The organism is Polaromonas sp. P1_F4 (assembly GCF_056405675.1).
This window is the reverse complement of sequence record NZ_JBFUBP010000003.1, coordinates 224,893-278,642: the sequence shown is the minus strand read 5'-3', so window position 1 is coordinate 278,642 and position 53,750 is coordinate 224,893. Positions and strand designations below refer to the sequence as shown.

Here is a 53,750-nt window from a genome sequence, read left to right as displayed (position 1 = left end):
TCGACCAAGCTGCCATCGGTGTGTTTTGCGCCATGATTCTCGACAGCCTGGACGGCCGCGTCGCCCGGATGACCAACACGCAAAGCGCTTTCGGCGAGCAGATGGATTCGCTCTCGGACATGGTGTCTTTCGGCGCCGCACCGGCGTTGATCGCCTACGTCTGGGCCTTGACCAGCCTGGGGCGCTGGGGCTGGATAGGCGCCTTTGTTTACTGCGCCTGCGCGGCGTTGCGTCTGGCTCGCTTCAATGTGAACACGGCCGTGGTTGACAAACGTTTCTTCCAGGGTCTGCCGTCGCCCGCTGCGGCGGCGTTGGTGGCCGGCTTTATCTGGCTGATGACCGATGCGGGAGTCAGTGGGCTGGAAGTGCGCTGGGTGACCTTCGGCCTCACGCTCTATGCGGGCCTCACGATGGTCACGAATGTGCCGTTCTACAGCTTCAAGGACGTGCAAATGAAGCGCAGCGTGCCTTTCGCGGCCATTGTGTTGATCGCGCTTGGAATCGCCGTTATCAATATCCATCCACCTACCGTGATGTTCGGCCTGTTCGTGCTTTATGGCCTGTCAGGTTACGTGCTGTACGGCTGGCGTAAGGCCAAGGGCCAGCAGACCAGCGTGATCTCGACGTCCACCGACGAACCCGACGAACGCGGCCTTCACAAATAATTGTGGTACATTGACCGGATGAAACATATTTCGCTAGCACTACTGCTATCTGCCAACGGGCGGAGACGGTAGCGCACGCGTACACCTGATTCAACGGCCCGTTTGCACCAGCAACGGGCCGTTTTTCTTTGGGTTGCTGGTTTTTTTGTAATCTTTGGGGTTGACGAAATGACCATGTTGAAAACACCTTCCAGCAAATACCAATCCTTCGCGCCTGTCCGACTGGCCGACCGCACATGGCCCGATGCCGTGCTGACGCAAGCGCCCATCTGGTGCAGCGTGGACCTGCGGGACGGCAACCAGGCGCTGATAGAGCCCATGGATATTCCCCGCAAGCTCAGGATGTTCCACACCCTGGTGAAAATCGGCTTCAAGGAAATCGAGGTGGGCTTTCCATCCGCATCCCAGATTGAATTCGACTTTCTCCGCCAGCTCATCGACGGTAATTTGATTCCCGACGACGTCACCATCCAGGTGCTGACCCAGGCGCGCGAGCCGTTGATCCGCCGTACTTTCGAGTCGCTCAAGGGCGCCAAAAAAGCCATCGTCCACCTCTACAACGCCACCGCGCCGGTTATGCGCCGCGTGGTGCTGGGCATGAATGAGGACGAGATTGTCCAGCTCGCGACCGACAATGCGCGGCTCTTCCAGCAACTGGCTGCGGCGCAGCCTGAAACGCAATGGACGTTCCAGTACTCACCCGAGATGTGGTCGGGCACTGAGCTGGCGTTTTCCAAGCGCGTGGTCGATGCCGTGACCGAGGTCTGGCAGCCGACGCCCGAGCGAAAATGCATCATCAACCTGCCGTCCACGGTGGAGCATTCCACGCCGAATATTTTTGCCGACATGATGGAGTGGATGCACCGCCACCTGGCCAGGCGCGACGCCATCGTGATCTCGGTTCATCCCCACAACGACCGCGGCACGGGCACTGCGGCCGGCGAGCTGGCCTTGATGGCGGGTGCTGACCGCATTGAAGGCTGCCTCTTCGGAAATGGCGAGCGCACCGGCAATGTGGACCTGGTAAACATCGCGCTCAATCTCTACACGCAAGGCGTATCGCCCGGGCTGGACTTCTCTGAAATCGACGAAATCCGCCGCACGGTGGAGCATTGCAACCAGCTGCCCGTGCATCCCCGTCATCCGTATGCCGGCGATCTGGTTTACACCTCGTTCTCCGGCTCGCACCAGGACGCCATCAAGAAGGCTTTCGCTGCGCGCAAAGAAGGCGACGTGTGGGACATGCCTTATTTGCCCATCGATCCCAAGGACCTGGGCCGCAGCTATGAAGCCGTGATCCGCGTCAACAGCCAGTCGGGCAAGGGTGGCATCGCCTACCTGCTGGAAAGCGAGTTCGGCCTGGAGCTTCCGCGCCGCCTGCAGATCGAGTTCAGCCAGGTAGTGCAATCGGTGATGGACGCGACCGGCAAGGAATTGACAGGCAAAGATATCTTCGCGCTGTTTGAGAAGGAATACGGCGTACAGACCGTTGCCGCACCGCAGCGTCTGGCGATTGAGGAAACCGGAAAAGCCGGCGGCGAGTCCTTCCACATCAAGGCCGAGGTTCAGCTTGGCGGCAGACGTCACGCCGTTGAGGGCACAGGCACCGGGCCCATAGATGCCTTCGTGGCCGGCTTGGCCGCGGCGACAGGCCACACGGTCCGCGTGCTGGATTACCACGAACACGCCATCGGGGCTGGGGCGAGCGCGCAGGCCGTGGCCTACCTGGAGCTGCGCATCAACGACCAGACGCTTTTCGGCGTCGGCATGGACGGCAATATTGTCTCGGCGTCGCTCAAGGCCATTGTTTCCGGCCTGCAGCGCAGCAAGGCCGGCCAGCCCGCCGGCGAGGCTACCATTAGCGGTTAACCCGGTTCAAGACCTTTCAAAAAACAGAGCGCCCAACGCATCAGGAATCCCGCCATGACTGACAAACTCATTATTTTCGACACTACCTTGCGCGACGGCGAGCAATCGCCCGGCGCTTCCATGACCAAGGACGAAAAGCTGCGGATTGCCCGCCAGCTGGAGCGCCTGAAGGTCGATGTGATCGAAGCCGGGTTTGCCGCCAGCTCCAATGGCGATTTCGAATGCGTGAAGGCTATTGCGGAGGTGGTGAGGGACTCCACCATCTGCTCGCTGGCGCGTGCCAACGACAGGGATATTTCCCGCGCTGCCGAGGCCTTGAAACCTGCGGCATCGGGGCGTCTGCATCTGTTCCTTGCAACCAGCGCCCTGCACATGGAAAAGAAACTGCGCATGACACCCGATCAGGTATTCGAGCAGGCCAAGCTCTCCGTGCGTTTTGCCAAAAACCTGATGGGTGATATCGAGTTCAGTCCCGAAGATGGCTATCGTTCGGACCCGGACTTCCTGTGCCGCGTGCTGGAGGCCGTGATCAAGGAAGGCGCAACCACCATCAACGTGCCCGACACCGTAGGCTACGCCATCCCCGAGCTCTACGGCAACTTCATCAGGAACCTGCGCGAGCGTATCCCCAACAGCGACAAGGCTGTCTGGTCCGTGCACTGCCACAACGACCTGGGCATGGCCGTGGCCAACTCTCTGGCCGGTGTGAAGATTGGCGGCGCGCGGCAGGTGGAATGCACCATCAACGGCCTGGGCGAGCGTGCCGGCAACTGCTCGCTCGAAGAAGTGGTGATGGCCGTGAAAACCCGCAAGGATTACTTCGGCCTCGAACTTGGAATCGACACGCAGCACATCCTGGCGGCCAGCCGCATGGTGAGCCAGACCACGGGATTTGTGGTGCAGCCGAACAAGGCCGTGGTCGGCGCCAATGCCTTCGCGCATGCCTCGGGCATCCACCAGGACGGCGTGCTCAAGGCGCGCGACACCTATGAAATCATGCGCGCCGAAGACGTGGGCTGGAGCGCCAACAAGATCGTGCTGGGCAAGCTGAGCGGGCGCAACGCCTTCAAGCAGCGTCTGCTGGAGCTCGGTGTCGCCATGGAAAGCGAAGCGGACATCAACAACGCCTTCGCCAAATTCAAGGAACTCGCGGACCGCAAGAGCGAGATCTTTGACGAAGACATCCTGGCGCTGGCGAGCGATGAAAGCGCTTCGCATGACAACGAGCAGTACGGCTTTGTGTCCCTGTCGCAACACAGCGAAACCGGCGAACGCCCTCAGGCCAGCGTCGTGTTCACTGTGGCCGGCAAGGAAGTCAAAGGCGAATCCGACGGCAACGGCCCTGTTGATGCCTCCCTCAAAGCCATCGAGTCACACGTCAAAAGCGGTGCGGAGATGGTGCTTTACTCTGTGAACGCCATCAGCGGATCAACAGAAAGCCAGGGAGAAGTCACGGTGCGTTTGCAAAACAGCGGGCGGGTGGTCAATGGCGTGGGCGCCGATCCCGACATTGTGGTGGCATCGGCAAAAGCCTATTTGAGCGCGTTGAACAAGCTCCAAAGTAAAGCTGACCGCGTGGCGGCACAGGGATGATGTAACAATTAAAAAAATAAAAACCTTTGTATTCAATGACTTGGCGTTGAATCTGGGTGCGGGTGGGGCTTTAAGCGTTAAAAACGTCACAAAGTGAGTGTGTTTTTAGGAAAGTCGCGCAAGTTTTTGATATTGCGTGACTTTTTCTATTTGTATACACTCCAGCCATCCCATTCATTGCAATCCACGCAGGCAAGACCACCATGTCTCATCAGATTTTCAATCGCGCATTAAAAATCGTTGGATTCATGGCCCTGATCGCCGCCTTTGCAGTGCCAGCCGCGAATGCGGCAACCACCAAAAAAACCATTGTCAAAAAGCAGCACGCCTCGTCCAAGGCGTCGGCTTCCCAAAAAGTTATTGCGACACGCAAGAGCGTACGTTTTGTTGCAGGTACAAAACGCAGAAGCATCATCCGCGTGTCCATTCCGGCCAAACCATCCTTCGGTCAGATTGCCGGTTTGCACGGTTCGCAAGATCCCCTTGAACTGAAGTCCAGCGTCGCGCTGGTGATCGACCAGGACACGCGTGAAGTGCTGTTCAGCAAGAACGACCATGCTGTGTTGCCGATCGCATCCCTCACCAAATTGATGACCGGCGTCATCGTCAGCGGCGCCAAGCTGCCCATGGATGAGCTCATCACCATCACGCAGGACGACGTGGACACCGAAAAGGGCAGCAGTTCACGCCTGAAGGTCGGCACCACGCTCACGCGTGGTGAGCTGCTCCACCTGGCCCTGATGTCCAGCGAGAACCGCGCTGCGCACGCCCTGGGCCGTACCTACCCCGGTGGCATGGGCACGTTTGTCAGCCTGATGAACGCCAAGGCAAAAATGCTGGGCATGACGGACACCAGCTATGTGGAGCCCACCGGCCTTTCCAGCCGCAACCAGTCCAGTGCGCAGGATCTGGCGACGCTGGTCAACGCAGCACATGGCGACCCGATGCTGCGCGAGCTCTCCACATCGACGGGTTATCAAGTTGCAGTCGGCACCCGCACGCTGCAGTACAACAATACCAATCGCCTGGTGAAGAACCCCGACTGGGATATCGGCCTGCAAAAAACCGGCTATATCTCTGAAGCTGGCCAGTGCCTGGTCATGCAGACCAAAATCGCAGGCCGCAAACTGATCATGGTGTTTCTGGATTCCGCCGGCAAGCTGAGCCGCCTGGGTGATGCCGAGCGTGTACGCCGCTGGGTGGAGTCGAATCCGGTGGCCGAACCCAAGGTGAATGTCAGCACCTCCATCAAGCAGGTGAACGGCTGAGCATTCCCGAGTTGCGCGGTCTGCTATTGTATTGATAGCTGCTTGCGCTCGGCCTGATTGGGCCGCAGCCTTTTTTTACTTGGGTTTGTAGCCCAGCGCGGCTGAAATCTCATTCGCAGTCGCCTGCAACTTGGGCAGCCAGTGTTCGTCCAGCCGGTCAGCCGGGGCCGAAATCGACAAGCCCGCTACCAGCTGGTTCTGGTCATCGTAAATACCTGCAGCCATGCAGCGCACTCCCAACTCCAGTTCTTCGTTGTCGCGCGCGATGCCGTACTGGCGCGCTTTGGAAAGCTCGCGTTCCAGAATCGGCAACTGCGTGATGCTGTTGCGTGTCTGTCCCGGCAGGCCGGTGCGCGTCGCGTAGGTGCGCAGGCGCTGCGGGTCGTCAAACGCGAGGAACAGTTTGCCCACAGACGTTAGATGCAGCGGCGCACGGCCCCCGATGGCCCGTACCACCTGCATGCCGGAGCGTTCGCTGTAGGCGCGCTCCACGTACACGATTTCATCGCCCTGGCGCATGCTCAGGTTGACCGGTTGCTGTGTGAGCTTGTGCAGCTCGCGCATGGGCAGCAGCGCAGCGTCGCGGACGTCCAGACGGGCTTTGACAAGGTTGCCCAGTTCCAGCAGTCGCATGCCCAGCCGGTAGCTGCCCGCTGCGGGGCGATCCACAAAACGGCCCGTGGCCAGATCGTTCAGGATGCGATGCGCAGTGGAGGGATGGAGCCCCGACTTCTCGCTGATTTCCTTGAGCGAAAGCGCTTCTTCGCGGTTCGCCAGGATTTCGAGCAGCGTGAACATCCTTTCAATGACCTGAACGGTCGGTGTCGCGGGAAGGGCTGAGTCGGGCTTTTTCATGTGCAGGCTTTCTGCTGCAAATTTTACCCTGTGAAATCCTGATGCGCTGGGTGATGCGCCTGATGGGGCCGATGCCTATGCCTTGTCGGATGGCCTGCCTGTATTTTCTGCCGCAGGCTCTGCGGAAAGCACCCACTGCCCGTCGACCAGCACTTCATTGGGTCTGAATCCGGCCTTGTAATTCATTTTTGGGCTTTCCGCGATCCAGTAGCCCAGGTACACGTAGGGCAAATCGAGGCGCCGGGCCTGCTCGATCTGCCACAGCACGCTGTAGTTGCCGTAGCTTGCGCGGCCATCCGGCTCATAAAACGTATAGACCGCGGAAATGCCGTCCTCCAGCACGTCAAGGATGGACACCATCTTCAGAGCGCCCGGCTCGCCGTCAGGCAGGCTTTCGCGAAACTCCACCAGGCGTGAATTCACACGGCTTTGCAAGAGGAACTGGGTGTATTGGTCAATGCTGTCATGGTCCATGCCGCCGCCCGCGTGACGGCCGTTCTGGTAGCGCAGGTAGAGCTGGTAGTGCTCCGGCATGAAGCAGAGCTTGAGGATGCGGGCCTGCAGCGCCTGGTGCCGCTTCCAGGCGCGGCGCTGGCTGCTGTTCGGGCTGAAACTGCCAACAGGCACCCGCAGCGGGACGCAGGCCTGGCACCCATCACAGTAGGGGCGGTAGGTGAACATGCCGCTGCGCCGGAAGCCGTTGGTCACAAGGTCCGAATAAGCGTCGTTGTGGATGAGGTGGCTGGGTGTGGCAACCTGCGAGCGGGCCTGTTTGCCCGGCAGATAGCTGCACGGGTAGGGCGCCGTTGCGTAGAACTGCAAGGTTTGCAGTGGCAGGTCTTTGAGATGTGTCACGGTAGGTCCAGGGTTCCCTTCGTTCCCGTCGTCAGTATCTGATTCCAGTATACGGGCTCAAAGCGCCAGTCGGGCCCCGTTTTACCCACACTTTGTCCGAGGTGGGCAACAAATTCCGCCCGGCTGATTTCTCCTGCGCCCAGGGACGCCAGGTGATGGGTATTTTGCTGGCAATCTATCATGGTGATGTGATGTTCACGGCAAAAAGCCACCAGTGCCGCCAGTGCGATTTTGGATGCATCGGTCTGGTGCGCAAACATCGATTCGCCAAATACCATGCGGCCCAGATTCACACAATACAAGCCGCCTGCCAGCTCGCCGTCGATCCAGGTCTCTACGCTGTGCGCATGGCCCGCCACATGAAGAGTGGTATAGGCCTGCACCATGTCGGGGACTATCCAGGTACCGGGTTGGCCGGAACGCGGCTTGCTGGCGCAGGCGTCGATGACGCGCTCAAAGGCGCTGTCGAACCTGATTTCGCAGCGAGGATGTTCCTGAAAACGAACTACCGCCTTACGCAGCGACCGGTGCAGCTTGAAGTGGCGAGTCTGCAGCACCATGCGAGGGTCAGGGCTCCACCAGAGCACGGGCTGGCCGACGCTGTACCAGGGGAAAATTCCACGCGAATACGCATGGACCAAGGTCGGCACATCCAGTGCGGCACCGGCCGCCAGCAAACCGGGTGCCGGGTCATGAGGCCCCCACGCGGTATCCAGTGAGGGAAAGTTTTCGCCGGCGGCAAGCCAGGGCACGGGGCGCGGAAGTTTACCCATGGCTTAAAAATGGACAGTCATAAAGCCATTAAAACAGCGGGCCGTGAAGGACATGCGCAAATGGTAGCCGAGCAGGCTGCGGCGGCGTGGCCAAAGCGTTGCCGAGATCAGTGATTCATAGACATGCTATTGATTTGATAGCTGCTTGCGCATATCAAACAAGGGTTGAGGGCCAATAGGCCGCCGTTTTTTTTGCCCACGAAGCGGTGTCTGCTCGCCATTCGGCAGGAGCCAAGGCATTGACAGAATGCCGCAGGCTTAAAAAGCTCGAAAATTGACGCTATAATCTAAGGCTGTATTCCTCAATAGCTCAGTTGGTAGAGCGCCGGACTGTTAATCCGTAGGTCCCTGGTTCGAGCCCAGGTTGAGGAGCCAAGAACAAGGCCCAACAAGGCCACCCCCGAAGCCCGCTGTCCATCAGACTGCGGGCTTTTTCTTTGAGCTGCAGGGCTTCTGGATGACGGTTGTCGCAGTACGGCGTTCCGCGATAATTGATCTGGCATTCGTTGCGCTGTCTTTACCGACGCTAGCCTTCGCAGCGCCATGCGAACACCTTCGCCCCGAGGAACAAATGGCCTCCGCTCTTTCATTTGCAGGTATTGGGGCCTGCACCGAAGCCGCGACGCTCAGGTTCTGGTGTGATGCACTGTGGATCACGGAAAACGAATGACTGCACTCATGAATGAAACCACTTTCGACCACGAATACCCGCGCGTGCTGAGCATTGCAGGTTCCGACAGCGGCGGCGGGGCCGGCATCCAGGCTGACCTCAAGACCTTTGCCGCGCTGGGCTGCTACGGCATGACGGCCATCACTGCGCTGACGGCCCAGAATACGCGCGGCGTTCGCGCCATCCATGGCGTGCCGCCGCAGATGCTGCGCGACCAGATCGATGCCGTGATCGAAGACATAGGCGCGCATGCGGTGAAGATAGGCATGCTGCACGCACCCGACATCGTGCGGACCGTGGCGGAGGCAATTGATCGGCATGCGCTGCAGAACGTGGTGCTGGACCCTGTCATGGTCGCCACCAGCGGCGCCGTGCTGATCGACAACCCGGCCATTGCGGTACTGGTGGGTGAGCTGTTTCCGCGTGCCATGGTGGTCACCCCAAATCTCGACGAGGCTTCGCTGTTGGTCGGCCGGTCGCTGGGCACCGAGCAGGACATGCAGGTTGCTGCACAGGAGCTGCTGGCCCAAGGCGCCCGCGCCGTGCTGCTCAAGGGCGGGCATTTGCCCGGCGATGTGGTCAGCGATTTACTGGCCACCCAAAGTGGCGAACTGCACTGGATGCGCGGGCCGCGCATTCCCAGCCCCAATACCCACGGCACCGGTTGCACGCTGTCGTCCGCGATTGCCGCTCACCTGGCGTTGGGGCACCCTCTGTTGGAGGCTGTGCAGCGCGCACGCGCCTATGTGCGTGCGGCGCTGGAGGCTGGTGCCAGAGTGCGAACGGGCGCTGGCGGCGGGCCGCTGAACCACGGCCACGCGCCCATCGCGATGCGGCTCAAGCCGCTGCGGTGATACCGGAGCGGCCGCTGCGCGTCAGGCGTGCCAGTACAAAGGTCAGCACCAGGGTTGGCAAAGCCGCACCCCAGTCCGGCGCGAGCTTCGCGCACAGGTGATAACACGCAATGCCCAGCACCCAGATCGCGACGGCGCTGGCATTCACCTTGCGCTCAGTCACCAGCGAAGCAATACCGGCCGTGCCTGCCAGCCGCGCAAGGATCACGCCGTACAAGGGCACAAACACCGAACTGAGCATCAACAAAAATGGCTCCAGGCTGTGCATGGGCAACACCAGCGCCAGCGCGGTGCACAGCAGTGCCAGCCCCACGCCCCAGCGCCGCACGCTCCAGGCAGGTTTCAGGCTGTGGCCGGCCACCGAGCCCGAATAGAGATCGCCATACGCGTTGTCGACCTCGTCGATCAGAATCAGCCCCAGCGCGATCAGGCCGCCTTGCGCCAGCAGCAGCGCGGCGACGAGGTCGGTGCTGGGCGCTGTAATCGCGACCAGCACGCCCAACGCATAGCACCAGATATTGGCGATCGCATAGCCCAGCCAGGTGCCGCGCAGCGCGGCTTTGCCATCGCGTCCATGGCGCGCGAAATCGGCTACGAGGGGTAACCACGACACCGGCATTGCGATCACCAGGTCGAGTGCGGACAGCGTGCTCATGCCGCCTTCACCTGGCCGCATCCACAGCGCGCTCAGGCCCTGGGCATTGGCCTTGGACAGAAACTGCCAGCTCAGCCACAGCAATGAGGCGATGACCAGCGGCAGGCCATAGCGGCCTATGAATTTGCGCACCAGCTTGACCATGGAGCCCGACAGCAGCGCCAGCAGCACCGCGCCCCACAGCAAAGTGGCCAGAAGAGGCCAGAAGGCACCTGCAAAGTTTCCGGATTGACGGGCGATGGCCACTGTCCCGTCACGCATCACCACCAGTTCGAAGGTGGTCCAGCCGATGAGCTGCACGATGTTGAGCAGCACCGGCAGGCGCGCAAAACTGCTGCCATAGGTGGCATGCATCAGCCCGGCGCTGGAAAGCCCGCTGTCGCAGCCGATCCTGGCCGTCCAGGCCAGCAAGCCGGCGCCAAGTACCGAGCCGCAGACGATCACCAGCAAGGCTGTCTGGGTGCCAACGGCCGGCACCAGGTAGGCGCCGATCTGCATGACCAGCAGGCCCACCCCGAGGCTGAGCCACAGTGCGGCATGGTCGCTCCAGCCGAACAGGCGGTCGCTGGAGGGCAACGGCGCAAGCGCGGTGTTGCCGGCGGCAGCAGAAGTAGAAGTCGTGGTCATCAGCAGTTCCGATCATCGATGCCAGGTCGGCCTGCTTGAAGCCCGCAAGAACAGCGGGCATCCGGAACATGCTTCCCTGCGCGAGGATTACCTCAAATCAGGTTCAAAGGGACTTTCTCAGCCGCCGCAACTCGCACGACGAATTGCAGCAACACCCCCAGCGAAAGCGCCTGTGTAGACGCCAGCCAAATTGTAGGGCGATTCCGGGCGGGCCTATTGCGTAAGCCGTACAGGCAACAAAAAGCCCGCACGCGGCGGGCTTTCAGGTGGAAGCGAGCCAGCTCGGCTTAGTCGTCAAACACCGGCGATTCAACACCCAGCACCTTGTGCAGTTTCGGGCTGGTTGTGGTGTATTGCAGGTGGATCTTCTTGTCCGGGAAGATCAAGGGAGCCGCGCCAAAGGCTGCCAGCGCGCACTCATGGAAGCCGCTCAGAATCAGCTTCTTCTTGCCGGGATAGGTGTTGATGTCGCCCACGGCAAAGATACCTGGAACATTGGTGGAAAACTTCTCGGTATCCACCTTGAGCTGTTTGCGCTCTATGTCCAGGCCCCAGTTGGCAATAGGCCCTAGCTTGGGTGACAGGCCGAAGAACACCAGCAGCACGTCCAACGGCACCACGCGCGTAACGCCATCGGAGCCGGTGACCTTGGCGCCGGTCAGCTTGCCGTTTTTTTCCTCGTAGCCAGTGATCTGTCCCACGATGAACTGCATCTCGTAGGCGTCGCAGAGTTCGCGCATTTTGGCCACGCTGGCAGGCGCCGCCTGGAAGCCGTCGCGGCGGTGAATCAGGATCACGCTCTCGGCCTTGTTCGGGCCTTCGGCGACAAAGTTCAGCGTCCAGTCAAGCGCCGAATCACCGCCGCCCACAATCACCAGGTTTTTTCCGGCAAAGTCGGCCGGGCTTTTCACGCGGTAGAACAGCTGGCTGTCGTCGAACTTCTCCAGGCCTTCGACGCGCAGCAGCTTGGGCTGGAAGGCGCCCACACCGGCTGCGATGAAAATGGTTTTGGTCAGGAAGCGCGTGCCTTTTGACGTTTCGACAAAGAAGCGGCCATCCTGCTGCTTTTCAACCACGCTGACTTCCTGGCCGAAATGAAAGGTCGCGCCAAAGGGCTCGATCTGTTTGAGCAGGTTGTCGGTCAGTTCCTTGCCGGTGCACACGGGCACGGCCGGAATGTCGTAAATCGGCTTGTCGGGGTAAAGCTCAATGCACTGGCCGCCCGGGTAGGCCAGCGAGTCGATCACATGGGCCTTGATCTCAAGCAGCCCCAACTCAAACACCTGAAACAGGCCTACAGGCCCGGCGCCCACAATCACCGCATCGGTTTCGATGGGACCGTCGTGCTGCGCTGCGGTATTGATCACTTCTTGGTTCAGTTGAGGTTCCATGGTTCCTGGGCGCTTTGCAAAGCGCGTGGCTGCCCGGGGAGGGCGAGGTGCCGTTGGCTTGGGCCGGTTGACGCGGCTTAGCGGACCAATTCGGACAATTTGCCCGTCTTGTCTTTCCATTCCTCGGCGTCGGGCAGGGCATCCTTGCGCTTGGTGATGCTTTTCCAGCCCGCGGCACGGCTCAATTCCACATTGAGCTGGATGAACGCCACCTGGTCGGCCGGTACGTCTTCCTCGGCGTAGATGGCGTTGACCGGGCATTCGGGGATGCAGACGGCGCAGTCGATGCATTCGTCCGGATCGATCACCAGCATGTTGGGGCCTTCCCGGAAGCAATCCACGGGGCAGACATCCACACAGTCGGTGTATTTGCAGCGGATGCACGATTCGGAGACGATGTGAGTCATGTTATTTGGGGCTAATCGGTGGAAACCCTCAATTTTAAGAGGATTCCGTGAGCAGGGTTAAGTCGTTGAGGGCGCGGGGCTTGATCCTGGTCAAAGGACCAGCAGGGCACCTGAGGTCTTGTTCGAGGCGGTATCCACCAGGACCAGCGAGCCCAGCATGCGCGAACGGGCATAGGGCAGGGTGGCCAGCGGCTCCTGCAGGCTCAGCTCGATATGTCCGATGGCATTGGGCGGCAGCTCGCTGGCGTCTTCCTCGGCCAGGGTGTTGACATCGAGCTTGTGGACGATGCGTTTGACCTTGGCCTTGACCCAGCGGTGGCCATGCAGCGCCCAGTAGATGCGCCCGGCGACCAGCGGCTCATCGTCCATCCAGGCCACGGTGGCCGAGATCTCCCTTGAGGGCTCAAAGGTATCCGTGGCCAGCAGCCAGTCGCCGCGCGACACATCGACTTCCCGGTCCAGCACGATGCCCGCGCTGTGGCCGGCCAGGATGGCTTTGGGCTGGCGGGCATGGTCCAGCACCTGTGCCACCACAGCCGTCTTGCCACTGGGGAGGATGGTCACGCTCTGGCCCGGCTGTACGCCGCCCGAGGCAACACGGCCCCAGAAGACGCGCCGGCCCTGAGAGGTATCGGATGAAGACGAAAACTTTTCAACCCATTGCACCGGGAAGGCAAAGGCTTCGGTGGTTTCGGCCGGCGTGACGGGCAAGTGTTCCAGCAACTGCAGCAATGACAAGCCTTCATAACCGCACCAGCCGGGCTGGGCGTCCACCACGTTAAAGCCCTTGAGGGCGGACACGGGCACGGTCGCTTTCACCGGGATTTTCGCGGCCCGGGCGAATGTCGCCAGCGCTGCCTCAATGTTTCTGAAAGCCAGCGTCGGGTCTTCCACGGCGTCGAGCTTGTTCACGGCGAACACGATGGACGGCACACGCAGCAGGTTGACCAGCAGCGAATGGCGGCGGGTCTGCTGCAGCAGCTCAAGCGCGGGGTTTTTCCAGTCGAGCTTGGTCGCATCCACCAGCACGACGGCGGCGTCGGCACTGGAGGCGGCCGTCACCATGTTGCGGGTGTATTGCTCGTGCCCAGGGGCATCGCCGATGATGAATTTGCGGCTTTCAGTGGCGAAATAGCGGTAGGCCACGTCAATGGTGATGCCCTGCTCGCGCTCGGCTGAAAGGCCGTCCGTCAGCAATGCCAGGTCGGTTTCACCCTGGCGCTGCACGCCGGCCAGGTGGTCCTGCAGCACGGCCTTGCTGTCCACCAGCAGGCGGCCGATCAGAGTGCTTTTGCCGTCGTCGACCGAACCGCAGGTGATGAATTTCAACGCGGGTTTCAGGTCGTTTTGGCCTGCAACCGTTTCTGGCTGTGCGCCGCCAGCTATCAAATCAGTAGTGTGGGTACTTGTAGTCATCTCAGTCTCAAAAATGGTGGCAAGGTCTTTATCAGTGGGGGCCGCGGGTCCGGCTGTGCCGGTCCGCAGGCGCCACCCCCTGGGGGGAGCAGGCGAAGCCTGTCCGGGGGAGAACTAAAAATACCCGTCTTTCTTGCGCTTTTCCATCGAAGCGTCGGAGGTCTTGTCGTCCATGCGCGTTGCGCCGCGCTCGCTCACGTCGGCGGCCAGCGTTTCGATCACGATCTCGGCGGCCGTGGCGGCCGGGCTGTCGACCGGGCAGGTGCAGGTGATGTCGCCGACGGTGCGGAAACGCACGGTCTTTTCAACGATCTGCTCCCCGTCGCGTGCCGGGGTGAGGTCCGTCACCGGTACCAGCAGGCCCTTGCGTTCGACCACCTTGCGCTGGTGCGCGTAGTAGAGCGACGGCAGCGCGATTTTTTCGCGCTCGATGTATTGCCACACATCGAGCTCGGTCCAGTTGGAGATCGGGAACACCCGGAAGTGCTCGCCGGGCTGCAGCCGGGTGTTGAACAGCGTCCAGAGCTCAGGGCGCTGGGCCTTGGGTTGCCACTGGCCGAAGCTGTCGCGGTGCGAAAAGATGCGCTCCTTGGCGCGGGCTTTTTCCTCGTCGCGGCGCGCGCCGCCAATCAGGGCGTCAAAGCGGAATTCGTCAATCGCCTCAAGCAGCGTGACCGACTGGTGCACATTGCGCGATTCGCCTGGGTGGGCCAGGCGCACCGTGCCGCGTTTCATCGAGTCTTCGACATTGCGCACGATCAGCTCGGCGCCCAGTTCTTTTGCGCGGAAGTCACGGAAGTCGGTCACTTCGTGGAAGTTGTGGCCGGTGTCGATCATCAGGAGCGGGTAGGGGATGCGGCCCACGCCGAAGGCCTTTTCCGCGCACTTGAGCATCACCAGCGAATCCTTGCCGCCCGAAAACAGCAGGGCCGGGCGCTCAAAGGCGGCGGCTACTTCGCGCAGGATGAAGATGGTTTCTTCTTCCAGCGCGTCGAGGTGGGAGTTGGACAGCCGCGCGATGGAGATCGCCGGGTCGGCTGGCAGCAGGTGGGATGGTGTGCGGGCGTTCATAGGTCAGTCAGTGCGCAAGGTGCAGGCCGCATTCGCGGTTGTCTTCGCCCTTGGTGGGGTCCACATAGTCGAAGTTGTTGGGCAGGCCGTTGATTTCACAGTACTGGTAAAGGTCCTTGGACGACCAGTGCAGGAGCGGCGCGACCTTGATCAGGCCGTCGGGGTTGACGCTGACCGGGTCCATCTGGGCGCGTACCGCGGTGTCGGTGGCGCGCAAGGCCGTGAACCAGACCTGGGGCGCGGTTTCACGCAGGGCACGGGCAAATGGCTCGAGTTTCACTTCCTCAGTGAATGTCGCATGGCGTGGATCGTCCAGCGCCGGGGTCGCGCCTTCCACGGCCTCGCGGTGTGCACGGGAGCGGCGTGGCAGGTAAATATGCAGGTCCAGCTTGAGCAACCTGGTCACTTCATCGGCGAAGCGGTAGGTGGCCTCGGTGTTGTAGCCGTTGTCCATCCAGACCACGGGAACGCGGGGATTGGCGCGCGTCACCATGTGCAGTATCACCGCCTCGAAGGGGCGGAAATTGGTGGTGACGATGGCGGGTCGGCCCAGTCCCACGGCCCAGCCCACCAGGCCCTGCGCGTTGTGGCCGAGTTCTGCGTTGATCTTTGTAAGGTCGAGGCTCATGGTATTCAGGCGGCAGCCGCTTCCTTGAAGTGGGGTCGCACGTCTACCGCGTCGCCCTGATATTTGCCTGCTTTGTAGCCGGGGTAGCTGCTCAACACACGTTGGGCAACGGCCATGTCCTGGTCAGCACGCAGCACGGCAGTGTCAAAGCCGCTGCGCTCCATCTGGGCGAGCTGGTCCACCAGTACGTCGCCGGTGGCGCGGATTTCACCCTTGAACTCGCGGCGGCGGCGCAGCAGGAAGGCCTGGCTGTAGGCGCGGCCATCGGTGAACTTCGGGAAGTGCAGGTCAATGCGCGCGATGCCGTCGAGTGTGATCTCGAATGGATCGGCATCGTTCGCAAGGACCAGGGTACCGGGTTGTTCGGCGCCGCTTTGTTCGCTGAAAGGCAGTAATTTCATCGTGATTTCCTTTCCAGTGTTCAGTGCGCGACGGTGTTGGGGGCAAAGCGCGCATTCTTGGCGGCGGCCTTGTAGGGTTCGATGCCGACGCGGCGGAAAGTCGCAATGAACGTTTCGCCGTCTTCGCGCAGCTGGCGATAGGTGTCGAGCACTGCTTCAATGACTTCCGGCACTTCGGCGCCGGTGAACGAAGGGCCCACCACCTTGCCAGGCACCGAGGCGCCGCTCAGCGTGGAACCATCGGAGCCGCCCAACGACACCTGGTACCACTCAAGGCCGTCCTTGTCTACGCCCAGGATGCCGATATGGCCGCTGTGGTGGTGGCCGCAGGAGTTGATGCAGCCGCTGATGTGCAGGTCGATCTCGCCCAGGTCGTGCAGCTCGTCCATGTCCTGGTAGCGCTCGGTGATGGCTTCGGCAATCGGGATGGAGCGCGCATTGGCCAGCGAGCAGAAATCACCGCCGGGGCAGGCGATCATGTCGGTCAGCAGGTGGATATTGGGCTTGGCAAAGCCCGCCTTGCGGGCGGCGCGCCAGAGCTCGGGCAGCTCGTCGCAGCGCACCCACGGCAGCAGCAGGTTCTGGTCGTGGGTGACGCGCACTTCACCGGCGCTGAACTGGTCGGCCAGATCGGCGGCGATGTCGAGCTGGTCGGCCGTCGCGTCGCCGGGCGCCTGGCCCAGGCGCTTGAACGACAGCGTCACGGCGCGCAGGTCGGGGTTCTGGTGCGGGGCCACATTGCGCTGCAGCCAGCGGCCGAACTCCACGTCGTCTTCGGCGGCGGCGCGCAGGATGTTGGCAATTTTTGTATCGGCGCTCTTGCGGTCGCAATTGAGCGCAGGCGGCACAAAGCAGGCTGTCACGCGGTCGAGTTCTTCCTGCGTGATGGTGTGCGGCGCGCCATCGTGTTCCAGGATCTGCTTGTATTCGGCCTCGACATCGTCGATGTAGCGCTGGCCTTCGGCCTTCACCAGAATCTTGATACGGGCCTTGTAGATGTTGTCGCGGCGGCCATAGCGGTTGTACACACGCACCACGGCTTCCAGGTAATTCATGATCTGGTTCCAGGGCAGGAACTCGCGGATCACGGTGCCGATCACGGGTGTGCGGCCCATGCCGCCGCCCACCAGCACCTTGAAGCCCAGTTCGCCTTCGGCGTTGCGGATCAGGTGCAGGCCGACGTCGTGCCAGGCGGTGGCGGCGCGGTCTTCACGGGCGCCGCTGATGGCGATCTTGAACTTGCGCGGCAGGAAGGCGAACTCGGGGTGCAGCGTGCTCCACTGGCGCAGGATTTCGCCGAAGGGACGCGGGTCGGCGATTTCGTCGACGGCGATGCCGGCACGCTCGTCGCTGGTGATGTTGCGGATGCAGTTGCCGCTGGTCTGGATGCCGTGCATGGCGACGCTGGCCAGCAGGTCCATCACCTCGGCCGACTTGTCGAGCGGAATCCAGTTGTATTGCACGTTCTGGCGCGTCGTGAAGTGGGCATAGCCGGTCGTCAGTTTGGAGCTGACCGACAGGCCGTTTTTCAGATTGACGGGGCCGAGCTTGTCCTGCTTGGCCTGGGCTTCACTGAACAGCGCGGCGTTGGGCTGGTCGTATTCGCGGGCGATTTTGGCCAGCACGCGCATCTGCGCGCTCGACAGCTCGCCATAAGGCACGGCCACGCGCAGCATGGGTGCGTAACGCTGCACATACCAGCCGTTTTGCAGGCGCAAGGGGCGAAATTCGTCTTCAGGCAACTGGCCTGCCTGCCAGCGGGTCAGCTGGTCACGGTATTGGGCGGCGCGGGCCTTGACAAACTCTCGGTCAAATTCTGTGTATTGGTACATGGCTGTCGGGATTCAAACGTCGTGGGATTTTTATAAGGAGCGGGTCAGATCGAAATCAGTTTCACGCCGGCATAGGCCAGCAGCACGGACAACAGCGAACGGATCACGCGGTCAGGCGTTTTGTGCACCAGGTGCGAGCCCAGCCAGATGCCGGGCAAGGAGCCGGCCAGCAGCTTGATCAGTAGCGGCCAGTCTACCGAACCGATGGAGGCATGGCCGAGGCCCGCCACCAAAGTCAGCGGCACGGCATGGGCAATGTCGGCCGCCACGATGCGCGGCAGCGGCAGGGTGGGGTAGAGCAGCATCAGCACGATCACGCCGATGGCGCCCGCGCCGACTGACGTCAAAGTGACCAGCGTGCCGATGACCGCGCCAAACAGCACCGGAAGGGCCCAGTGGCGCGCACGCGTGGCCTGCCCGATCAGTTCCGGCGCGATGGTGGTGGGAGCGGCCTTGCCGCGCAGCACCTTGTAGAACGTGGCGCCGGCTGTCAGCAACAGTGCCAGGCCTAGCGTGGTGGTCATGATGGCCTGGGTGCCCGGGTTGGCCGGGCCCATGCGCTGCAACATATAAAGAGTAGCCAGGGCCGCCGGGATGCTGCCCGCGGCCGTTTGCCCGACGATTTTCCAGTCGACCACACGGGCGCGGGCCAGGCTGACGGTCCCGCCCATCTTGGTAAAGGCCGCAAACAGCAGGTCGGTGCCGATGGCCAGGTGCGGTTTGATGCCGAAAAAGAAGATCAGCAGCGGCGTCATCAGCGAGCCGCCGCCCACCCCTGTCAAACCCACAACCAGGCCGACGGCAAAACCGGCAAATACAAAGGCAAATTCATGCATAGCGGGAAAATGTAAGTGCGCGGCTTATAAAAACAAACTACACATTTGTTCTGCCGTTATGCAGATAAGCTTATTCGCCAATAAATATGCGGGTTTCGGGCGGTTTTTTCGGGTCAGCGGCATAAGGCTTGCATTGAGGCTGACCATTCACCAGCCGACCCGTCACAAAGCGCTGGTACAGTCCCTGCTCTTTCGGATGAGCTGCCCGGTTTTGGGCTTGCCGCACGAACCGAATTGCCCATTTTTGGAGAAAACCCGTGAATTTGATGAAGTCCGCCCTGATGGGCGGGGTGTTTCTGGCCTGCGCCACGGCAGTGACGCTCGCCCAGGGCAGCCCGAAACCTCCCATCAAGATCGGCGAAATCAACAGCTACTCCGCCATTCCCCAGTTCGCCCAGCCTTACCGGCAAGGCTGGCAGCTTGCGGTCGAGGAAATCAATGTGGCCGGCGGCCTGCTGGGGCGCAAGATCGAAGTCATCTCGCGCGATGACGCCGGCAAACCCGAAGAAGCCCTGCGCCAGGCCGTCGAGCTGACCTCAAAGGAAAGGGTGGATGTGCTGGCGGGCGGGTTTTACTCCAGTGTCGGTCTGGCGCTGGCCGGTCATGCCCAGGCCAGCCGGCGGGTGTTCATCGCCAGCGAATCGCTGGCCGACGCCATTGTCTGGGAACAGGGCAACCGCTACACCTTCCGTCTGCGCCCCAGTACGTATATGCAGGCAGCCATGCTGGTCGAAGAGGCCGCCAAGCTGCCGGCCAAACGCTGGGCCACGATTGCCCCCAATTACGAATACGGCCAGAGCGCAGTCACCGTGTTCAAGGAGTTGCTGAAAGCCAGGCGCCCTGACGTCGAGTTTGTGAGTTACCAGTGGCCGGCGCTGGGCAAGATAGAAGCCGGCCCAACGCTGCAGGCGGCCATGCAGGCAAAACCCGAGGCGATTTTCAACGCGACTTTCGGGGCCGACCTGACCAGGCTGGTTCGCGAGGGCAACCAGCGTGGCATTTTTCCCCGCATACCGGTGGTGTCGATGCTTTCGGGGGAACCCGAGTATCTGGAGGCGCTGAAAGACGATACGCCGAAAGGCTGGATCGTCACCGGTTACCCGTGGGACCAGATCGACTCCCGCGAGCATGCCAGCTTCGCCGCCAACTACTATCGCCGCTTCAACGAATACCCCAAAGTCGGCTCGGCGGTGGGCTACGCCACCATGCAGGCGATTTTTGCCGCCATCCGCAGGGCCAATTCCACCGACAACGAAAAGCTGGTGGTGGCGCTGCGCGGACTGAAGTTTTCCACGCCTTTCGGCCCCGCCGAATTCCGCGCCATTGACCACCAGTCCACCATGGGCGCCTACGTGGGCAGGCTGGATCTGCGCGGCCACAAGGGCACCATGGTGCAATGGCGCTATGCCGACGGCAAGGCCTATTTGCCAAGCGATGCGTATGTCAAGGCCCGCCGGCCTGCCGCGGCCATGAAGTGACGTTTTGACAACGCAGGCGCTGAATTCCTTGAAGCCTCCCCGGTGATCCCCCCATAATCGGGCGCAATGACGAATACGGGTGGTGAGGCTGTCAAGCGGGTTTTTGTAAGAGTGTTCGGGTTTGATGACGTTGAGCGTCATGCCCTGAACGCAGTGTTTCGCATTTCCGAAACACGATCCATCGCCTACACCCCCTGGACGCCCGACGCGCCCGAAGAGGCCTTGATGGCGTTGATTGACGGCGACAGCTGGGAAGCTGCGCTGGAGCTGGCCAACCCCGCGAATGACGACTTCACCCTGATCTGGATCGGCGACAACCCGCCGGCCAGGGCGCGTCTGGTGATCCCGCGCCCGCTGCAGTGGACCGCCGTGATTGACGGCATGGACGAATTGCTGGCCGCTGAACGGCGGCAGGCCGCGCAGGCCCTGCAGCCGGGCAAAGCACATGGTGAGAAGGGCCTGGATCTCGACCTGCTGTCCGAATCCACCGCGCTGCTGGACCTCGATCTCGACTTTGATTCGCAGGCGCCTACCGCGCCGGCGCCGCTGGAAGCCCCGGAGCCCCTGCCGGAGCGCCCTCAGGTGTTGGTGGTGGATGCTGACCGCGACGCGCGTCTTTACCTGCGTGCCAGGCTGGCCATGGCCGGTTTCGTGAAGATAGACGAGGCGACCACCGGCACCGAAGCGCTCAAGCTGATTGACACGCATCTTTACAAGCTGGTGATTCTCGACATGGAGCTCCCTGACATTGAGTCCTGGGAAATGGTCAAGCGGGTGGAGGCATCGCGCCCTGCCATCGCCTACCTGATTTTGACCGGCAACCGTCTCTCCCCGCTGGACACCGTGCGCGGATGGTTCGGCGGCGCGCGCGGCAGCCTGCGCAAACCGCTGCACCCCGGAAAGCTCAAACGCCTGCTGCGCAGCGTGGAGTGAAGGCGCTCATTACGCCTTGAATGCTATCTATTTGATAGCTGCTTGCGCCCGTTCCCCCTTGGTTTCAGCCCTGTTTTGCTTAAGAATCTCAGGTATTGACGATCGGTGCGGGCGCCGCATGCTGCGGCATCAGCGCCTCCGCCAGCCGCTGTTCAATCGGCAAAGGTTCGGCGTGCAGCTTCGCCGCCAGCAATTCCCCGCAAAGCGCGGCAAACGTCAGCCCGCGCGACCCCATGCCGCTGCACACCCACAGGCCCGGGCTTTCTTCCAGCGGACCCAGTGCGGGCAAGCGGCTGGGCGTGGCGCAGCGCACACCCGCCCAGGACTGAACCTTTCCTGGCTCAAACTGTGCGGCCAGTGCACGGGCGGTTTGCGGCAACAGGGTTTGCAGCCGGCAGAGATTGTGCTGGTCGTCCTGGGGCCGCGTTTCGGCCTGGGTGTTGTCGCGTTCAAAGCTGGAGCCCATGACCCAGGCCAGGCCGCCGGCCTTGCTGGGCAGGGGCACCGCGGGCACCAGGCTGCCATGGCCGTTCACGGGAAAGGGCGGCAGTGCGCTGGCCGCGCCGGGCTCGTGCAGGCCCCAGCTCACCTGGCCCCGGATGGCCTGCAGCGCCAGGTCACCAGCCTTGTTCGTTGTAGCGCCGGCTGCCAGTTCCAGGCTGGCATAACCAGCCGCCAGCACCACGAGTTCGGCGCGGGCCAACTCCCGGCCCTGCGCATCCAGAACCTGCCACTGGCCCGAGGCCTGGTTCAGGCGGCTCACTAACGATCGGCCGTGCGATTGCACACCCGGCCCAGCCAGCCAGGCGTCGACGAGGGCGGCCGGCCGGATCCAGCCCGCCCGCGCATGCCACAACGCGGGCGTATCCGGCGGCAGGCCGCATTGCCTGAGCTGGGCAGCGTCGGCTGGCCCTGTCCAGTCCCCAGCGGCGTCGGCCCAGTCCGCTTGCCAGGCCTCGGGTTGTTTGCGCGGGTGCTCCACCGCATGCTCCAGTACGCCGGTGCGGCCCCAGTCGCCGGCCTGCAGCATGGCCTCGGCCTGCTGCAGCGTGGCGCGAATGCCATGGCGCGATAGGCGCGAGAGCGGGTTGTCGTCGGGCGAGACATGCGGCGCCAGCAAGCCGGCGGGCAGGCCGGACGCCCCGGCGGCGGGCTCTTCGGCCGCGTCGAGCACCACGACCTGCCAGCCGCGGCGCGCCAGGCTGGCCGCCACGGCCGCGCCGGCCAGGCCAGCGCCAATCACCACGCAGCGGGCAGGTGGCCGGCGTGCGGGCGAGGGATGTGTTTTTTTCGGCTCCCACGCCGGATTGAACTCACCCTGCAGGTTGTCGCGCTTGGGCGGAATGCCCGGTACCTTGTTGACCACAAATCCGCATTGCGCCAAGGCGTCGCGCACGCTGCGCGCAATCGTCCAGGTGGCTATACGCGTGCCGCGCCGGCAGCAGCGGGCGACCGCCTTGAAGGTATGCACGTCCCAGATGTCCGGGTTGCGCTGCGGGCTGAAGCCGTCCAGGTAGACCGAATCTGCCTCAAACGATTGTTCGCGCAGCATGGCCTTGGCGTCGCCAATGCACAGCGTCAGCAAGACCCGGCCGCCCTCAAACACCAGGCGGTGAAAGCCCGGCAGCAGCCCCCATAGCTGTGCCTGCAGCTGTTCGGCGAAAGGAAGTAGTTCAGGGTGGGTTCGGGCGCTGCGCAATACGTCTTCGGCGCTGGCTGGAAAGGCTTCGGTCGAGACGAAATGCAGCAGGCCAGGGCGCTGTGGGTCGGCCTTCCAGGCGGCCCAGGTCACAAGGAAGTTCAGGCCCAGGCCGAAGCCGGTTTCAAGAACAGTCCATTGCGGCTGGCCGGCCCAGGCTCCAGGCAGGCCGCAGCCCTTGAGGAAGACTTCTTTAGCCTGATCCAGCCCGCCCAGTTCGCTGCGGTAGCGGTCGCCAAAGCGCGGGCTGTAGGGGCTGCCGCCGGCCGTGCCGTCGTCCAGCCACTCGATCACCTCAGCCATGGCCGACCAATGCAAGTTTCATTGTTAGTGACAGGCGTGTGGTCCCCGGTTTCAGGCCAGCCGGGGCCGCGGAACCGGCTTTGCCGGGCCGCAGGCGCAGCGGCCCCCTCGGGGGGCAGCGCAGTACGCGAAGCGACAAGCGTGGGGGCCTTATTGAGTCGGGGGAACGTAGCCCTGGACGGCATCGGCGCCGTCACCGAAGAAGTGTTTCTCCATCTGGCGCGCCAGGTACTGGCGGGCGCGGGCATCGGCCAGGTTGAGGCGGTTTTCGTTGACCAGCATGGTTTGCTGCTTCATCCACTCCGCCCAGGCTTCCTTGCTGACTTCTTCCCAAAGGCGTTTGCCCAGCGGGCCAGGGTAGGGCGGAAAGTCCAGGCCTTCGGCTTCTTTACCGAGTTTGATGCATTTGACGAGGCGTGCCATGGGTAGTTCTTTCGTAGGGCTAAGGTGTCTAAGGATGTTTGTGGAATAAAGAACTGATTTTTTATTCGTTCCAGTTTCTAAGGTCTGCTTCCAGAATCCATTTTGTTCGCATTTACACGCAATTTTTTGGAAAAGAGAGCAACCATGACTTCACGCCGCAACTTTATCAATGTTTCCACCCGCGCCGCCGTGGCGGCCGGTTTGGGTTTGACGCTGGCAGGGTCACTGCTGACGGCCCAGGCCCAGCAGCCGCCCAAGCCGCCCGTCACGCTGCTCAATGTCTCTTACGACCCGACCCGTGAGCTTTATGTCGAATACAACGCGGCTTTCAGCAAATACTGGAAAGCCAAGACCGGCCAGGACGTCACGATCAAGCAGTCGCACGGCGGCTCCGGCAAGCAGGCCCGCTCCATCATTGACGGCCTGGACGCCGACGTGGCCACCCTGGCCCTGGCCGGCGACACCGACGCGCTGGTCAAAAACGGCGGCTGGCTGTCGGCCGACTGGCAAAAAAAGCTGCCGCACAACTCGTCGCCCTACACCTCGACCATCGTGCTGGCCGTGCGCCAGGGCAACCCCAAAGGCATCAAGGACTGGGACGACCTGATCAAGCCCGGCATCACCGTGATCACGCCCAACCCCAAGACCTCGGGCGGCGCCCGCTGGAACTACCTGGCCGCCTGGGAATTTGCCAAGCGCAAATACGGCAGCGACGCCAAGGCCAAGGAGTTTGTCGCCAAGCTGTACGGCAATGTCTCGGTGCTGGACACCGGCGCACGCGGCTCCACCATCACCTTCGCCCAGCGCGCCCAGGGCGACGTGCTGATCGCCTGGGAAAACGAAGCGTATTTGCTCGAAAAAGAATTCGGCGCCAAGTTTGACGTGGTCGCGCCGTCGCTGAGCATCCTGGCCGAGCCCGCCGTGGCCGTGGTCGACAAAAACGTCGACAAGAAGGGCAGCCGCGCCGTGGCCGAGGAATACCTGAAGTACCTTTATTCCGAAGAAGGCCAGGACATTGCCGGCAAGAACTTCTACCGCCCGGCTGTTTCGCAGAAAGCCATAGCCAAGTACGCCAAGCAGTTCCCCAAGCTGAACCTGTTCACCATCGACCAGGCCTTCGGCGGCTGGGCCAAGGCCGACAAGGAGCACTTTGCCGACGGCGGCTCGTTCGATCAGATCTATACCAGGAAGTAGGTTCTCCCCCGAAGCAAAACAGTAACCCCCCCGAAGCGGCCTCTGGCCGCCTCCCCCCAGGGGGCGCCCGCTGCGGCCCGGCGAAGCCGGTTCCGCGCCGGCACTGGAATGGGAGAGCTGGCACACGCCGCTTGGTAATCAATGCAAATCAGAGAGCTCCACAAATAATGTCCTCGCAACAATCCGTATTGCTCATTGCCGGCAGTCCTTCGGAGCAGTCCCGCTCCGCCGCACTGCTCGATTCCGTCAGCGACAGGCTGGCCCTGCGGGGCGGCCTGGTGGTCGACCGGCTCAACATCCGCGAGCTGCCGGCCCAGGCCTTGCTGCTGGCTGAGTGGGGTCATCCGGCGATCGTCAAGGCGATTGACCAGATTGCCCGCGCGCGTGCGATCGTGGTGGCCACGCCGGTCTACAAGGCGGCTTACAGCGGCCTGCTCAAGGTGCTGCTGGATTTGCTGCCGCAAACGGCGCTGAAGGAAAAAACCGTGCTGCCGCTGGCCACCGGCGGCAGCCCGCACCACATGCTGGCGCTGGACTACGCCCTGCGCCCGGTGCTGCAGGCGCTGGCGGCCCGCCACATCCTGCCGGGCGTATACGCCACCGATTCGCAGGTGCCGCAGTCGGCCGACAAGCGCTATGAAGTGGGGCCCGAGATCACCGTGCGCCTGGATGATGCGGTGCTGACCCTGCTGGCGGAAAGCTTCCGGATGCCGGCCACCACGGGCTTCGAGCCGGTGCATTTTTCGCGGGTGCGATGTAGCGTCTGAGCTGAGCCGCCCGCCGGTGCTGAATTCAGGCCATTGAATTCATCGATTTTCAGTTCAACGTTTTTTACCCAAGTTCCAGGAGAACCTGTATGTCCATCCAAGCCATCAACGTCCGCAACCAGTTCCGCGGAAAAATCAAGGAAATCATCCGCGGCGACGTGGTGTCTGAACTCGACGTCGAAACGCCCTGGGGCATCGTCACCTCGGTGATCACCACGCGCTCGGTGGACCAACTTGAGCTGGCCGTCGGCAGCGAAGTGGTGGCACTGGTCAAGTCGACCGAGGTGTCCATTGCCAAGCTGTAGGCTTGCCAGGGCGGGTTGATTGCCAAATTGCCGCCTGGCGCTTTATTGGCGGGCGCAAGCAGCTATTAAAACCATAGCAAATCCAGGGCCGTCCCGTGGTGATGAACAGCAGGGCGGCCGCCTGCGCGTGTGCCTTACTGCAGTTCGACGCCCGCCTTTTTCACCAGCTGCGCGTACTTCACCAGTTCGCTGCGAAAGTACTGCGCCGCGGCTTCCGGGCTGCCGGGGTTGATGGTGTTGCCCTGCTTGAGCATGGCTTCCTTCACCTCGGGCGTGGCATAGGCGGCAACCACCGCGGCCTGGATGCGTTTGACATCGGCCGCCGGCAGCTTCGCAGGGCCAATCATCGCGAACCAGCCTTCCATGTTGTAGTTGGGCAGGCCCTGTTCTGCAATGGTCGGGATTTCGGGCGCCGCGGGCGAGCGGGCGCTGCCGCCCACACCGATGGCGCGCAAGGCGCCGCTTTTCAGGTGCGCCTGAACGGCGGGGAGCGCCAGCACGCCCATGTCCACCTGCCCGCCGATCATGTCGGCGACCATGGGCCCCACGCCCTTGTAGGGAATGTGTTTGGCCTTGACCTGCGCTTCGTCCAGAAACATTTGCGCGGCCAGGTGCAGGATGGTGCCGTTGCCCGACGACGCATAGTTGTAGGCATCGGGCTTGGCCTTGAGCAGCGCGACGAGCTCTTTCACATTGGTGGCCGGCAGTTTGGCGGGGTTCACCACCAGCACCATCGGCGTGGTGCCAATGACGGTGATGGGCGTGATGTCCGCCAGCGGGTCGAATGGCAGCGACTTGTACACGCTGGGGTAGATCACGTGGTTGTTGGACACCACGCTCAGCGTCATGCCGTCGGGGGCAGCCTTCACAAGCGCGGACGTGCCGACAATGCCGCCAGCGCCTGGCTGGTTTTCAATCACCACCGGGTAGCCCAGCGCCTTGCCCAGCGCAACACTGGCCGCTCGCACGATGGTGTCCACACCTGAGCCGGCGCCCACCGGCAGGATGAAGCGCACCACCTTGTCGGTGGTCTGGGCCAGCAAGCTGCGCGGCATGGCCAGGAAAGCGCCGCCGGCAAAAAGGGCGCCCAGTCCCCAGAGGGCCTGGCGCCGGGTCGCGCGTTGGTTGTTCAAGGCTGAGGTGTTGGTACTGCGGATCATCTTCATCTTGGGGGTCATTTTGTCTCCTTCGTTGTCGTGAGTCGCGCAAATCGGCCGACAGGTTCAACTTACTGCCTCAACTGACTGCAGCTTGCCGGTGCAGGTCATCCACTTCACCACCGCTGTAACCCAGGCCTGCCAGCAGTTCGCGGGTGTGCTCGCCCAGCGTGGGCGGGTGCAGGCGAACCCCCAGCCGCTCCCCTTGCATGGTGATGGGGAACAGCGTGGTTTTTACCATCTGGCCGGCCTTGGGGCCATCGGGCAGGCGCACATCGGCCAGGCCGCCGGTGGCCAGCAGGTGTTCGTCATCGAACAGGTCTTCGGGTCTGCGGATAGGCGCAAACGGCAGGCCGGCTTTTTCCATCACGGCTGAAAGCTCTGCCGCAGCGTGCGGGGCCAGCCGCGCTGCCAGGTCCTTGATCAGGGCGGGGCGCACCGCCACACGCTGGTTGTTGGTGGCCAGCGCGGGGTCGGCCTTCAGGTCGGGAAAACCCAGCACGGTGCAAAACGTTTGCCACTGCGCGTCGCTGACGGCCGCCAGGAATATCTGTTCTCCGTCTTTTACGGTGAACACGTCGTACACCGCCCAGGGGTTGTCGCGCGCGGGCATGGGGGCCGGGTGTTTACCGGTCATGGCGTACTGCAGCATGTGCTGGCCCATCAGGAAGACATTGTTTTCATACAGTGCCGACTGCACTTCCATGCCCTTGCCGCTAATACCGCGCTGGATCAGCGCACCCAGCGCACCAATGGCGCCGAAGAGCCCGCCCATGATGTCGTTCACGCTGGTGCCGGCGCGCAGCGGGTCACCGGGCCGGCCCGTCATGTAGGCCAGGCCCCCCATCATCTGCACTACTTCGTCAAGCGCTGTGCGGTGGTCATAGGGCCCGGGCAAAAAGCCTTTGTGGCTGATGTAGATGATGCGCGGGTTGACGGCGCTGAGCGCGGTGTAGTCCAGGCCGTACTTGGCCATGGTGCCGGGCTTGAAGTTTTCGGCCACCACGTCAGCGCTGGCGCAGAGCTTGCGCGCCACTTCGGCGCCCACCGGGTCGTGCAGGTCAATGCCGATGCTTTTCTTGTTGCGGTTGAAGAGCGGAAAGAAGCCCGAGCCGGCACCCAGCAGGCGGCGGGTACGGTCGCCGTCAATGGGTTCGACCTTGATGACTTCGGCGCCCATGTCCGCCAGCACCATGCCGCAGGTGGGGCCCATGACCATGTGGGTGAACTCCACCACGCGCAGGCCGGCCAGCGGCTGTGGGGTGGCGGCTTCGGGAATAGTTTGCATGCAGGTGTTCCGGGGGAAAAGCTCAGGCCGCAGCGGCAGCGGAGGTAGCAGATGCGCGCATGGTTTTGGGCAGGCCCGCGCGCCACAGCGTGCCGTGCAGCGTTTCGCCTTCAAGCCAGCCCGCCACCCGGGTGCGCAGCGCCATCAATTTGTCAAAGTCAATGCCGGTTTCGATACCCATGCTGGCCAGCATATAGGCAAGGTCTTCAGTGGCCACGTTGCCGCTGGCGCCGGGCGCATGCGGGCAGCCGCCTATGCCGGCCAGGCAAGCGTCAAAGCGCGTCACGCCGGTTTGCAGCGCGGCATACACGTTGGCCATGCCAAGGCCGCGGGTGTCATGAAAGTGGCCGCAGTCAAGCCGCTCTCCAGCCACTTCAAAAGCCTGCTCAAACAACAGCCGCACCATTTCCGGGTCGGCATAGCCTACGGTGTCCGCCAGGCCCACGCGGTCGGCGCCGGCGTCCAGCACGGCGCGCAGCAGCCGCAACACTTCGCGCGGCTCGACCCGGCCCTGCAGCGTGCAGCCAAAGGCCGTGCTCATGCCGACTTCGATCACGATGGGCGAGCCGGAGGCATCACGCAGGTCGCGGATGCGGGCGATTTCTTCGACCACCTCATCGGGCGTCTTGCGCAGGTTGGCCAGGCTGTGGGCGTGGCTGGCCGAAATCGGCAGCAGCATCAGGTCGGCGCCGGATTCGATGGCGCGTTCGGCACCCTTGAGGTTGGGCACCAGCACCGAAGTGACCAGGCCGGGCAGTGTTTTGGCAAAGGCCACCAGCTCGGCGGTGTCGGCCAGCTGCGGCAGCAGGCGCGCCGGCACAAAAGAGCCAACCTCGATCTCGCGCTGGCCGGCGTCGTAAGCCGCCTGGATCCATTGCAGCTTGTGCGCGGTCGGCATCACGGCGGCAATGCTTTGCAGGCCGTCACGCAGGCCGACTTCACGAATCGTTGCCTGCCGGGGGAGGGCAGGCCTTGAAGGCATGTTCACTGGGGTCTCCGTTGTCGTCTTGTCAGATTCATTCTCAGGGCACAGCTGCAGTTTAGAATTTCCCAAAAGGCTTGGTTGATCAATTCCGGAAGCACTGACATTCCGATTGGGAATATCAAATCTGCCCCCTGACCGCCAGGAGCCGCCCATGAGAGACCTCGACATGACCACGCTGCGGCTGTTTGCGGCGGTATGTGATGCGCGCAGCATTGCCCGCGCGGCCGAGCAGGCCAACATCGTCGGCTCGGCCATCAGCAAGCGGCTGGCCCAGCTCGAAGACACCGTCGGCACGCCGCTGCTGGTGCGGCGCCGCCGCGGTGTGGAGCCCACACCTGCTGGCGAAAGCCTGCTGGAGCACGCGCGCACCATGCTGGCCAGCGCCGAGCGCATTGAACGCGACATGGCCGCCTATGCCCAGGGCGTGCGCGGCCAGGTGCGCATCCTGGCCACGGCTTCTGTCATGGCCGAGTCCCTGGCCGACGATGTGGCGGCTTTTTTGCAGGAGCCGGCGCACCACGACATCCAGGTCGACATGGAAGAGCGCGTCAGCCCCGATGTGATTCGCGGCATCAAGGAGGGCGTGGCCTCGGTCGGCATCTGCTGGGACGCCGCCGACCTGAGCGGCCTGCAGTCGCGCAGCTACCGCACCGATCACCTGGCCATCGTGACCCACCCGTCGCACCCGCTGGCAGGCGAGAAAACCCTGCACTTTGAGCAGACGCTGGATTTCGAGCATGTCAGCCTTCCCGCGCACAGTGCTGTGCAGGTGCTGCTCTTGCGGGCTGCAGCGCTCAAGGGCAAGGTCGTTGTCCACCGCGTCATCGTGTCCAACTTCGAGGCCGCCTTGCGCGTGGTGCGCGCCAACCTGGCCATCAGCGTGGTGCCGCGCGAGGTGGCTGAGCCTTATGCCACCACCTATGGCCTGCGTGTGATGCCGCTCGCCGACCCCTGGGCCCAGCGCCGCTTTGCCATCTGCTTTCGGGATGAGGCGGGTTTGTCGGCGGCGGCCAGGCTGCTGGTGGCCCATCTGGCGGCAAAAGGGTTGCCCGATGGAGGGTGAAAAGTACCGTAGACGCTCAGCGCGGCATTTCTAGCGCTATCAAATCAGGAGCTGCTTGCGCCCGGCAGCATTGGCCTCCAGCTATTTTTCATGCTTTAAACAGCGTTCAAAAGACGTTTGGTAACACCTGCAGGCACGCCAAATGGCCTCTGCAAGCCCGGGGAAAGCTTCCGGGCCTGCCGTTTAGAGGTAAAATAGGCCTCCAACCCACAGCAGACAAGCGCGAGCAGCTATAAAAAATATAGCGCGCAGGGCTGATCCAGGCTAGCCCGAAAGGGGGCCAGCAACCGCCGAAGGGCGGTTACCTGGTCCGCAAAGTGCTTGATTTAGGGGAAGGAAGCCCCAAATTCACTGCATGAACGCCACCCAACCCCATCCCCACAAAACCGACCTCACGGTCACCCACGTACTGGCCGAGCTGCTGGAACGGCTTGAGCACAGCGCGGTGCCAGTGGGTGCCGAGCAGTACCGCTCCGTGGTGCTGCACCTGGTCAACGAACTGGGCGATGTGGAACCCGGCATGGCGCTGGGCGCGCTGCTCGACACGCACCCGGCTGCGGCAGAGCTGTATGAAAACGTCAATTACCAGTATGCGGGCCTGTGCCGGTCTGCGCTGGACGCCTCGCTCGCTGCCGAGCTGAAGGCCAAAGAGGCCATTGAAAAGGCCATGAAACCCATCAACCCCCAACTGAAGGAAGACCCCAACCATGGCAAGAGCTGACGCCAAAACCGCCGTACTCGCTGACGGCCTGCGCTACAAGTCCAAGGTGTCGGGCTCACCGTTTGCTGCCACCACGTCATTTGGCGCTGCCACGATGTCGTGTTTCATGTGCGGCAAGCACCGCGCCCGCTCCCTGATGGGCACCCGTAAAGTGCTGGGCAAGTCCCAGGCCGTGTGTTCGCCCTCGTGCAAGGCACTCGACGAAGCCCTCGAAAACGCCGCCAACCAGGCCTGAAGCTGAACCACGGGGCCGGCACCGCTGGCCTCTACCTGGCTATTCACGGCCATCCAAGGCTACCCATCGACGCCGATGGGGCCGTACGGCTCCTTGATCACCGCGCACACCCGGGCGCATACTGTGCTGAAGACTTTTTCAACGTCTGAACACACAGCCAAAAGGTGATTTTCATGGCCGATTCGTCCCAACCCGACCCGTTTCTCGAACCCGACGACGCCATCGACCATATCCATGGCCCGGCGTCGGCCCCGGTCACCGTCGTGGAATACGGCGACTTCGAATGCCCGTCCTGCTTTCAGGCCTATGGTGCCCTGAAGGTGATGCTGCCGCACTTCGGGCGCCAGCTGCGTTTTGTCTTCCGCCATTTTCCGCTGCGCGAAGTGCACCCCCATGCCGAACTGGCCGCCGAAGCGGCGGAAGCCGCCGGCGCACAACACAAGTTCTGGCCCATGTACGAGTTGCTGTTTACCAACCAGCACCACCTCAAAGACAAGCACCTGCTCGACTACGCCGCCCAGGCCGGCCTGGACATGGCCCGCTACCAGAACGAAATGAACGACCACGTCTACCTGCAGCGCGTGCAGGAACACATGCAAAGCGGCCGCCACCTGGGCGTGCGCTCAACGCCGGCGTTTTATGTCAACGGCGTGTTTTGTGATGTGTCGTTTGGACTGCAGCATTTGCATGAGGCCATCGACAAAGTGTTGACCAGCCAACAGACTTAACCGTCAACAGGCTGACGCGGCGTCACCAGCGTCTTCTGCAAAAATGCCAGGTCCAGCCAGCGGCCAAACTTGAAAGCCGCCTGTTTGATCGTGCCGCTGTGTTCAAAGCCCAGGCGCTTGTGCAGTTCGATGCTGGTGGTGTTGTCCAGATCAATCGCGCCGACCAGAACGTGCATGCCTTGCGCTTCAGCCCTGGCCACAATCGCCTCCAGCAGCTTGCGCCCCAGGCCCAGGCCGCGGCTGTCTTTCTCCACGTAGACCGAATGCTCCACCGTGTATTTGTACGCCGGAAACGCGCGGAAGGTGCCGTAGCTCGCAAAACCCAGCAGCTTGCCGCTGTCGTCTTCCATCCCGACCACAGGAAAGCCGTTGGCGCGCTTGGTGGCAAACCAGGTCACCATGCTTTCAGGTGCGCGTGGTTTGTAGTCGTACAGCGCCGTCGAGTTGACGATCGCCTCGTTGAAGATGGCCAGGATTGCACTGGCATGGCGTTCTTCGGTGCATTCGACGAGATGCATGGGGATTCCTTTCGGGCGAGAGAGATTTGTCTACTATAAGAGATTATTTGTCCCTTATGATAGACGAATGCTTTTTCTGAAAGACACCCCATGACGATTGACGCCCTGATCGCGTCGCGGCTGCTGGCCCTGCGCCAGGCCCAGGGCCTGAGCCTGGCGCAACTGGCCGAGGTGTCGGGCGTCAGCAAAGCCATGATCTCAAAGGTGGAGCGCGTCGAAAGCAGCCCGACCGCCATGATCCTTGGCCGCCTCGCAGCCGGCCTGGGTGTGCCGCTGGCGCAGCTGCTCACCGAAGACAAGGAAGAAGAGGCCGGCCGCCGGCTGCGAAAGAAGGCGGAACAGGCAGTGTGGCGCGACCCGCAAGCCGGCTACCTGCGGCGCCAGGTGGCAGAGCGCGGGCCCGACCATGGCGTCGAGATGGTGGAAGTCGAGTTGCCGCGGTCGGCCAGGGTGGCTTACCCGCAGTGGAGCGGCCAGCCCTACCGGCAGCGCCTCTGGCTCGTCGAAGGCGGCTTGCGCGTGGAATACGGCGACGAAATTTTCAAGCTCGAACCCGGCGACTGCCTGGACTTCGGCGTTGACCGCCCCGTGGCCTTTAAGACCCTGGGGCGCAGCGCCTGCCGTTATTTGCTGGTCGTCTGGCCCGGCTGAATTTGTCGCCCCTTACCCATTAACTGGCAGCAGCAGACCCCGGCACAGCCGCGACGTTCAGCGCCGCATGGCGCGCGCGTATGCGCCGCACCTGCAGCGCTGCCCCAACGAGATAAAGCAGCAAGAGAACGCCCGTGGCGGCCTTGAGTTCGGGCGCATCGGCGTTGGGCAGCAGTGGTGCGCCCAATGGCAGGCGTGTCGATGTCTCGGTGATGGCCGGGATCATGTGGAACAAAAAGGTGATCGAATAGCCCAGTGTCTCAACATACGGCGAGGCACGGCCCAGCACCTTGGTGGTGCCCGCCACCCAGGCAATGCCCAGCACCAGCAAGGTGATGATGCCCAGCGCATGCGGCTTGCCAAAGCCGCCGTGCTGAAAGATGCCAAAGCCGGTGAGGCAGGTGAGCACCGTGGTCCAGATATAGACCTTGCCCAGTGTGGACGCGGCGATGATTTCCTTGTCGCGAAAGAAGGCAATTACGGCAGCCGCAACGGCCACCAAGCTGATGGCGGTGTGGATCACACCCAAGTACGTTAAACCATAGATCATCGGAATCTCCTTGTGCCCCTGCCAGGTGAGGGACGTGGGGTTGAACAAGCTGACATGGGTACCCATGCAAACGCCATGCCGCGCAGATTGTTGCTGGTGACGCCGCTTTTGCCTATGACTTTTCGGCCTGCCCGGCCACGGCCCGATAATCGGTAGTACACCGTGGCCGCAGCGCGCCACTTTTTAGACCAGAAGTACTCATGAAAAAAACCTACCAACTCAACATCGAAGGCAAAAACCGCGACCGCCTGCTCGATGCCGCCAAACACGACATACGCAAATACCTCAAACGCGAACGTGCGAAAGCCTTGCCCAAGGGCGTGGACTACTGGGACTTTGATTGCAAGTCAGGCGCGAGTGATGCCTCGGCTTCGGAGGTGCCGGTGGCAGACCTCATCAAGTCGATTGACGAGATCGTGAAAGACGGCGCACCGCAGTTCTATGTGGAAGTGGTTGCCAAGGGCGGCGTCAAGGTGCCCCGTGTGCGCAATGAGGGTGACGACGATTTCGCTGACGTCGAATAAGCATGCGCAGGCTCTTTGCACTCCTGCTGATGGCTGCGTTTGCTTCGTCAGCGAATGCGGACCCGAATCTTGTCGGCCAGTGGAAGTCTGACTCCGAAATCAGCATGCGCTTCAATAACGAGCGCGCAAAGCTTGACAGCAAGACGGCCCTGTTTCTTTCGCAGCTGATGGGCCATATGACCCTGACCTTTACGGCAGAGGCCATGACTTCCGAGCTGCCGGACCTGGAGACGAAAACGCAGGAGGGCCGAAAGAGGCCATTGACAGGCTTTCGCGAAACCCATCCGTACCGTGTCCTGGGTGCAGCTTCAGATTCGGTTGCAATCAAAACCGTTGCGCCAGTGACCGGCAGGGACGCCATCGTTGTCTATAACTTCATAAGCCCAGACATGCTGTGGGTGTACGCAGGCGGCGAAGACAACTCGGAGAGTCTTCATCTTCGTGAATACTATGTGCGGGTGAAGGAAGCGCCCAAGCCCGATGCGCCTAAAAGCGCTCAGCCCTAGGGACGTCTCGCCCCACGGGAGGAATTTTTCGTGGGTATGCGTTTTCTCATGAAACCACGGGAACCTGTATGAGACGTTGTTCATGGTGGGTGATCGTGGGGTTCGCATTGCTGGTGCTCGCGTTTGCAGGGTGGGGCGCGGGTGAGTGGTACGCAAGGAGTTTCGTTCCCGACAGGCCGGTCAGGATGGACGGGAAGAACTTTATTCATTCACCCCGAAGCGATTTCCTTCTCCGTGTATGGCTGCTTTCGTTCTCTACCCTCGTGTTGGCAGCTTTCACCAGTGTGATCGGCTTGCTCATCGGCCCGAGGACGCGCGCTTGCCTGCTCGCAGGGCTTGCAGGGCCGCTTCTACTTTGCATGCTTGTGGCTACGCCGGCAATTGTGAGCACCGTGCAGCAAATCAAGCGTGCGCTTTAAGCTGCATGGCCGCATAGGCGCCGGCGTCGACTGCGCGGGATGAGAAACTACGGCTTATGGACAGAGACCCAGAAGCCCCACAAGGCCCTTACCCCGACACCATTAAGCAGGGCGATGTGTTCTGGATAGAGGCTGACCCCTCACGCGGCTCCATACCGGGTTCTCCGCATCCCCATGTCGTCGTGCAAGACGACCTGTTCAACCGCTCCCGCATCAGCACTGTCATTGTTTGCGCGCTGACGTCCAACCTCAACCGCGCCCCGGAGCCGGGCAATGTCTTGCTGGAACCGGGCGAGGGCAATCTGGAAAAGCAGAGCGTGGTGGTTGTGTCGCAGGTGTCTTCCGTGTACAAAACACGTCTGGGTGCGCACATCGGGACGCTGTCGGGTGAGCGGGTTCAGCAGATACTGGCGGGGATGCGGTTTCTGCAGGCATCGTTTCACAACCGATAGTCTTTCGACCCATCAGCGGTCTCCGTATGCAGAAAGAAACACTGATTGCCGCGTTGCTGTTTGCATTCGCATCAATGCCTGTATTGGCATGCAAGCCCACGCTGGTACCCCGACAAGCACGGCCTGGAGCATTGGGGTAATGACTATGAACGCGCTCGCTGGGGCAAACCCTGCGAAATACCTGGCGAGATGCAGCAATGCGGCATGCGTAGTCAGGATGACTTCTATATACCGACTAAAGCCAACAGCTTTCAGAGCCGAATGTCATGATCGTCCGAACCAAAAAAACAATATTCCAATCAAACCACAGGATGYAATGGCAATGAAAAGCTATCTAGGCGTCTCCCATATTGACTACCCCAACAATCCAGACGGATATTTAAATGCTCTGGGGTACCGAGAGCTGTGGTCACTAATTGGTTTTTTTATCCCGATTGGCTCCATGCTGTTTACGCGGGGTTTTGACATCACCTGGGCCAAAGAAAACACCCCTCCGCTGTGGTACGGCGGGATACTGGCGGTTTCCGGATTCGGTTTTCCTATTTTCTTTTTTTTGGCAGAGCACCTGATGTCAAAACTGAGAAAAATATTAGGCGCCCATGAAGATGAAGGACTCTCGGAGATGATTTACGGCATTTACAAGAGAAACACAACGGAGCTATGGAGCCTGTATTACAAGACCTGTTTTGTTGGAGATATAACAATTTTCCTTAAAGCCACGACCATGGGTTGGGGTATTTCTTCAATTATTTATTTTGCAATAGGACGAACATGACTGCACAAAACTATTCTGAATGGTGGCATTTCTAGCCGATGCCTTTTTTGCCAATGGCGCCGTGGCTCTGGACGAAAAATCACGGGCAATGGTGATCGTCTTTGTGGAAAAAGCCATCCCCCATCCCGTTGAAAACGCGATCCTAATGGGCTTCGCCGATAGCTCGGAAGGCGACCCGAAGTCGATCAAGCGCATTGCAACCGCTCGTGCTGACTACGTCAAATCCTTGATGGTCAAGGCCGGATTTCCTGCCTCACGAGTCTTCGTAGAGAGCCGGCAGTTGATAGGCCCCCACTATGGATCGCCAGATGCCGCAAAGAACCGGCGCGTGGAGTTGGAGGTTCTTTATTTCCCGCCAGGCGCGTGCGGCGGGCCACTGCGGAAGTTTCCCTAAGGAAATTGCAGCAGGATTTTGAGTGAAGTTTATGTGTTCTACACCTGATCGGCTTTTAGGTAGCTCCATACCAAACCTCCGGCAGCACATGAAACTTTTTTTAAGCGCGCTCGGAAACTCAAAGAAATGACCTGAAGGCCCACATCATGCAAGCGCCGAGTGCCTCCGCCATCACACTGCTCGTGCTTCTTCCGCTGATCGCGTGGCGTGTCTACGCGCGTTTTCGCCGCATGGTCGGGCGCCAGCGCTTGTCGAGGATCCGTCCCTGGGTCACTCTGGCCATCTTTCCCGTCCTGCTTGTGTTGCTTGGCTTTGCTGCGCATGAACACCTCGAGCGGCTTTGGTGGCTGGCCGGTGGGCTGGGCCTCGGCGCATTGCTCGGCATCTTCGGGTTGAGCAAGACGCGCTTCGAACCAACACCCCAAGGTCTGTTCTACACGCCTAACGCTCACCTGGGCATCGCGCTTTCGCTGCTGTTCGTCGGGCGCATCGCATATCGCCTGTTCGAGATCTATACCGCAGAGCCGACCGTGCAGCACGGAATGGGCGACTTCGCACGCAGTCCGCTCACGCTAGCTGTCTTTGGGCTGCTGGCGGGGTATTACATTAGCTACGCGATGGGTCTTGTGCGTTGGCGATTTCGTGTTTTGCGGGCCAAGAGGACGCATGAAGTGCTGTGATCAGATGCTTAGTCTTCCACTGGTCGGATAGGTTTTGCAGGCTTCACCACCTCCGAGCGTTGTCTGCGCGACATACGGGATTTCTGCGGGTTCAGTGACTCCTGACTGTTGAATTCCGCTGAAGTCTGACTCGAGTTTGGAGTGAAACCCTTGGGCTGGACCACGGGGATCATCAGAACTAAGCCGGTGTATGCTGCGGGCCACTAAAGGGGAATGCTATGGCAGAGCTCAAAATTGGTGGAACGACTACGCAAATCAAGTCGGGCCGCCTCGTGACCTATGAATTGACATACTTCATTCCGGGGACCGAGACGCCCTGGACGGGGTGGATTCGGTTCGATGGTCGTCCGCGATTCGATTTGCAGGGCGGGCATGTGGTCAACGTTAACGAGGCGACAAGGGCGCAGGCTGTGCAGCTTGCCTTTTTCGCAGAGTTGGAGTTACTGGACCTGGACGCCCTACCAATTTAAAGGCAGCACTTCAAGGCGTCCGTGTCAATCTACGGGTAGCCATCGCCGGCCGCCGACCGCGCATGCCTCGCCTATCAGTCCAGTGAGCGAGCCGGCCAAGTTTCGCCGAACTGCGGCGTGAACTCAGAACCACGCAGCGTGTGGATAGAGAAAGCCAAGGAGATTTCCGCCTCAATGCGCTCACGATCCACTTCAGCCACGGGGTCGTCGATCGCCACTTGCGGCCCGAATCCGTTCTTTACTCGTAGCGCATATGTCTGGCCCTCGAATCTGAAGAAGTAGTTTCTATCAAATCCTCGTGGCAAGTAAGTTGGAACCCAAACGAGATAGTTTCCGCTGGCCCTATCAACCGCCCAAGTGCGGTTTGCCACTTCAAAAAAAGCTCTAACTTGCAGCCAACGTTGCTTGTGCGAATCAGATTCGTCAAACACTCGCTGCTTATCTGCTTCGGATATGGAGTCAAGAATGTACGGCATGCTGTGGAGGATTGTCGAACGTGATGCTAATGTAATGTGTGCCGCCAAACTTGCGGTGTAACTTGGGCACCAAGCTCTGGTCCTAGTGCTAACCTTCATTTCTGGCTGACTTGGCCCGCAACTTATCCTTCTTGCTAGGCCTTTTCCCCTTGACCCCACCGGTCCCCGCAGGATCCGCCGGATTCACCACCGCGTCTTCCGCCGGCTCAAACCCCACGACCTGCTCACGCGCCACCTTGATGCCAAGGCGCTTTTCGATCAGCTTGAAATGGGCTTCAGTCGCCGCACTCACAAAACTCACGGCGACACCCGATTCACCAGCCCGGCCGGTGCGGCCTATGCGGTGGGTGTAGTCGGTCACTGATCGCGGCAAGTCGTAGTTCACCACTACCGGCATTTGCGCAATGTCGATGCCGCGTGCGGCGACATCTGTGGCGACCACCACCTGCACGGCCTTGATCTTGAAGTCTTGCAGCACCTGGGTGCGTTTGCCCTGGCTCAGTTCGCCGTGGAAGGGTTCGGCTTCGATGTCTACCTTGCGCAGCTTGTCGGCCACGATTTCGGCGGCGTGTTTGGTGGCGACGAAGACGAGCACGCGTTCCCACTTTTCGGTTTGCACCAGGTGGCGCAGCAGCTGGGTGCGGCGGGGGGCGTCGACTTCGATGGCGCGCTGGGTGATGTCGGGCACGGCCTGCACCACGGCCTCTACTTCAATGCGCTGCGGGTTATGCAGCAGGCTTGCGGCCAGCGCTTCAATGGCGGGCGGGAAGGTGGCTGAGAAAAATAATGTCTGGCGTTTGGCCGGCAGCAGGGCGAGTATGCGGTTCAGCTCTTCGCCGAAGCCCAGGTCCAGCAGCCGGTCAGCCTCGTCTAGCACCAGGGTGCCGGTGTTGCCCAGCGTCAAGGCGTTGTGGTCGACCAGGTCGAGCAGGCGGCCCGGCGTGGCGACCACGATGTCGGCGCCGCCGCGCAGGTTCATCATCTGCGGGTTGATCGACACGCCGCCAAACACAATCGCCACCTTGATCCGCTTCGGCAGGTATTTGGCAAAGCTCACGATGGCTTCACCAACTTGCGCTGCCAGCTCGCGTGTGGGCACAAGAATGAGGGCGCGCACGGGACGGTGCTGGCCAGTGGCGGTGGCTTGTGAATTGACCAGCTGCTGCAGCAGCGGCAGCGAAAAAGCGGCCGTCTTGCCTGAGCCGGTCTGGGCCGAGCCGAGCACGTCGCGCCCTTCAAGAATGGCGGGAATTGCGGCGGACTGGATGGGGGTGGGCGCGGTGTAGCCTTTTTCCTCCAGGGCGCGCAGCAGCAGCGGCAAAAGCGAGGGCGTAAAACCGAGTGAGCTAAAGGGCATGGGAAAGTGTGGAGGAGAGAAGAGGGGGAGGGCCGCGCGCAGGGTGCGTGCGGTGGGGCGGTGCGCTGCCGTCTGAAGCCCCAAGTTTAAGCCTCGGGCCTTCTTCAAGGCTGTATTTGGCGGGTGGGTGTTGGCCGCATTGCCTTCCGCACCTGCCTGGTCCAAGAGTCTGCTATGAAAAATATAGCTGCTCGCGCACGTTCCTATTGGGTTGCAGCCACTATTTGCTTAAGAATGTGGCCCTGGTTGCTTCGCAGGCGCCAGAAACAGCAGCGCACAGGCCGATGCGCCCAGCGCGCACAGCACGCAGCCCAGCACCACCCAGCGAAACGCGGCCACCAGCACTTCGGGTGAAGCCGCCTGCAGCGGCCCGCCCAGGCTGGCGGCAAACACCACGCCCAGCACCGCCACCGCCAGCAGGCCGGCCACGCGCGCCACCGCGTTGTTGATGCCGGAGGCGATGCCCGCGTGGGTGGAAGGCACGGCGTTCATCACCGTGGTGGTGAGGGGCGCCACGGCAATCGTCATGCCCAGGCCCATCACCACCATGGCCGGAAAGAAACCGGCCCAGTAAGACCAGCCCACGCCGGGCAGGGCCAGCAGGGCAAAGCCAGCAGCCGCCACGGCTGGGCCGGCCATCAGCATGCGCCGCGCGCCGAAGCGCTCCGTGAATTTGGCGGTAGCCGGTGACAAAAAGCCCAGCAGCAGCGACAGCGGCAGCAGCGTGGCGCCCGCGGCGGTGGTGGAGTATTTAAAGGCACCAATCAGCACAAAGGGCAAAAAGAACAGCGCACCGCTGAGCGCAAAGTACAGCAGAAGCGTCAGCAAATTGGTGCCCACAAAGTCGCGCGACTTGAAAAGGCCCAGCGGCATCATGGGGGCACGCGTGCGCGCCTGTGCGTAGACAAACGCCACCAGCAGCACCACACCCGCCGCAAACGGGCCCAGCACGCCGACGGCCTGCCAGCCGCGCTCAGGCGCCAGCGTGAGGCCGTAAGTCAGCGCGCCCAGGCCGCCGGCCACCAGCAGCACGCCCAGCCAGTCGAGCTGTTGCGGCGCTTCGGGGTCGCGGCTGTCAGGTACGGCATACAGCGCCAGCCACACGGTGGCCACCGCCATGGGCATATTCAAAAAGAAGATCGCCCGCCACGACACGGCATCGACCAGCCAGCCGCCCAGCACCGGCCCGGCCGCGCCGGTAATCGCGGCCCAGGCGGCCCAGGTGCCGATGGCCTTGCCGCGCGCTTCGCCCTCAAACACATTGCCGATGATGGCCAGGCTGGCCGGCACCAGCAGCGCCGCGCCCACGCCCTGGACGGCGCGCGCGGCAATCAGTGCCAGCGGCCCGGGCGCAAAACCGCAGGCCACCGAGGCGGCCGTAAAGATGGCGATGCCAAGGATGAAAATCTTGCGGCGGCCAAACCGGTCGCCCAGCGAGCCGCCCACCAACACCAGCGAGCCCAGCGCCAGCAGGTAGGCATTGATGACCCACTGCATGGCGGCCAGCCCGCTGGCCGAGTCACCGGCCAGGTCGCGCTGGATGGCGGGCAGGGCGATGTTGACGACCGAGCCGTCCATGAACGCCATCGAAGAGCCCAGCACCGTGGCCGCCAGCGCCAGCTTGGGGTGCGCCGTTTTGCCGCAGTCGCCTCCCTGGGCGCGGATGATGCCTTCGTCACAAGGGGCGTGCGGGTTGGCGGGCATGGGGTCTCCTGCGATAACTGGTTGGGAGGTGAGTTCGTTGGTTTGACAAATTATCCAATAATAGATAATATTTCCAGATGACGACACACCTCGCGCAGCCACCCATGCCCCATCCTGCCAGTTCCCTGCCGTCAAAGGCAAGCAGGCCGGCTGATGCCCAACTCCTGTTGCTGGACAAACACGCAGTCGAGTCCCTGCTGCTTCCCGCCGATGTCCTTGCGGCCACGCGCGAGGCTTTTGTGCGCCACAGCCAGGGGGAGGGCCGCGTGTTCCCCCTGGTGCGTGAAAGGCTGGCCACCGGTGGCGTGTTTGGCATCAAGTCGGGCGACGTGGGTGCGCAGTCGCTGCTGGGTTTCAAGGCGGCCGGTTTCTGGCCCGGCAACCTCGCGCGGGGCGCCGACGCCCACCAGGCCACCATCATGCTGATTGACCCCGCCACCGGCCGGCCGACCTGCCTGATCGACGGCAACGCCGTTACCACCGAGCGCACCGGCGCCGCCGGCGGCCTGGGCCTGCAACTGGCGCGGCAGGACAGCCGCACGGTGTGCGTCTTCGGCACCGGCGTGCAGGCGCAGGCGCAACTGCGCTATGCCCTTCGCCAACTGCCTGGGCTGCGCCAGGTGTTTTACGCCACGGCCAGTGGTGGCCCGAAGGCCGCGTTTGAGGCAATGTTTGCGGGTGGCCCCTGCGCCATCTCGCATGCGGCAGACGTGAATGCCGCCGTGGCCCAAAGCGATGTGGTGATCACGGCCACCACCGGCAAGGGCCCGCTGTTCGAGCTGGCTGCTCTCCAGCCCGGCACCCACATCAATGCCGTGGGCAGCGACACCAAAGGCAAACGCGAGCTGCCCGAAGGCTTGCTCACCGGGGCGCGCGTGTTTGTGGACGATGCCGCCCAGTCGCGCAGCATCGGCGAGCTGCAATGGGCGCCTGACATCGCCTGCACTGAAATCGGCGATGTGCTGTCGGGCAAGGCCACCTTTGTGCGCGGCGCCGGCGATATCACTGTGTTCGACATGACCGGCATCGCCTTGCAAGACCTCACGGTCGCCCGCCTGCTGGAGCAACGCGCGCGCCTTGCCGGCAAGGGCCAAAGCATTGCCTGGCCCTGGTGAATTGTTTGATGCACTTACCGTTCTGGAGATTCCCTTGACCGCCACCCAACCCAACCCCCTGGCCACACTCGATACGCCCGCCGCGTTGATTGACCTGCCGCGCATGCAGCGCAACATCGCGCGCATGCAGCAGCGCATGAATGCGCTGGGCGTGCGTTTCCGGCCCCACGTCAAAACCAGCAAATGCGCGCCCGTCGCGCGTGCGCAGGTGGCCGCAGGTGCGCAGGGCATTACCGTCTCCACACTCAAGGAGGCCGCGCAGTTTTACGCCGACGGTTTCACCGACATTCTTTACGCAGTGGGCATGGTCGCTACCAAGCTGCCGCAGGCGCTGGCCCTGCGGCGCCAGGGCTGCGATTTGAAAATCATCACCGACAGCGTGGCGTCGGCCGCCGCCATTGCCGCGTTCGGCCGTGAGCACAGTGAAAAGTTTGAAGTCTGGATAGAAATCGACAGCGACGGCCACCGCTCGGGCATCAAGCCCGGCGAAGCCGCCTTGCTGGACGTTGCCCGCACGTTGCACGAAGGCGGCATGCAGCTGGGCGGCGTGATGACACACGCCGGCTCCAGCTATGACCTCAACACCCCCGAAGCGCTGGTGGCCATGGCCGAGCAGGAGCGCGCTGCCTGCGTGGAAGCTGCCGAACGTGTGCGCGCCGCGGGCTTTCCGTGCGCCGTGGTCAGCGTGGGCTCCACACCGACGGCGCTGTCAGCCGCGCAGCTCAAGGGTGTCACGGAAGTGCGCGCCGGTGTGTATGTGTTTTTTGACCTGGTGATGCACAACATCGGCGTGTGCGGGGCAGACGACATCGCGCTCAGCGTGCTGACCACCGTGATCGGCCACCAGCCCGAAAAAGGCTGGGCGATTGTGGACGCGGGCTGGATGGCCATGAGCCGCGACCGCGGCACGCAAAAGCAGGCGCATGACTTTGGCTACGGCCAGGTGTGCCGCACGGATGGCACGGTACTGCCGGGTTATGTCCTCAGCGGTGCCAACCAGGAGCACGGCATCCTGTCGCACGAAGGCGCGCCCGACACCGACATTGCCGCGCGCTTTCCCATTGGCACACAGCTGCGCATCTTGCCCAACCACGCCTGCGCTACCGGCGCGCAGTATCCGGAATATCACGCGCTGGCGGAAGACGGTGCGCTGGCAACCTGGAGCCGCTTGCATGGCTGGTGAGTCACGGCTTGCATGCGGCTAAGTGCTATTAAAAACATAGCTGCTTGCGCCCGACCTTATTGGTCTTCAGGTCTTTTTTACTTGAAAATTCTTTGAGCCGACTCACTTGCACATGGTGTAGCCGCCGGTCTCCAGGTGGAAATGGTCCTTGTGCGCGGCGTTGTAGTCAGGGCCCAGCACACCCTTGAAGTATTTGCAGGCCCCTTTATGGGCGTCGCGCAGCAGCAGTGCCTCGGGGCCTGGCGGTGTGGTGTCGTCTTCGTCAGGCCAGTGTTTCAGCACCGTGACACGCTTGCCGCTGGCCAGCGTGAAGGCGGAAATGTCCAGTGCGTTGGCGGTGGCATGCCGGCTGCGGGCACGGGCCGGCGCATTGGGCGGCGCGCCTTCGCCCCCGCCGTTGATGTTGCGGCAGGCATAGCTGCCCAGGTGGTCAATGCCCGCCACACGCTGGCCAAAATGCAGCTGCGCCGCCGGCTGCAGCGCATTTCTTTCCCACATGAAGAACGACAGCGCCATGGGGCAACTGAGCGGCAGGGCCGCGCCTATGCGCACCGGCGCCGTGCGCAGCCGCACCGCATTGCTGAAACCGCAGCCGTCGCCCGTGCTGCGGTCGGGCAATTCGTCGTACTGCATGCCGGTGCTTGCCAGCGCGGCCAAGCAGCGCGCCGGGTCGTTGCGGGCGCGTGACAGTTTGTAAAAGGTCAGCATGTTGGGCGGCGCCGTCACTTCCAGTGGCGCCCACGGATTGATGTGCGTGGGAATCTGCAGGGCGCCGCTGTAAACCCCGTACGCCGCCGTGACAAGGCCGCTCCACAGGGCCAGCCATACCCAGCGGCCCCAGCGCAGCTGCCTGGCTGGCGCTGCGTCGGGCAGAAGGCCGGAGTCTGGGGGAAGGGGCATGGTGTTCGTTGATAAGCGGGGGGTGCAGCCATGAGCGTACAGGCCTGCTAGCCCAAGATGGCCGGATTTGTTCTCTTGCGCCGAAATCCCGACTGCTGCAGGAGGATTCGACATGCAATTCGTCGTTTAATGGCATCGTCTGACTGATGCCAAAACCCGCGCGCACAAGCCGCAGGCAACAGGCTTAACGGAGTATTTTGATGGCCGACAACGCAACCCACACCCCAACCCAATCCCCGCTGGCCGCCGACACCAGCCGGCACCACCAGATGTTTCCGGTGCTCAGCGCCGCTGAAATTGCACGCATCCAGCGCTTCGGCAAGGTGTTGCAGTTCAAGAAAGGCGAGAGGCTGTTTGCCGCCGGTGAGCCCGGCCCCGGCATGTTTGTAATGCTCAAGGGTTCGGTCACCATCACCCAGCGCGACGGCCTCGGCCATGTGGTGCCCATCGTCAACCAGGGGCCGGGCCAGTTTCTGGCCGAGGTCGGCCAGCTGTCGGGCCAGAACGCGCTGGTCGACGGCCATGCCGAAGAAGATGTCGAAACCCTGCTGGTGCCGCCCGGCCAGTTGCGCGCGCTCATCATTGCCGAAGCCGACCTGGGCGAACGGCTGGTGCGCGCGCTGATCTTGCGGCGCGTGGCATTGATAGAAGCCGGCGCCAGCGGCCCGGTGCTGATCGGCCAGCCCAACTCGGCCGGTGTGGTGCGCCTGCAAAGCTTTTTGAACCGCAACGGCGAGCCCAACCATGTGGTGGACATCGCCCAGGACGCGGGCGCTGCCGCACTGATGGAGCAATACGGCGTAGCCGCCGGTGACGTGCTGGCGGTGTGCCCGGATGGCTCGGTGTTGGTGAACCCCGACGAGAACCAGTTGGCGCGCTGCATCGGCATGGTCGACACGGAAGAACACGACGAGCTGTTTGACGTGATCGTGGTGGGCGCCGGGCCCGCCGGGTTGGCCACGGCGGTGTACGCCGCATCGGAAGGCCTGCATGTGCTGGTGCTGGACTGCCGCGCCTACGGCGGGCAGGCCGGCGCCAGTGCGCGCATTGAAAACTACCTGGGTTTCCCCACCGGCATTTCGGGCCAGGCGCTGGCCGGCCGTGCATACGTGCAAGCGCAAAAGTTTGGCGTGGAAATGCTGATCCCCGCGCAGGCCCAGTCGCTGGACTGTGCCCACAAGGCCATCAGGGGCGAGCTGCAGGTGAAGCTGACCGACGGCCGCAAGCTGCGCGCCAAGACCGTGGTGGTGGCCAGCGGTGCCCGCTACCGCCGGCCTGAAGTGCCACGCCTTGAAGAATTTGAAGGCCGCGGTGTCTGGTATTGGGCCTCCGCACTCGAAGCCAAAATGTGCAGCCAGACCGACGTGGTGCTGGTGGGCGGCGGCAACTCGGCGGGCCAGGCGGCCGTGTTTTTGTCGCAGCATGCGGCCAAGGTCAACATGCTGGTGCGCGGCCCCAGCCTGGCCGCCAGCATGTCGCGCTACCTCATAGACCGCATTGAAGCCGCACCCAACATCGAGCTGCTGCCGCACACCGAGGTGGTGAAGCTGCACGGCGATGATGATGGCGACGGCGGCACAGGCCTTTCCGGTGTGACCTGGCGAAACCGCAAGAGCGGCACCGAACACGCGGCGGATGTGCGCAACGTGTTCCTGTTTGTCGGCGCTGATCCCGAAACCAGCTGGCTGACGAGTTGCGGCGCAGCCATTGATGCACACGGCTTTGTCCGCACCGGGGAGGCCGTGACCTGCAAGCACTCCGATTACAAACCCGCTCCGCTGGAAACCAATATTCCGGGCCTTTTTGCCATTGGCGATGTGCGCAGCGGCTCCGTCAAACGTGTGGGCGGCGCGATAGGTGAGGGTGCTGCGGTGGTGGCCATGATCCACCAGCACCTGGCGGCGATGGAGCGCACGGCGGTTGCTGCCTGACTGGAGCTTTGTATGCGTATCAAACCTTGCACCCATGTTCCTGCCGAGATTCACTCACCCAATGCAAGAGGCTGTGAAGAATGCCTGAAGATGGGCGATACCTGGATGCATTTACGGCTGTGCGTGCACTGCGGCCATGTCGGCTGCTGTGACGATTCAAAGAACCAGCATGCCAGCAAACACCATGCGGCTACAGGGCACGCAGTGATCCAGTCCTTCGAACCGGGAGAGAGCTGGATGTGGTGCTATGAGCACCAACTGCAAGTAGGTTAGGGCGCGGCAGCGGGCGGTGGCGCCGCCTTGGTGGTCTTGGTGAACTCCGTCGTGGCCACCATCACCGGGCTGGATTTTGGGCTGCGCTGCCAATGCTCATCGGCCGCTTTTTCCACTGCGTCCTTGTCGTAAACGCCTTTTGAGAGGTCCGCCCAGACATGCACGTAGGTCCGGCACCAGGCGTCGTGTGCCTCATTGACCTTTTCTTCGGAAAGCTCCGGGGTGGGGCCGCCTGGATCGGGCTCGGATTCTGTCACCATGCAGACATCCTAGCGGCCCAGGGCCGGCGAGTCTACTGTTGTGACGAGTAGAGAACCGGGAGAGTCTGGGCGAGCAGACTCAATTGAGCCACGAAGTCTTCAGGGACTGGCGTAAACGAACTCGGTATAACGCATTTTCGCGAGCTGCCATTCGTCCTTTAGTTCCACCGGCAAGTAAAACCGGGCGTCAAGCAAAAATGCGTACTCCACAGTACGCGGTGCCCCGGATTGGGGTGTGATCACGCATGAAACCGGCAGATAGTCTCCGCTTAACGAGGAGTTCAACTGCACTGCAGGCTGGCTAACTGCAGCTACTTTGCAAGCGACTGATTCGGTTCGCCGGAAATCGTTGGTGCGGCCAAACATGCCGGACGTTTTGACCTGTGATTCAACTTCAGTCTTGTACGAGAACTCGCCGCCTGGCGAAGGGTTGCAGATGGAAGGAACATTGGCCTCGAACGCAACCAGCTTTGCCCGGTTGCTGACATCAATATCGGACTTGATATTAAAAGGCACAAAGAGCTTGCCAATTGGCAGCGGGACGGCTGTTGATGTATCGACATTCGAGCCCGATTCAACCAGCAGTGTCACAAGGCCGCATAGACTCAGCGCTCGCCCGCGTCCCTTGCTTGAAGACCGGAACGCCGTCGTGGCTGTAATTCCGGCCAGCCCGTCATCCTGCATCGAGATCGCGCTGTATTCGTCGGCGTAGACCTTTGAGAAATTTGCCTTGTGGTTAATCTCATGCGTGGCAGCGTAGCGTTCAATGGTTCGCGCTGCCTTTCCTGCAGGAAGCTGTTCCAGTATTTTGGCCCGAACTTCAGGACTCAGAACAAGTTCCATGTCTGCGCTGCGCGCCTCAAGCGACAAGACGAGAAACAGGCCACCCAGCAACAGAAAGCGGGCGCGCAGGAATTGGCTCCTGGTGATACGAACAGAATGGACGCTCATTTTTTAACAACCTTTTCGGTGACCGGCTTTTGTGTGTCGATGTCCTCAATCCATACCGAAGAGGACTCTTTTTTCAATTCACCCTTCACCACGTACTTTCCGTTGGGCTGTGGCGTGAAATCCACCACGCCTTCAACAGAAAAGAAGGTTCCCGCCATCTGGCTCGCAATGGCTTGTATGGGTGCTGCAGTGGTGTGGCTGGCGCGCAGGGAGACTTTCATGGGCTTTGCGGGAACCTGCCTTTCGACGATTGACGTGGTCAACGCGAAGCCCCGTCCGTGGCTGGCGCTGGCGCTTGCCCCGAAGCTGTTTGCAATGCGGTTGCCGTCCACGCCATCAAGTACGAAAAGCTGCGCCTTGCTGCCATCTTCCGCAAAGCCGCTGTCAGCGACGGTTGCAACGGGGCCGGTGTAGCCCTCCGGGACGGGCTTGTAATTAGCGCATCCGGAAAGTACGACAAGGAGAAGGGCAGGCGCGATGAGTTTAAGTTTCATGACAAGGTCTGGAGGTTTTGGATGCGGGTGAGATTAGCTTGAGAAGACAAATTTGCCGGCCACTTTCTTCGGCGACAGGAAGCCCAGGTCCGGGAAAACTCTGGATTGGACGTAAAGGACAAAACCACACAAGGCCGCGCTGATGACCAGCCCGGCCAGGGTGCTGGCGGGCGCAGTGACGAAGCCGTCCAGCGTTCTTGCGACTCCCAATATGGAGAGCATTACATAGGCTTCGTATGCGACGGCCTTGTTGGCATAAAAAGCCCAGGCAAAGGCCAGTGGTACCAGCGTCATCAATGCGCTTGCGATCCAGGGAGCGTTCGGGCCAAGTTTGTAGCCGATTCCGTAGCCCACAAAGAAGGCAAGAATCGCCTGAATGAGCATGATCACGATCAACACCCGGACTTTGCCCCTGTGGGCTTCGGTGAGTTCGGGATCCGGGTGACTCGCAATCACAGTTGCGAGTTGCTTGTCTTTCATGCCCTGGCCGGACAACTGTGCAAACGTCGCGGTTTTTCCCTGCCCGGCGTCGAGTAATTCCCGCGCCATGTGCTTGACTTCGGATTTTTCCATCGGCTCCCCCTGTTGTATGAATTCTGACGGTGCGCGGACTGCGCCTGATTTTAGGTGCCGTGATTCGCTTGCGGTGCAAACGGGGCGGATTAAAAAGCACGCTCGTTGTTTGCCAGGGAAAACACCTTATTTCACGCAACCTATTCCCTGAAGCGCAGCCTTGACATCCGCTGGCCCCCGCACATGGACCGCCTGCAGCCCGGCGGCCCTTGCGCCTTCGACGTTGTCGGGATGGTCGTCAAAGAACAGGATGGCATTCAGGGGAACGCCGATCGCGTCAGCGACGTATTCAAAGGCCCGGCGCTCGGGCTTGCGATAACCCATTTCAGACGACACAAAAATGCGCTCGAATGACTGCGCCAGATCGGGATAGAGCGCTGTCCATGCTGCCTGGTGCGTGGCGTTGGTGTTAGAGAACACGTAGCAGGGAAGATGGGTGCGCGCCTCCTGCACCAGGTTGCGGGTTTCGGTGATTTCGCCGCCGAAAATGGCGTTCCAGCCTTTGGTGATGTGCGTGGGGTCGTCCTGCAACTCCAGGTTCGCGGCCAGGTGCGCGAAGTATTGCGCCGCCGTGATTTCGCCGCGTTCATGCTGCTGGTAAGGCAGGTCAGAACTGAAGGTGGCTTTCAGCTCTTCAAGGGACAACCGGGAAATCGGCTGCCAGTACTCAAGCACGCGGTTGAAATCGACATCGATCAACACCCCGCCGAGATCGAACAGAAGTGCCTGGATTTTGTGTGTGGTCATGGGATGGATTTTTTATATTCTTGCACGCGCTACGCTTCAATCGCCGGCTGACCACTGGGGGTTCCATACCGCCTCCCACAGATGCCGGTCTGGATCCTGAAAGTAGCCGGCATAGCCGCCCCAGGCGGTGTCATGTGCTTCCTTGGTGATCACGGCACCCGCTTTTTTGGCCTGCGCCATGACGGCATCAACTTCTGCTTTCGAAGAGACGTTATGGCCCAGTGTGAATTCGGTTGCGCTGGCATTCTCCAGCGGAACACCCGAATCATGGGAAATGCTTTTGCGCGGCCAGAGGGCAAGCTTCAGGCCCGCCTGCAAGTCGAAGAATGCCACGGCGCCATGTTCGAGCTCGGCACCAATAATGCCTTCTGTCTGAAGGCCAAGGCCATCGCGGTAGAAGCGAAGCGATCTTTCCAGATCATCAACGCCGACAGTGATGACCGTAATCCGTGGCTTCATGGGAACTCCTTATATTGGGTTGATGTGTCTCAAACATGCGCCCCTGATATCAAGGCTTGCCAAGCGTATGAAGTCTATTCCTGGCGATAAATGCTGTCCCCGTGCGGTGCTGCCATGAACTCAGGCAGTTGCTCAGCCCGGGCAGAGAATTCACAGAGGGCCGGGTAGTCGGCGGCGTTTACCACCTCTGGAATCATGGCTTGCGTGAAGTGCCAGGTAATGCCCACGGTCACACCGTCCTGACCCATGGTGCCGCTGGTCGCCGCCAGCGGTTTGCGCCGAAGTTCTGATTCCAGTTCACCATAGGCCGCCAGCAACTGGCCCGTCACACGAGACACCCAGGGCTGGTGCAGCTTTTCAGCGGGGCGCAGGTTGCGCTCGTAAATAATCTGCACGTTTTTTTCACAGGCGGCCATGGCCAGGCCGATCACGCGCAGCGCCTGCTGGCGCTCGGCAACGGCCGCCGGCATCAGGCTTTTGGGTGGCGCCTGCTGGGCGGCCAGCGCCTCGGCGTAGTCGATGATCAGGGTGGAGTCCATCAGCACCGTGCCGTCGTCACAAACAAGGGACGGCGCTTTGACGACCGGGTTGATCTGCCGGAATTTCTCGAAAGTGCTGAACACCGAGATCGACTGGTGTTCAAAGCGCAAGCCGAGGAGTTGCAGGGAAATGGCTACGCGGCGAACGTAGGGTGAGTCGAGCATTCCTATGAGTTGCATGGCAGTTCCTGTTCAGGGTTTACCGGTCACGACGGATTTGTCTTGATGGGGAAGAGGCGGCGACTGGACCATGAGGTCACGCACCGAGCCAATGGCCAGCGCCAGAAAAGCGGCGGCGCAAAGCTTGTAGGTCACCTTGGCCCACCGCATGCCGGCCCGGCGAAAGATCCGGTCAACCACTGCCGCGCAGAAGAATGCCCATACCACCGACGACACCATGAAGCCCACAAAAAAGATGCCGTAGTCGGCAGCCGTTGGTTCATGGATTCCGACGGCGCCCAAGGCGCTGCCGAGCGCGGCCCAGTAGGCAATGTTTTGGGGGTTGGTGATGGACAGGAGCACCCCCGCGCGCATGGCCTTTTGGGGTTCGGCCGTTGCCGGGTCCGTTAAAGTGAATTCCTGGCTGGCGCAAAGCCATGAGTCGCGCGCAAGCCAGAAGAGATACAGCGCCCCGGCGATGCCGACGGGCCAGCGAATCCACTCCAGTTGAAGCAGCAGCCCGATGCCGACCAGCCCGAGCAGGGCCCACAGCGCGTCGCCGGCCAGCGACCCGATTTGCACCGCCAGGGCCGGCCGGAAACCGCCGCGTACGCCCTGGCGCACCGTTTCGGCAAAAACGGCACCGGGCGCGGCGTTGAACAATAGCCCGAGCAGGAAAGCGGAGATGAAAAGCGTGGTCATGGACGCGAAGGGAATAGAGACGACCTGACGTTTATACCGCGCAAGCGGCACACGCGCAGGCCTTGTGCGCGCACCGGATGTGGCGCCCCCAAGCCGGCCGCCTCAGCGCACCGGGAAGGTCGGGGCCAATTCCCGGAGTTTTTCGACCTGCCACGCGAACTCTCCCTCGAAAGCCGACGGGTCGTTGACCGCGTAGCCGCCGTAGCCGTAGACGGCGGCATAAGCCGCGTAGCCGGCCGCATCCAGGGCCCGGCCAGCCAGTGCATTGGCCACGGCGTAGGTGGCAGAGACGGCTGCGTGGGCCGCGCCGTCAATGGAATTGGAGCCCCTGTGGCTGTTGGCCACCGCGGCGACTTCCTGCGCCGCCTGCGCCAGGGCGGGCCTTTCCAGTTTGCCGTCGACGAAAGCCTGAAGCTGTGCCAGGCAATCAACGGCCCGGGGGTCTTCCAGCAAATGCTGCACGCGGCCGGCGCAAGCCAGGCCAAAGGCCAGCCGGAGGGCTTCCTGACCCGGTTCATCAAGATGGATGCTGGCCGCCAGGCGCGAGAGCTCGTGGTTCATGGCAATTGTTTCGAGGTACGGGTATTTTGCGCGACTGCCGGACTGAATTTTCGGGGCAAGAGCAGGGCCGCCAGGTATTGCTGGCGTTTCGCAATTTCCAGCAGGAGCAGCGGCAATGCGACACCCGCAGCCAGGCTTGCCGCTCCAACGAGGTAGTCGTTGTGGCTGAAGCGGGAAAGCAGCAGGAAGGCCCGCCCCTGCGCGACGGGATGAAACACCAGGATGAGCAGGCTGCCGGAGCCGATGTAGGTCAATGGGCGCTGCAGCCGCGGATACCGCGCCAGCAGTGCAGAGATGCAAAGCACCATATAAATGCCCAGCGCGGCCTGCAGTGTCGCAATGAGCGGCTCGCCGTAGATGCGCAGGTTCAGGTCCATGGTCTCGTTGAAGTGGTAGTGCAGCGCCGCAAAGGCAATGGCCGCGGCAAGCAGCCTGATGGCGTTGAATTTCACGGCCATGACCTGTTCGCGCAGCAGAAACCCGAACAGCAGGCAGGCTGAGCTGATGAGGGTCAAATCGAGGCTCCAGGGCAGCCCTGGCAAGCGGGCGAGGCCCATGAAATGCAGGCTGGCCGTGTCGATTTGCCAGAAGCTCCCAATCCAGCGGATGCCCGCGGCCAGCAGCATCGAGGCGGCCAGAAAAACCCAGCGTGCGCGGTGTTCAACGGCCCTGGTGGCGCGCAGGATGGCCATGGCCACCACCGACGCCACAAAGAGGTGCGGCAAAAACCAGAGCGGTGCCCACGCAATGGTGGGTGCGGTGGCATACAACACGCCGAAAAAATACTCAGAGGCGCTTGTGTCGGCGGTGGGAACCATGTCGGAATCAAGCGCCATCAGGATGCCGACCAGCGCCAGCACGACAAAGTAGGGCTTGAGAAGCGCGTCGGCCCGCGACAGCGCAAACTTGCGCAGGGAATCGGAATCTTTCAGGAACAGGCCGGAGAGGAAAAAGAACAGCGGCAGGTGAAACGCGTAAATCACCCGGAAAAGCTCGCCCTTGTTTTCCAGTACCAGGCTGTTGTGCCCGAGCACCACCAGGATGATTCCGATGCCCCTGGCGATGTCGACGGTGGCGTTGCGGTGCGTGTGTGTCATGGTGTGGATCAATCAGGAAATGACGGACTCAGACCAGGCGCCTGATCGACTTCTTCTTCCAGACCAGCCGGTAGTAAGCCGTCTGCAGACCCAGCATGGCGATGAAGGTGACCGGATAGGCCACCCAGATGCCGTTGATGCCGATGCGGTGGCTCATGAGCCAGGCGACGGGCACCTCCACCAGCGCGATGCAGGAGATGGCGATTCCCGTGGGCACCAGCACCGACCCGCTGGCGCGCATGATGCCCGAGAGCACCGAGGCCATGCCGAAGATGACGCTGCTCCACAGCATGATGTGCAGCAGCGTCTGCGCCACCTCAATCACCGGTTCGCTGGTGATGAAAAAGCCCATCAGGTGGCGCGAGAACAAATAGCCCAGCAGCAC

60 protein-coding genes and 1 tRNA gene (2 of these 61 only partly in view) are annotated in these 53,750 nt (G+C 61.9%); 27 read left to right on the top strand and 34 right to left on the bottom strand.

Annotated elements, in window-relative coordinates:
* From pssA to pbpG, 4 genes are all read left to right on the top strand, one after another.
* Positions 1–665, top strand: partial view of a CDP-diacylglycerol--serine O-phosphatidyltransferase gene (pssA, locus tag AC1DYQ_RS08905; protein WP_477686492.1) — the 3' portion only. It extends 148 nt beyond the left edge of the window; the window shows 665 of its 813 coding nt (coding positions 149–813); the start codon falls outside the window, past its left edge; it ends in the stop codon at positions 663–665.
* 174 nt (positions 666–839) lie between these two features.
* Positions 840–2,534: a 2-isopropylmalate synthase gene (gene leuA, locus AC1DYQ_RS08900; RefSeq protein WP_477686491.1), complete on the top strand. Its 1,695-nt coding sequence runs from the start codon at positions 840–842 to the stop codon at positions 2,532–2,534.
* A 54-nt stretch (positions 2,535–2,588) separates the two neighbouring features.
* Positions 2,589–4,127, top strand: coding sequence for a 2-isopropylmalate synthase (locus AC1DYQ_RS08895; protein ID WP_477686490.1), 1,539 nt, complete (start codon positions 2,589–2,591; stop codon positions 4,125–4,127).
* Positions 4,128–4,330: 203 nt separating this feature from the next.
* Positions 4,331–5,395, top strand: coding sequence for a D-alanyl-D-alanine endopeptidase (gene pbpG / locus AC1DYQ_RS08890; protein WP_477686489.1), 1,065 nt, complete (start codon positions 4,331–4,333; stop codon positions 5,393–5,395).
* Positions 5,396–5,470: 75 nt separating this feature from the next.
* Here pbpG and AC1DYQ_RS08885 read toward each other — a convergent pair whose 3' ends face one another.
* From AC1DYQ_RS08885 to aat, 3 genes are all read right to left on the bottom strand, one after another.
* Positions 5,471–6,250 (bottom strand): IclR family transcriptional regulator, encoded by a 780-nt coding sequence (locus AC1DYQ_RS08885; protein WP_457278601.1) that lies wholly within the window; start codon positions 6,248–6,250, stop codon positions 5,471–5,473.
* Between the two features lie 75 nt (positions 6,251–6,325).
* Complete coding sequence (locus AC1DYQ_RS08880) at positions 6,326–7,105, bottom strand: arginyltransferase (protein WP_477686488.1); 780 nt, start codon at positions 7,103–7,105, stop codon at positions 6,326–6,328.
* Positions 7,102–7,878: a leucyl/phenylalanyl-tRNA--protein transferase gene (aat, locus tag AC1DYQ_RS08875; RefSeq protein ID WP_477686487.1), complete on the bottom strand. Its 777-nt coding sequence runs from the start codon at positions 7,876–7,878 to the stop codon at positions 7,102–7,104. Before aat ends, AC1DYQ_RS08880 begins: the two co-directional genes overlap by 4 nt.
* A gap of 299 nt (positions 7,879–8,177) precedes the next feature.
* Between aat and AC1DYQ_RS08870 the strand changes: the two genes are divergently transcribed.
* Positions 8,178–8,253: transfer RNA gene (locus tag AC1DYQ_RS08870), tRNA-Asn, on the top strand.
* 291 nt (positions 8,254–8,544) lie between these two features.
* Positions 8,545–9,402 (top strand): bifunctional hydroxymethylpyrimidine kinase/phosphomethylpyrimidine kinase, encoded by an 858-nt coding sequence (thiD, locus tag AC1DYQ_RS08865; RefSeq protein WP_477686486.1) that lies wholly within the window; start codon positions 8,545–8,547, stop codon positions 9,400–9,402.
* Here thiD and AC1DYQ_RS08860 read toward each other — a convergent pair.
* The 9 genes from AC1DYQ_RS08860 to AC1DYQ_RS08820 form a co-directional block, all read right to left on the bottom strand.
* Positions 9,386–10,684: a purine-cytosine permease family protein gene (locus AC1DYQ_RS08860; RefSeq protein ID WP_477686485.1), complete on the bottom strand. Its 1,299-nt coding sequence runs from the start codon at positions 10,682–10,684 to the stop codon at positions 9,386–9,388. The genes thiD and AC1DYQ_RS08860 overlap by 17 nt on opposite strands.
* A 287-nt stretch (positions 10,685–10,971) precedes the next feature.
* Positions 10,972–12,075: an NAD(P)/FAD-dependent oxidoreductase gene (locus tag AC1DYQ_RS08855; RefSeq protein WP_477686484.1), complete on the bottom strand. Its 1,104-nt coding sequence runs from the start codon at positions 12,073–12,075 to the stop codon at positions 10,972–10,974.
* 77 nt (positions 12,076–12,152) lie between these two features.
* The gene (gene fdxA / locus AC1DYQ_RS08850; protein WP_457278594.1) at positions 12,153–12,482 is read right to left on the bottom strand and encodes a ferredoxin FdxA; all 330 of its coding nucleotides are present in this window, start codon (positions 12,480–12,482) and stop codon (positions 12,153–12,155) included.
* A 90-nt stretch (positions 12,483–12,572) separates the two neighbouring features.
* The gene (locus AC1DYQ_RS08845; RefSeq protein WP_477686483.1) at positions 12,573–13,898 is read right to left on the bottom strand and encodes a sulfate adenylyltransferase subunit 1; all 1,326 of its coding nucleotides are present in this window, start codon (positions 13,896–13,898) and stop codon (positions 12,573–12,575) included.
* Positions 13,899–14,012: 114 nt separating this feature from the next.
* A complete protein-coding gene (cysD, locus tag AC1DYQ_RS08840) occupies positions 14,013–14,969 on the bottom strand; it encodes a sulfate adenylyltransferase subunit CysD (protein ID WP_477686482.1) in 957 nt (318 codons plus the stop codon).
* Between the two features lie 7 nt (positions 14,970–14,976).
* Entirely contained in the window at positions 14,977–15,597 is a 621-nt protein-coding gene (locus tag AC1DYQ_RS08835; protein WP_477686481.1) for a phosphoadenosine phosphosulfate reductase domain-containing protein, read from the bottom strand.
* Positions 15,598–15,602: 5 nt separating this feature from the next.
* The gene (locus tag AC1DYQ_RS08830; protein ID WP_477686480.1) at positions 15,603–15,998 is read right to left on the bottom strand and encodes a DUF934 domain-containing protein; all 396 of its coding nucleotides are present in this window, start codon (positions 15,996–15,998) and stop codon (positions 15,603–15,605) included.
* 20 nt (positions 15,999–16,018) lie between these two features.
* A complete protein-coding gene (locus AC1DYQ_RS08825) occupies positions 16,019–17,830 on the bottom strand; it encodes a nitrite/sulfite reductase (protein WP_477686479.1) in 1,812 nt (603 codons plus the stop codon).
* A gap of 44 nt (positions 17,831–17,874) precedes the next feature.
* On the bottom strand, positions 17,875–18,666 hold the full coding sequence (locus AC1DYQ_RS08820) for a sulfite exporter TauE/SafE family protein (RefSeq protein ID WP_477686478.1): 792 nt from the start codon (positions 18,664–18,666) through the stop codon (positions 17,875–17,877).
* Positions 18,667–18,932: 266 nt separating this feature from the next.
* On the opposite strand from AC1DYQ_RS08820, the gene AC1DYQ_RS08815 reads away from it, so the two are divergent.
* Together AC1DYQ_RS08815 and AC1DYQ_RS08810 are read left to right on the top strand one after the other, a co-directional pair.
* A complete protein-coding gene (locus AC1DYQ_RS08815) occupies positions 18,933–20,144 on the top strand; it encodes an ABC transporter substrate-binding protein (protein WP_477686623.1) in 1,212 nt (403 codons plus the stop codon).
* 153 nt (positions 20,145–20,297) lie between these two features.
* Positions 20,298–21,077, top strand: a complete 780-nt coding sequence (locus AC1DYQ_RS08810) for a response regulator transcription factor (protein WP_477686477.1) — start codon at positions 20,298–20,300, stop codon at positions 21,075–21,077.
* Between the two features lie 88 nt (positions 21,078–21,165).
* Here AC1DYQ_RS08810 and mnmC read toward each other — a convergent pair whose 3' ends face one another.
* Both mnmC and AC1DYQ_RS08800 read right to left on the bottom strand, forming a co-directional pair.
* Positions 21,166–23,079 carry a bifunctional tRNA (5-methylaminomethyl-2-thiouridine)(34)-methyltransferase MnmC2/FAD-dependent 5-carboxymethylaminomethyl-2-thiouridine(34) oxidoreductase MnmC1 gene (gene mnmC, locus AC1DYQ_RS08805; RefSeq protein ID WP_477686476.1) on the bottom strand — a complete coding sequence of 638 codons (1,914 nt, stop codon included), beginning with the start codon at positions 23,077–23,079 and terminating at the stop codon, positions 21,166–21,168.
* Positions 23,080–23,229: 150 nt separating this feature from the next.
* Complete coding sequence (locus AC1DYQ_RS08800; protein WP_457278585.1) at positions 23,230–23,502, bottom strand: oxidative damage protection protein; 273 nt, start codon at positions 23,500–23,502, stop codon at positions 23,230–23,232.
* Positions 23,503–23,646: 144 nt separating this feature from the next.
* On the opposite strand from AC1DYQ_RS08800, the gene AC1DYQ_RS08795 reads away from it, so the two are divergent.
* From AC1DYQ_RS08795 to AC1DYQ_RS08785, 3 genes are all read left to right on the top strand, one after another.
* A complete protein-coding gene (locus AC1DYQ_RS08795; protein WP_477686475.1) occupies positions 23,647–24,696 on the top strand; it encodes a sulfate ABC transporter substrate-binding protein in 1,050 nt (349 codons plus the stop codon).
* A gap of 167 nt (positions 24,697–24,863) precedes the next feature.
* Complete coding sequence (gene ssuE, locus AC1DYQ_RS08790; RefSeq protein ID WP_477686474.1) at positions 24,864–25,463, top strand: NADPH-dependent FMN reductase; 600 nt, start codon at positions 24,864–24,866, stop codon at positions 25,461–25,463.
* Between the two features lie 89 nt (positions 25,464–25,552).
* Positions 25,553–25,768, top strand: coding sequence for a TOBE domain-containing protein (locus tag AC1DYQ_RS08785; protein WP_457278582.1), 216 nt, complete (start codon positions 25,553–25,555; stop codon positions 25,766–25,768).
* Positions 25,769–25,902: 134 nt separating this feature from the next.
* On the opposite strand, the gene AC1DYQ_RS08780 is transcribed toward AC1DYQ_RS08785, so the two are convergent.
* From AC1DYQ_RS08780 to AC1DYQ_RS08770, 3 genes are all read right to left on the bottom strand, one after another.
* Positions 25,903–26,928: a Bug family tripartite tricarboxylate transporter substrate binding protein gene (locus AC1DYQ_RS08780; protein WP_477686622.1), complete on the bottom strand. Its 1,026-nt coding sequence runs from the start codon at positions 26,926–26,928 to the stop codon at positions 25,903–25,905.
* Positions 26,929–27,004: 76 nt separating this feature from the next.
* Entirely contained in the window at positions 27,005–28,213 is a 1,209-nt protein-coding gene (locus AC1DYQ_RS08775; protein ID WP_477686473.1) for a CaiB/BaiF CoA transferase family protein, read from the bottom strand.
* Between the two features lie 22 nt (positions 28,214–28,235).
* A complete protein-coding gene (locus tag AC1DYQ_RS08770; protein WP_477686621.1) occupies positions 28,236–29,195 on the bottom strand; it encodes a hydroxymethylglutaryl-CoA lyase in 960 nt (319 codons plus the stop codon).
* A gap of 154 nt (positions 29,196–29,349) precedes the next feature.
* On the opposite strand from AC1DYQ_RS08770, the gene AC1DYQ_RS08765 reads away from it, so the two are divergent.
* The 4 genes from AC1DYQ_RS08765 (at position 29,350) to AC1DYQ_RS08750 (ending at position 31,945) form a co-directional block, all read left to right on the top strand.
* Entirely contained in the window at positions 29,350–30,261 is a 912-nt protein-coding gene (locus tag AC1DYQ_RS08765; RefSeq protein ID WP_477686472.1) for a LysR family transcriptional regulator, read from the top strand.
* Between the two features lie 355 nt (positions 30,262–30,616).
* Positions 30,617–30,982, top strand: a complete 366-nt coding sequence (locus AC1DYQ_RS08760) for a hypothetical protein (protein ID WP_457278577.1) — start codon at positions 30,617–30,619, stop codon at positions 30,980–30,982.
* Positions 30,969–31,217 carry a hypothetical protein gene (locus tag AC1DYQ_RS08755; RefSeq protein WP_436154840.1) on the top strand — a complete coding sequence of 83 codons (249 nt, stop codon included), beginning with the start codon at positions 30,969–30,971 and terminating at the stop codon, positions 31,215–31,217. Before AC1DYQ_RS08760 ends, AC1DYQ_RS08755 begins: the two co-directional genes overlap by 14 nt.
* 173 nt (positions 31,218–31,390) lie before the next feature.
* Positions 31,391–31,945 carry a DsbA family protein gene (locus AC1DYQ_RS08750; protein ID WP_457278576.1) on the top strand — a complete coding sequence of 185 codons (555 nt, stop codon included), beginning with the start codon at positions 31,391–31,393 and terminating at the stop codon, positions 31,943–31,945.
* Here the strand turns inward: AC1DYQ_RS08750 and AC1DYQ_RS08745 are convergent.
* Positions 31,942–32,463, bottom strand: a complete 522-nt coding sequence (locus AC1DYQ_RS08745; protein ID WP_477686471.1) for an N-acetyltransferase family protein — start codon at positions 32,461–32,463, stop codon at positions 31,942–31,944. The two genes, AC1DYQ_RS08750 and AC1DYQ_RS08745, sit on opposite strands and share 4 nt — an antisense overlap.
* Before the next feature lie 90 nt (positions 32,464–32,553).
* Between AC1DYQ_RS08745 and AC1DYQ_RS08740 the strand changes: the two genes are divergently transcribed.
* Positions 32,554–33,114 (top strand): helix-turn-helix domain-containing protein, encoded by a 561-nt coding sequence (locus AC1DYQ_RS08740; RefSeq protein WP_477686470.1) that lies wholly within the window; start codon positions 32,554–32,556, stop codon positions 33,112–33,114.
* A gap of 19 nt (positions 33,115–33,133) precedes the next feature.
* Here the strand turns inward: AC1DYQ_RS08740 and AC1DYQ_RS08735 are convergent, their stop codons facing one another.
* Positions 33,134–33,664, bottom strand: a complete 531-nt coding sequence (locus AC1DYQ_RS08735; RefSeq protein ID WP_477686620.1) for a hypothetical protein — start codon at positions 33,662–33,664, stop codon at positions 33,134–33,136.
* A gap of 200 nt (positions 33,665–33,864) precedes the next feature.
* Here AC1DYQ_RS08735 and AC1DYQ_RS08730 point away from each other — a divergent pair, with 200 nt between their 5' ends.
* From AC1DYQ_RS08730 to AC1DYQ_RS08700, 7 genes are all read left to right on the top strand, one after another.
* On the top strand, positions 33,865–34,188 hold the full coding sequence (locus AC1DYQ_RS08730) for a DUF6172 family protein (RefSeq protein ID WP_477686469.1): 324 nt from the start codon (positions 33,865–33,867) through the stop codon (positions 34,186–34,188).
* 29 nt (positions 34,189–34,217) lie between these two features.
* Complete coding sequence (locus tag AC1DYQ_RS08725; protein ID WP_477686468.1) at positions 34,218–34,694, top strand: hypothetical protein; 477 nt, start codon at positions 34,218–34,220, stop codon at positions 34,692–34,694.
* Positions 34,695–35,169: 475 nt separating this feature from the next.
* Positions 35,170–35,565, top strand: coding sequence for a type II toxin-antitoxin system PemK/MazF family toxin (locus AC1DYQ_RS08720; protein ID WP_477686467.1), 396 nt, complete (start codon positions 35,170–35,172; stop codon positions 35,563–35,565).
* Between the two features lie 88 nt (positions 35,566–35,653).
* Positions 35,654–36,340 (top strand): hypothetical protein, encoded by a 687-nt coding sequence (locus AC1DYQ_RS08715; RefSeq protein WP_477686466.1) that lies wholly within the window; start codon positions 35,654–35,656, stop codon positions 36,338–36,340.
* Positions 36,341–36,359: 19 nt separating this feature from the next.
* Complete coding sequence (locus tag AC1DYQ_RS08710) at positions 36,360–36,734, top strand: OmpA family protein (protein WP_477686465.1); 375 nt, start codon at positions 36,360–36,362, stop codon at positions 36,732–36,734.
* Between the two features lie 146 nt (positions 36,735–36,880).
* Positions 36,881–37,414 (top strand): CcdC protein domain-containing protein, encoded by a 534-nt coding sequence (locus AC1DYQ_RS08705; protein ID WP_477686464.1) that lies wholly within the window; start codon positions 36,881–36,883, stop codon positions 37,412–37,414.
* 218 nt (positions 37,415–37,632) lie between these two features.
* Positions 37,633–37,884: a hypothetical protein gene (locus tag AC1DYQ_RS08700; RefSeq protein WP_477686463.1), complete on the top strand. Its 252-nt coding sequence runs from the start codon at positions 37,633–37,635 to the stop codon at positions 37,882–37,884.
* Positions 37,885–37,958: 74 nt separating this feature from the next.
* On the opposite strand, the gene AC1DYQ_RS08695 is transcribed toward AC1DYQ_RS08700, so the two are convergent.
* The 3 genes from AC1DYQ_RS08695 to AC1DYQ_RS08685 form a co-directional block, all read right to left on the bottom strand.
* Complete coding sequence (locus tag AC1DYQ_RS08695; protein ID WP_477686462.1) at positions 37,959–38,360, bottom strand: hypothetical protein; 402 nt, start codon at positions 38,358–38,360, stop codon at positions 37,959–37,961.
* Positions 38,361–38,448: 88 nt separating this feature from the next.
* On the bottom strand, positions 38,449–39,717 hold the full coding sequence (locus tag AC1DYQ_RS08690) for a DEAD/DEAH box helicase (protein ID WP_477686461.1): 1,269 nt from the start codon (positions 39,715–39,717) through the stop codon (positions 38,449–38,451).
* Positions 39,718–39,945: 228 nt separating this feature from the next.
* Positions 39,946–41,421 (bottom strand): MFS transporter, encoded by a 1,476-nt coding sequence (locus tag AC1DYQ_RS08685; RefSeq protein ID WP_477686460.1) that lies wholly within the window; start codon positions 41,419–41,421, stop codon positions 39,946–39,948.
* 104 nt (positions 41,422–41,525) lie between these two features.
* Here AC1DYQ_RS08685 and AC1DYQ_RS08680 point away from each other — a divergent pair, with 104 nt between their 5' ends.
* Entirely contained in the window at positions 41,526–42,536 is a 1,011-nt protein-coding gene (locus AC1DYQ_RS08680; RefSeq protein WP_477686619.1) for an ornithine cyclodeaminase family protein, read from the top strand.
* Between the two features lie 34 nt (positions 42,537–42,570).
* Positions 42,571–43,719 (top strand): DSD1 family PLP-dependent enzyme, encoded by a 1,149-nt coding sequence (locus AC1DYQ_RS08675; protein WP_477686459.1) that lies wholly within the window; start codon positions 42,571–42,573, stop codon positions 43,717–43,719.
* A gap of 102 nt (positions 43,720–43,821) precedes the next feature.
* Here AC1DYQ_RS08675 and AC1DYQ_RS08670 read toward each other — a convergent pair whose 3' ends face one another.
* Positions 43,822–44,619 (bottom strand): extensin-like domain-containing protein, encoded by a 798-nt coding sequence (locus AC1DYQ_RS08670; protein WP_477686458.1) that lies wholly within the window; start codon positions 44,617–44,619, stop codon positions 43,822–43,824.
* Between the two features lie 200 nt (positions 44,620–44,819).
* On the opposite strand from AC1DYQ_RS08670, the gene AC1DYQ_RS08665 reads away from it, so the two are divergent.
* Complete coding sequence (locus tag AC1DYQ_RS08665) at positions 44,820–46,550, top strand: FAD-dependent oxidoreductase (protein WP_477686457.1); 1,731 nt, start codon at positions 44,820–44,822, stop codon at positions 46,548–46,550.
* Between the two features lie 12 nt (positions 46,551–46,562).
* Positions 46,563–46,823 carry a UBP-type zinc finger domain-containing protein gene (locus AC1DYQ_RS08660; RefSeq protein ID WP_477686456.1) on the top strand — a complete coding sequence of 87 codons (261 nt, stop codon included), beginning with the start codon at positions 46,563–46,565 and terminating at the stop codon, positions 46,821–46,823.
* On the opposite strand, the gene AC1DYQ_RS08655 is transcribed toward AC1DYQ_RS08660, so the two are convergent.
* From AC1DYQ_RS08655 to AC1DYQ_RS08605, 11 genes are all read right to left on the bottom strand, one after another.
* Positions 46,820–47,083, bottom strand: a complete 264-nt coding sequence (locus tag AC1DYQ_RS08655) for a hypothetical protein (protein ID WP_477686455.1) — start codon at positions 47,081–47,083, stop codon at positions 46,820–46,822. The genes AC1DYQ_RS08660 and AC1DYQ_RS08655 overlap by 4 nt on opposite strands.
* 99 nt (positions 47,084–47,182) lie before the next feature.
* Entirely contained in the window at positions 47,183–48,034 is an 852-nt protein-coding gene (locus AC1DYQ_RS08650) for a hypothetical protein (RefSeq protein ID WP_477686454.1), read from the bottom strand.
* Positions 48,031–48,528 (bottom strand): hypothetical protein, encoded by a 498-nt coding sequence (locus AC1DYQ_RS08645; RefSeq protein WP_477686453.1) that lies wholly within the window; start codon positions 48,526–48,528, stop codon positions 48,031–48,033. The genes AC1DYQ_RS08650 and AC1DYQ_RS08645 overlap by 4 nt, the downstream gene beginning before the upstream one ends.
* A 33-nt stretch (positions 48,529–48,561) precedes the next feature.
* Positions 48,562–49,101, bottom strand: a complete 540-nt coding sequence (locus AC1DYQ_RS08640) for a hypothetical protein (RefSeq protein ID WP_477686452.1) — start codon at positions 49,099–49,101, stop codon at positions 48,562–48,564.
* A 126-nt stretch (positions 49,102–49,227) separates the two neighbouring features.
* Entirely contained in the window at positions 49,228–49,848 is a 621-nt protein-coding gene (locus AC1DYQ_RS08635) for an HAD-IA family hydrolase (RefSeq protein ID WP_477686451.1), read from the bottom strand.
* Positions 49,849–49,884: 36 nt separating this feature from the next.
* Positions 49,885–50,307 (bottom strand): VOC family protein, encoded by a 423-nt coding sequence (locus AC1DYQ_RS08630; RefSeq protein WP_477686450.1) that lies wholly within the window; start codon positions 50,305–50,307, stop codon positions 49,885–49,887.
* A gap of 74 nt (positions 50,308–50,381) precedes the next feature.
* Complete coding sequence (locus AC1DYQ_RS08625) at positions 50,382–51,026, bottom strand: glutathione S-transferase (RefSeq protein ID WP_477686449.1); 645 nt, start codon at positions 51,024–51,026, stop codon at positions 50,382–50,384.
* Between the two features lie 12 nt (positions 51,027–51,038).
* Positions 51,039–51,707, bottom strand: a complete 669-nt coding sequence (locus AC1DYQ_RS08620; RefSeq protein WP_477686448.1) for a LysE family transporter — start codon at positions 51,705–51,707, stop codon at positions 51,039–51,041.
* A gap of 102 nt (positions 51,708–51,809) precedes the next feature.
* Positions 51,810–52,268, bottom strand: a complete 459-nt coding sequence (locus tag AC1DYQ_RS08615) for a putative immunity protein (RefSeq protein WP_477686447.1) — start codon at positions 52,266–52,268, stop codon at positions 51,810–51,812.
* Positions 52,265–53,365 (bottom strand): acyltransferase family protein, encoded by a 1,101-nt coding sequence (locus tag AC1DYQ_RS08610; RefSeq protein ID WP_477686446.1) that lies wholly within the window; start codon positions 53,363–53,365, stop codon positions 52,265–52,267. Before AC1DYQ_RS08610 ends, AC1DYQ_RS08615 begins: the two co-directional genes overlap by 4 nt.
* A 28-nt stretch (positions 53,366–53,393) precedes the next feature.
* On the bottom strand, positions 53,394–53,750 hold the end of the coding sequence (locus AC1DYQ_RS08605) for an MATE family efflux transporter (RefSeq protein ID WP_477686618.1). The gene runs 975 nt beyond the window's last position; 357 of the gene's 1,332 nt are visible here — the last part of the coding sequence; its start codon lies beyond the right edge, outside the window; the stop codon is at positions 53,394–53,396.

What these genes read in the sequence shown, in the direction of transcription:
- leuA (WP_477686491.1), top strand. Translation starts at nt 840, where the DNA reads ATGTTGAAAACACCTTCCAGCAAATACCAATCCTTCGCGCCTGTCCGA.
- AC1DYQ_RS08895 (WP_477686490.1), top strand. Translation starts at nt 2,589, where the DNA reads ATGACTGACAAACTCATTATTTTCGACACTACCTTGCGCGACGGCGAG.
- pbpG (WP_477686489.1), top strand. Translation starts at nt 4,331, where the DNA reads ATGTCTCATCAGATTTTCAATCGCGCATTAAAAATCGTTGGATTCATG.
- AC1DYQ_RS08885 (WP_457278601.1), bottom strand. Translation starts at nt 6,250, where the DNA reads ATGAAAAAGCCCGACTCAGCCCTTCCCGCGACACCGACCGTTCAGGTC.
- aat (WP_477686487.1), bottom strand. Translation starts at nt 7,878, where the DNA reads ATGGGTAAACTTCCGCGCCCCGTGCCCTGGCTTGCCGCCGGCGAAAAC.
- thiD (WP_477686486.1), top strand. Translation starts at nt 8,545, where the DNA reads ATGACTGCACTCATGAATGAAACCACTTTCGACCACGAATACCCGCGC.
- AC1DYQ_RS08860 (WP_477686485.1), bottom strand. Translation starts at nt 10,684, where the DNA reads ATGACCACGACTTCTACTTCTGCTGCCGCCGGCAACACCGCGCTTGCG.
- AC1DYQ_RS08855 (WP_477686484.1), bottom strand. Translation starts at nt 12,075, where the DNA reads ATGGAACCTCAACTGAACCAAGAAGTGATCAATACCGCAGCGCAGCAC.
- fdxA (WP_457278594.1), bottom strand. Translation starts at nt 12,482, where the DNA reads ATGACTCACATCGTCTCCGAATCGTGCATCCGCTGCAAATACACCGAC.
- AC1DYQ_RS08845 (WP_477686483.1), bottom strand. Translation starts at nt 13,898, where the DNA reads ATGACTACAAGTACCCACACTACTGATTTGATAGCTGGCGGCGCACAG.
- cysD (WP_477686482.1), bottom strand. Translation starts at nt 14,969, where the DNA reads ATGAACGCCCGCACACCATCCCACCTGCTGCCAGCCGACCCGGCGATC.
- AC1DYQ_RS08835 (WP_477686481.1), bottom strand. Translation starts at nt 15,597, where the DNA reads ATGAGCCTCGACCTTACAAAGATCAACGCAGAACTCGGCCACAACGCG.
- AC1DYQ_RS08830 (WP_477686480.1), bottom strand. Translation starts at nt 15,998, where the DNA reads ATGAAATTACTGCCTTTCAGCGAACAAAGCGGCGCCGAACAACCCGGT.
- AC1DYQ_RS08825 (WP_477686479.1), bottom strand. Translation starts at nt 17,830, where the DNA reads ATGTACCAATACACAGAATTTGACCGAGAGTTTGTCAAGGCCCGCGCC.
- AC1DYQ_RS08820 (WP_477686478.1), bottom strand. Translation starts at nt 18,666, where the DNA reads ATGCATGAATTTGCCTTTGTATTTGCCGGTTTTGCCGTCGGCCTGGTT.
- AC1DYQ_RS08815 (WP_477686623.1), top strand. Translation starts at nt 18,933, where the DNA reads ATGAAGTCCGCCCTGATGGGCGGGGTGTTTCTGGCCTGCGCCACGGCA.
- mnmC (WP_477686476.1), bottom strand. Translation starts at nt 23,079, where the DNA reads ATGGCTGAGGTGATCGAGTGGCTGGACGACGGCACGGCCGGCGGCAGC.
- AC1DYQ_RS08800 (WP_457278585.1), bottom strand. Translation starts at nt 23,502, where the DNA reads ATGGCACGCCTCGTCAAATGCATCAAACTCGGTAAAGAAGCCGAAGGC.
- AC1DYQ_RS08795 (WP_477686475.1), top strand. Translation starts at nt 23,647, where the DNA reads ATGACTTCACGCCGCAACTTTATCAATGTTTCCACCCGCGCCGCCGTG.
- ssuE (WP_477686474.1), top strand. Translation starts at nt 24,864, where the DNA reads ATGTCCTCGCAACAATCCGTATTGCTCATTGCCGGCAGTCCTTCGGAG.
- AC1DYQ_RS08785 (WP_457278582.1), top strand. Translation starts at nt 25,553, where the DNA reads ATGTCCATCCAAGCCATCAACGTCCGCAACCAGTTCCGCGGAAAAATC.
- AC1DYQ_RS08780 (WP_477686622.1), bottom strand. Translation starts at nt 26,928, where the DNA reads ATGATCCGCAGTACCAACACCTCAGCCTTGAACAACCAACGCGCGACC.
- AC1DYQ_RS08775 (WP_477686473.1), bottom strand. Translation starts at nt 28,213, where the DNA reads ATGCAAACTATTCCCGAAGCCGCCACCCCACAGCCGCTGGCCGGCCTG.
- AC1DYQ_RS08770 (WP_477686621.1), bottom strand. Translation starts at nt 29,195, where the DNA reads ATGCCTTCAAGGCCTGCCCTCCCCCGGCAGGCAACGATTCGTGAAGTC.
- AC1DYQ_RS08765 (WP_477686472.1), top strand. Translation starts at nt 29,350, where the DNA reads ATGAGAGACCTCGACATGACCACGCTGCGGCTGTTTGCGGCGGTATGT.
- AC1DYQ_RS08760 (WP_457278577.1), top strand. Translation starts at nt 30,617, where the DNA reads ATGAACGCCACCCAACCCCATCCCCACAAAACCGACCTCACGGTCACC.
- AC1DYQ_RS08755 (WP_436154840.1), top strand. Translation starts at nt 30,969, where the DNA reads ATGGCAAGAGCTGACGCCAAAACCGCCGTACTCGCTGACGGCCTGCGC.
- AC1DYQ_RS08750 (WP_457278576.1), top strand. Translation starts at nt 31,391, where the DNA reads ATGGCCGATTCGTCCCAACCCGACCCGTTTCTCGAACCCGACGACGCC.
- AC1DYQ_RS08745 (WP_477686471.1), bottom strand. Translation starts at nt 32,463, where the DNA reads ATGCATCTCGTCGAATGCACCGAAGAACGCCATGCCAGTGCAATCCTG.
- AC1DYQ_RS08740 (WP_477686470.1), top strand. Translation starts at nt 32,554, where the DNA reads ATGACGATTGACGCCCTGATCGCGTCGCGGCTGCTGGCCCTGCGCCAG.
- AC1DYQ_RS08735 (WP_477686620.1), bottom strand. Translation starts at nt 33,664, where the DNA reads ATGATCTATGGTTTAACGTACTTGGGTGTGATCCACACCGCCATCAGC.
- AC1DYQ_RS08730 (WP_477686469.1), top strand. Translation starts at nt 33,865, where the DNA reads ATGAAAAAAACCTACCAACTCAACATCGAAGGCAAAAACCGCGACCGC.
- AC1DYQ_RS08725 (WP_477686468.1), top strand. Translation starts at nt 34,218, where the DNA reads ATGGCTGCGTTTGCTTCGTCAGCGAATGCGGACCCGAATCTTGTCGGC.
- AC1DYQ_RS08720 (WP_477686467.1), top strand. Translation starts at nt 35,170, where the DNA reads ATGGACAGAGACCCAGAAGCCCCACAAGGCCCTTACCCCGACACCATT.
- AC1DYQ_RS08710 (WP_477686465.1), top strand. Translation starts at nt 36,360, where the DNA reads ATGGTGGCATTTCTAGCCGATGCCTTTTTTGCCAATGGCGCCGTGGCT.
- AC1DYQ_RS08705 (WP_477686464.1), top strand. Translation starts at nt 36,881, where the DNA reads ATGCAAGCGCCGAGTGCCTCCGCCATCACACTGCTCGTGCTTCTTCCG.
- AC1DYQ_RS08700 (WP_477686463.1), top strand. Translation starts at nt 37,633, where the DNA reads ATGGCAGAGCTCAAAATTGGTGGAACGACTACGCAAATCAAGTCGGGC.
- AC1DYQ_RS08695 (WP_477686462.1), bottom strand. Translation starts at nt 38,360, where the DNA reads ATGCCGTACATTCTTGACTCCATATCCGAAGCAGATAAGCAGCGAGTG.
- AC1DYQ_RS08690 (WP_477686461.1), bottom strand. Translation starts at nt 39,717, where the DNA reads ATGCCCTTTAGCTCACTCGGTTTTACGCCCTCGCTTTTGCCGCTGCTG.
- AC1DYQ_RS08685 (WP_477686460.1), bottom strand. Translation starts at nt 41,421, where the DNA reads ATGCCCGCCAACCCGCACGCCCCTTGTGACGAAGGCATCATCCGCGCC.
- AC1DYQ_RS08680 (WP_477686619.1), top strand. Translation starts at nt 41,526, where the DNA reads ATGCCCCATCCTGCCAGTTCCCTGCCGTCAAAGGCAAGCAGGCCGGCT.
- AC1DYQ_RS08670 (WP_477686458.1), bottom strand. Translation starts at nt 44,619, where the DNA reads ATGCCCCTTCCCCCAGACTCCGGCCTTCTGCCCGACGCAGCGCCAGCC.
- AC1DYQ_RS08665 (WP_477686457.1), top strand. Translation starts at nt 44,820, where the DNA reads ATGGCCGACAACGCAACCCACACCCCAACCCAATCCCCGCTGGCCGCC.
- AC1DYQ_RS08660 (WP_477686456.1), top strand. Translation starts at nt 46,563, where the DNA reads ATGCGTATCAAACCTTGCACCCATGTTCCTGCCGAGATTCACTCACCC.
- AC1DYQ_RS08655 (WP_477686455.1), bottom strand. Translation starts at nt 47,083, where the DNA reads ATGGTGACAGAATCCGAGCCCGATCCAGGCGGCCCCACCCCGGAGCTT.
- AC1DYQ_RS08650 (WP_477686454.1), bottom strand. Translation starts at nt 48,034, where the DNA reads ATGAGCGTCCATTCTGTTCGTATCACCAGGAGCCAATTCCTGCGCGCC.
- AC1DYQ_RS08645 (WP_477686453.1), bottom strand. Translation starts at nt 48,528, where the DNA reads ATGAAACTTAAACTCATCGCGCCTGCCCTTCTCCTTGTCGTACTTTCC.
- AC1DYQ_RS08640 (WP_477686452.1), bottom strand. Translation starts at nt 49,101, where the DNA reads ATGGAAAAATCCGAAGTCAAGCACATGGCGCGGGAATTACTCGACGCC.
- AC1DYQ_RS08635 (WP_477686451.1), bottom strand. Translation starts at nt 49,848, where the DNA reads ATGACCACACACAAAATCCAGGCACTTCTGTTCGATCTCGGCGGGGTG.
- AC1DYQ_RS08630 (WP_477686450.1), bottom strand. Translation starts at nt 50,307, where the DNA reads ATGAAGCCACGGATTACGGTCATCACTGTCGGCGTTGATGATCTGGAA.
- AC1DYQ_RS08625 (WP_477686449.1), bottom strand. Translation starts at nt 51,026, where the DNA reads ATGCAACTCATAGGAATGCTCGACTCACCCTACGTTCGCCGCGTAGCC.
- AC1DYQ_RS08620 (WP_477686448.1), bottom strand. Translation starts at nt 51,707, where the DNA reads ATGACCACGCTTTTCATCTCCGCTTTCCTGCTCGGGCTATTGTTCAAC.
- AC1DYQ_RS08615 (WP_477686447.1), bottom strand. Translation starts at nt 52,268, where the DNA reads ATGAACCACGAGCTCTCGCGCCTGGCGGCCAGCATCCATCTTGATGAA.
- AC1DYQ_RS08610 (WP_477686446.1), bottom strand. Translation starts at nt 53,365, where the DNA reads ATGACACACACGCACCGCAACGCCACCGTCGACATCGCCAGGGGCATC.